This is a genomic window from Nonomuraea composti, assembly GCF_012034275.1.
GTDB classification, from domain to species: domain Bacteria; phylum Actinomycetota; class Actinomycetes; order Streptosporangiales; family Streptosporangiaceae; genus Nonomuraea; species Nonomuraea composti.
On record NZ_JAATEP010000007.1, the window covers coordinates 112,321 to 169,741 of the forward strand.

A 57,421-nucleotide genomic window follows, 5' to 3' on the forward strand; every position below is an offset into this window, starting at 1 on the left:
GGTCGGCCAGTATGCCGCGAAGATCTCGTACGTCCTGCGGCCCAGCAGGAACGCGTCCGCCTCGGCGAACCAGCGGTCCGTGTAGGTCTCCAGCTCCTCGTCGGCGTAGGGGAACTGCCAGCCGCCGTGCTCGAAGCCGCCGCTGGTGTCCTCGGTCGGCGTGCCGGGCGCCTGCATGACGCCGTCCAGCGACAGGAACGTCGCCAAGGTGATCTTCATGTCCGTGCCTCCATCGGTGGTCGGCGGGGTCCGTGCCCGTACAGACCCCGCCCGCCCCCGGAACTCATCGCCGGGCAGGTCAGCGCCGAGGCAGCCCAGCGGATCAGCTCGCCGGATCAGCTCGCCTGGCCGGTGGGCATGATGGTGACCTGCTGGAGGTTCGCACGGGGCGGCAGGCTTGCCACGAACCCGACCGTCCGCGCGACGTCCTGCGGCGTCAGCCACTCCATCTCCTGCTTGGAGCCCTCCAGCCAGGCCAGCGCGCCCTCGTCGGTGACGTGACTCTGCAGCTCCGTGCCGACGATGCCCGGCTCGATCGCCGAGACCCGCACGTTCTTGGCGCCGAGCTCGGCCCGCAGGTGCCGCGACAGGTGCGTGACGAACGCCTTGGTGCCGGAGTAGACGGCGAAGTTCGGGAAGATGTTCTGCGCGGCGATCGAGGAGGTGTTGATCAGGTCGGCCACGCCGCGCTCGCCCGCGGCCTGCACGAGCTGCGGGACGAACGCGCCGATCACGTTCATCAGGCCCGTGACGTTGAGGTCGATCTGGCGCTGCCACTGGTCGGCGGCCAGCTCCTCGATCGGGGCGGGCAGCATGACGCCCGCGTTGTTGAACAGCAGGTCGGCGCCGCCCAGCTCGGACGCCACCCGCGCGGCCGCCGCCCGCACCGCCGCCGCGTCGGTGACGTCGGCCGCCAGCGCCAGCGCCCGGCCGCCGGCCCGCTCGATCCGGGAGACCAGGCCGTCCAGCCGCTCCGCGCGCCGGGCCAGCACGGCGACCCGCGCGCCCAGCTCCGCCAGGTGCTCGGCAGTGGCCTCGCCGATCCCGCTGGAGGCACCGGTGACGACGGCGACGCGGCCAGTCAGGGAAGTGATCATTGGTGCACGCCTTCCTCAGGTGTGTTTCAGGATGTGTGGCGCGGGCGTCCGCCGCGCTCCTCCATAAGCACACCAGGGATCACCCCGCTCCAGGGGTGCCCGAGCAGGCCCTGACCAGGCGGGTAACGGCGAGACAGGTACTGCCAGGGCCACCCCCGCGACCTCGCGGGCCCGCCGGGCGGGTCACACTGGACAGCATGGACCGCAGCCGCGAGCTCGCCGACTTCCTGCGCTCACGCCGAGCCCGGATCACGCCCGACCGCACCGGCCTGCCCGCCGACGGCCGCGCCCGCCGCGTGCCCGGCCTGCGGCGCGACGAGGTGGCCCGGCTGGCCGGCGTCAGCACCGAGTACTACACGCGCCTGGAGCAGGGCCGCGCCGGCAACCCCTCGCCCGAGGTCACCGAGGCGCTCGCCCGCGCGCTCCAGCTCGACCCCGCCGAACGCGAGCACCTCACCGACCTGCTGGCCCGCCCCGGCCGCCGCGCCCCCATCGCCCCGCAACGCGTCCGGCCGGGCCTGCACCTCATGCTGCAGACCCTCGACCACGTGCCCGCGTTCATCCTCGGCCGCCGCACCGACGTCCTGGCCAGCAACCGCCTGGCCCGCGAGGTGCTGACCGACTTCGAGGCCCTGCCCGTCCCTCAACGCAACCTGGCCCGCTACTACCTGCTCGACCCCGAGGCCCGCACCCGTACCGGCGAGTGGGAGCGCATCGCCTCCGAGACCGTCGCCATGCTGCGGCTGGAGGCCGGCCGCTACCCCGACGACCGCCGCCTCGCCGACCTCGTCGGCGAGCTCACCCTGCGCTCGCCCGAGTTCAGCACCTGGTGGAACGACCACCGCGTGCTGCGCCGCACCCACGGCAGCAAGCACTACCACCATCCGCTGGTGGGCGAGCTGCACTTCTCCTACGAGTCCCTCCAGCCGCCCGGCGACCCCGACCAGACCCTGTGCGTCTACAACGTCGAGCCCGGCTCCCCCACCGCCGACGCCCTCCGCCTCCTCACCAGCTGGACGGCACCCGCCGCCTCTTCCTAGCCGTCGAGCGGTGCGCAGATCACGTGGACCTCGACGGGGGTCGTCTTCTCCTTGTCGTTGACGAAGAAGAAGGTCCAGGCGTTCGTCGGGTCGTCCGGCTCGCCGCTCGTGTTGCTCGGCGCGCTGATCTCGGCGATCACCGGATGCTCCTGCTGGTGCTCGCCGACGTGCGCGAACCCGCCGCCGATGGCCTGCTGCCCCTTGGGGCAGACCACGTTCGTGGACAGGTAGCCCGGCGGGATCGTCCTGTTCTCCTTGACGTACGTGACCTTCGGGCTGCCTCCCGCAAGCCCGTCCGCCAGCGCCACCCCGGCCCCGACGAGTGCCGCGCCCGCCAGCGCGCCCGCGACGACCAGCCCTGTCGTCCTGCCGACCGGCGAAGACCTGTCCACGATCACACCCTTCGTGACTGTTTGTGATCACGGTAGGTGGGGATGCTTGACGATCACTTGCAAGTGCCGTCGCGGTCAGCGGGGTGGTTCGCGGCTTCGGACGACCGCCGGACCCGGGGCTTCGGCCGGCCGGTGGCGGGCGGGCCGGGTCAGGCGCGTTGCCGGAGGATCTCGGCCGTGGCCTCGTCGGCCGGCAGGAACGCTTCGAGCCGCAGCTCCGACAGCGTGACGTCCACGGCGGTCGCGAACGACGTCAGGGTGGTGATCAGCCGCAGCTCCCCCTCCGGCACCCGCAGCCGCAGCGGCACGGCGAAACCGAGGTGCTCGACCGGCGGGTCCAGGTCCGGCAGGTACCCGTCCAGCTCGGCGACGAACCCGTCGAGCTCCGGGTCGGGGCTGCGCGACGCCTGCTCGCGCAGGCTGCCGGTGATGTGCCGGCCCCACTCGGCGAGGTTCTCCACCCGCCGGGCCATCCCGTCCGGATGCAGGGCGAGGCGCAGCACGTTGATCGGCGGCTTCAGCAGCGCCGGCGCGACCCCCTCGCACAGCACCCCGAACGCCGCGTTCGCCGCCACCAGCTCCCCGTACGGCCGGACCACGACCGCCGGGTAAGGAAGGTGCCCGTCGAGAACGCGTTCCAGTGCCTCCCGCACCGGGCTCAGCTCGGGGGCGTCCAGGCTCGACTCGGCATAGACGGGGGCGAACCCGGCGGCCAGCAACAACGCGTTCCGCTCCCGCAACGACAACCCCAGCGACTCGGCCAGCCGCACCACCATGGCCCGCCCCGGCCGGGAACGGCCCTGCTCCAGGAAGCTGAGGTGGCGCTGGGTCGTGTCAGCCCTGATCGCCAGGTCGAGCTGGCTGAAACGGCGGCGCGTCCGCCAGCGGCGCAGCTCCCGACCGAACCGGTCAGGCTTCGTCGCGACCGTCATCCCCTCACCCATCCCAACCAGGCGCGACCAAGGCGGCCTTGCCCTCACCCATCCCAGCCCGGCTCGACCCACGCGGCCTTGCCTTCACTCAGCCCGCCCCGGCTCCACCGACATCCGCAGGACCCCCATGCGTGGGCTCTCGTGCCCCATTTCATACCGCACGCCTGCCGCGGCTGCGCGATTCCTTGGAGGGAATCGCGGGACCGCACCTCCGGCCCGCACACTGCTCGCCATGAGCAACACCTTCGACGTCAAGCAGTGGGCCGCCCGTTACGTGGCCCAGTGGAACGAGCCGGACCCGGCGACGCGCGGCACCCTCGTCCGCGATCTGTGGGCGAGCGACGCCGTCCACGTCCTCATCGACCCGCCCGAGGCGATCCGCGACGCCGCCGCGGCGATCGCGTTCCCCGCGCCGCCGCTGGAGGTGCGCGGTCACGACGCCCTGGAGGCCAGGGTGCGGCGCGCGTACGAGATGTTCGTGGCGCCCGGCGAGCACGTCTTCGAGGCGGCGGGGGAAGCGGTCCTGCTCCTGCCGCGGGTGGTCGGCGTCCGCTGGTCGATGGTGTCCACCCGCACGGGCGAGGCGGTCGGCGGCGGCCTGGACGTCCTCGCCCTGGGCGAGGACGACCGCATCCGCACCGACCACCAGTTCATCGGAGGGAGCTGATGCGTTTCACGCGGATCGCTGCCCTCCACACGCTCAGGGCCGGCGGCTCCCGGGAGTTGCCAAGCCTGTCAGCGTGCGACCGGCAGCCCACCGACCGGCCGATATGACCGGTCACGACCTTGGTGATGGCGCCTTGGTGACTGAACATGCGTGGCCTTGTCGGCCGACGCAGGGGCTCAGCGGCTTGTGAGGGGGGTTTGGGGGGCGGTGCCCCCCAATGTCACAGCCTGAGTCCCGTGCGCGGAGCGCTGAGTGGGAAGACCGTGCTCTGGCCCCTTACTTGCGCTTGTTGATCTCTTCGGTGAGCTGGGGTACGACCTGGTGGAGGTCGCCCACCACGCCGTAGTCGGCCAGCTCGAAGATCGGGGCCTCAGGGTCCTTGTTGATGGCCACGATCGTCTTGGCCGTCTGCATCCCGGCCCGGTGCTGGATGGCGCCCGAGATGCCGGCCGCGATGTAGAGCTGCGGCGACACGGTCTTGCCCGTCTGGCCGACCTGGAACTGGTGCGGGTACCAGCCGGCGTCCGTGGCGGCGCGAGAGGCGCCGACGGCGGCACCGAGGGCGTCGGCGAGGGCTTCGATGACGGAGAAGTTCTCGGCGGAGCCGACGCCGCGGCCGCCGGAGACGACGATGGCGGCTTCGGTCAGTTCGGGGCGGGCGCCCTTCTCCTGCTTGACGCGTTCGACCACGCGGGCGGCCTTGGCGGCGTCGGAGAGGGTGACGGTGATCTCCTCCTCCGTTCCGGCGCCGGCGGCGGCGACGGGGGCGGTGGAGTTGGGGCGGACGGCGACGATGGGCGTGCCCTTGCGGACGCGGGAGTGCACGTTGATGCCGCCGCCGAAGATGGACTGGTCGGCGACGAAGCCTTCGCCGAGGCCGACGGCGTCGGTGATGACGCCGGAGTCGGTCTTGATGGCGAGGCGGCCGGCGACTTCCTTGCCTTCGGCGGTGGCGGCGACGAGCACGGCCGCGGGCGACTTGGCGGCGACGAGCTGGGCGAGCAGCTCGGCCTTGGGGGCGACGACGTATTCGACGATGTCGTCGGCGCCGGCGACGTAGATCTTCTCGGCGCCGTATTCGGCGAGGCGGGCCTTGGCGTCGGCGGTGATGCCGGGGCCGGCCCAGACGGCGGCGGGCGTGCCGAGGGTGCGGGCGAGGGTCAGGAGTTCGAGGGTGACCTTCTTGACTTCGCCTTCGGCGTGGTCAACGAGAACGAGAATTTCCGACATTTCCGTATTAACCCCCGTTCTCAGATGAACTTCTTGGACGCCAGGAAGTCGGCCGCGTTCACGCCGCCGTCACCCTCGTCCTTCACGATCGTGCCGGCCGCACGCGGCGGAGCCGCGGCGAAGTCGACCACCTCGGACCAGGCGGCGGCCAGGCCCACCTGCCCGGCGTCGATGGAGGCGTCGCCGATGGCGAGCGTCTCGACCGGCTTCTTCTTGGCCGCCATGATGCCCTTGAAGGACGGGTAGCGCGGCTCGTTGATCTTCTCCACCACGGAGACGACGGCGGGCAGCGTGGCCTCGACCCGGTCGAAGCCGTAGTCGGTCAGGCGCTGGATCTTGATCGAGGAGCCCTCGACCTCGACCTTGTTGGCCAGCGTGAGCTGCGCCGTGCCGAGCCGCTCGGCCAGCATCGCGGCCAGCACCCCGGTGCGCGCGTCGGTGGACTCGGAGCCCAGGATGACCAGGTCGAACCCGATCTTCTTGAGCACCTGCGCCATCGCGTACGAGGTGGACAGCGCGTCGGAGCCGTGCAGCGCGTCGTCGCTGAGGTGGACGGCCTTGTCGGCGCCCATGGCCAGCGCCTTGCGGATGGTGTCGGTCGCCTTGCCGGGGCCCATGGTGAGGACGGTCACCTCACCGCCGTGGGCCTCCTTCAGCTTCAGCGCCTCTTCGACCGCGTACTCGTCAAGCTCGTTGACCACGCCGTCGGCGGCGTCGCGGTCGAGCGTGTTGTCATCGGACCGCAGCTTGCGCTCGGTCGCCGTGTCGGGGACCTGCTTCACGCAGACGACGATGTTCATGGCCGGTGGCCGACCTCCCGTAGCTCGCGTGCGCCCCCGCCTCGCTGCGATGGGCGCCCATGCATCTGTCAAGACTGCCAGGTGCCCTGGGGGCATCCGGCAGAGGGTCTGCCGATGGTTTCGCCGTTATGTTACCCATGAGTAGGTTCGGCACAAAAGCAGGCCCTCGGTACCACTGTCGCTCCCCACCATACCGAACTTTATTCGGTCGCCTTCACGCGGACAGCAGGAACACGATCCCCACGACCAACGCCGTACCCGCGAACAACGCCAGCGTGAACGTGCTGAACAGCGCCGCCAGCCCGAAGCACAGCCCCACCGCCCCCGCCACGCTGACCGCGTCGGCGACGATGCGGCCGCGCCGGTAGAGGCCGCGCGAGAACATGGCCACCCCCACGTCGGCGACGACCCCCAGCGCGTACGCCGCCAGCAGGAACAGCGACACCTCGGGCAGCGGCTCCCGGGCGGCCGCCGCCAGCAGCGACACGAACAGCCCCGAGCCGATCAGCCAGCGCCTGCGCACCTTCTCCCGATGCCGGGCCCTCGACTCCTCCACCGAACGGCGGTGCCGCTCCTTGCCGGGCCGCCACTCCCTGGTGCTCACGTCGTCGGTGGCCGGCCTGACCCGCGGGGCCGGACGGGGAGCGGCGCGCGGGACAGGCGCGACGCCCAGCCTGGCGCAGAGCTGCGCGGCCGTGGGCCGGGCGGCGGGATCGGTGTCGAGGCACTCGCGTAACAACGGCTCCAGCCACTCGGGGACGCCCTCCAGGTCGGGCGGGTGGTGCACGACCCGGTAGGCGACCGCGGAGGCGGGCCCCTGCCCGTACGGGTGCCGCCCGGTGGCCGCGTACGCCATCGTCGCCCCGAACGCGAACACGTCGGCCTCCGTGCCCACGGCCCGCCCTTCGAGCACCTCAGGGGCCAGGTAGCCGGGCGTGCCCACGACCGCGCCCGAGGCGGTGACCGACAGCGAGTCGAGCGCGCTGGCGATGCCGAAGTCGATCACGACCGGCTCGCCCTCGGTCATCATCACGTTCGCGGGCTTGAGGTCGCGGTGCACGACCCCGGCCTCGTGCATGGCCAGCAGCGCGTCGGCCAGCCCCGAGGCCAGCCGCCGCAGGTCGGCCACCGGCAGGGGGACGGAGCTCAGCGGGCGGCCCTGGACGTACCGGGTGACGAGGTAGGGCCGGCCGCCCGTCAGCGAGGCGTCGAGCACCTCGGCCACGTGCGGCCCGCCGACCATGCGCATGGTCTCCACCTCGCGCGCCAGCCGCGCCAGCGCGCCGCCGTCGGCGGCGACGTGCGGATGCAGGACCTTGACCGCGACCGTACGGCCCTCAGGGTCGAGCGCCAGGTGCACCTCGCCGAACCCACCGGCCCCCAGACGGGAGAGAAGCTCGTACGGGCCGAGGCGCTCGCTCATACCTCATCTCTCCCCAGAGGGGCCACCGCGGACACTCAGGACCAGGGATTCAGCCACCCCAGCCCCAGACGGTCGAGCAGATCGCCGATCAGGCCGGTGATCAGGCCGATCGTGCTCTGCCTGGCGTCGCTCGCCAGGTCGTTGATCACCGATTCGGGGGCCCGCCAGGGCGCCCACGTCGGGTCCTGGCCGAGCGCGAACATCACCGCGAACAGCGCCGCCGTGCCGACCAGCACGACCGCGACCAGGGCGGCGCCGGGGCTGCGCAGCACGCCGGTGAGCGTGCGCGTGACGGCCTTGCGCGGCGCGCCCCCTCCGGGCAGCACGAACAGGCCGGCGGCGAAGGCGCCCGCCGCGTACGCCGCGGCCTCGTTGACGCCCATCTTCCCGGCCCAGTAGAGCACGCCCCAGACGCAGACGCCGAACAGCAGCGACAGCGGCACGTGCACCGCCGTGACCAGCGCGGACTTGACCAGCGCCCACGGCGTGCCGACCAGGGCGAGCAGCGGGTCGGCGGCGCTGCTGCCGCGTGCCTGGCGGCGTTTGACGAGGTCGCCGAAGAGGTATTCGCCGAGGCGCAACACGAGCGCGAGCGCGACGGCCACCGCACCGGCCATGACCGGCATCATGACGGTGACCGCGACGAGCGTGACGAGCAGCAGCAGCCCGACGACCTGGCTGCCGAACAGGTAGCGCTTGCGTTCGGACGGCGGGGTGTACTGCGGCGGCGGCGTGTAGGGCCGCACCTGCGACGGCGCGGTGGGCTTGGGGACCAGCCGCCGGTCGGGCGGCGGGTGGCCGGCCACGCGCTGGTCGGGGTGGGGTGCGGGCCTGGCCGGCATCGGCGCGGGCACGTAGGGCGGCGGCCGCTCCTCGCGCCGCGCCGGCCGCTCCTCCTGCCGGGTCGGCGTGGGCGACGGTGCCGGCGGTGGCGGCGCGGCCTGGCCGTACTCGACCGGCGGCAGCAGGTCGGAGAACGTGTCCATGGTGCGGGTGCGGGGCACGATCCGCTTCGTCCCGGTGGGCCCTTCGTTGAACGTGGTGACCGCCGGGTCGAGGGCCTTGGCCAGCCGCAGCAGCTCTTGGGCGCCGGGCCGCAGCGACGGCTCGACCTGGAGCGCCCGGGTGAGCCAGCCGCGCAGCCACGCGGGCGCCTTGTCGATCTGCGCCCGCCCTTCCATGATGTTGAAGCACACCGACTCGAACGTGCCGGTGCCGAACGGCGGCGCCCCGGTCGCGGCGAAGAACACCGTGGAGGCCAGCGCGTGCACGTCGGCCGCCTGCGTGATCTCGGAGTCGCGGATGATCTCGGGCGCCAGGTAGCCCGGCGTGCCCACGAACATGCCGGTCTGGGTCAGCCGGGTCGCGTTCACCAGGTGGGCGATGCCGAAGTCGATGACGAGGGGCCGCCCGTCGACGAGCATGACGTTGGACGGCTTGAAGTCGCGGTGGATCACGTCGGCGGCGTGGATGGCCACCAGCGCCTGGCAGAGCCCCTGGGTGAGCTGGATGACCTGGCGGGCCTCCAGGGGGCCCTCGGACAGCACGGTGTCCTCCAGGGTGCGCCCGGGGGCGAAGCGGGTCACCACGTACGGCTGGCTGCCGACGAGCTCGGCGTCGATGACCTCCGCGACGAACGGGCTGCGCACCCGGCGCATCGTCTCGACCTCGCGGGTGAGCCGGTCGCGCGCCTTGAGGTCGGCGGCCACGTGCGGGTGCAGCACCTTGATGGCGACTTCGCGGCCCTCACCGTCGAGGCCGAGGTGGACGACCCCCATGCCGCCCTCGCCGATCTTCCTGACCAGGCGGTACGGGCCGAGGCGTTCTGGTGCCTGGGTGCTCATCGCCACCTTCCCCGCGTCATCCCCCGGAATTCCCCCCTAGCTGGTCGAGTTGGTCCGTCACTGGTTCGACGTTCAGCGGAGTCCATACGCCCCCCCTTGGATTGTCCCCGAACGTGCCGTAAGCGAGGATCAGCGAGAGCGCGGCACCCGCCGCGAGAACTCCCGCCATCACCATCGCCGCTGTTCTCGAGGGTACGAGGGATGCGAGCGTTCTGCGCATCTGTTTGCCGGGGCCTTCGACTCCGGGGCCCGCGCAGACCGTCCACAGCGCGATCGCCGCGCCCCAGGCCAGGGCGTTGGCGGAGTTCATCCCGGCCACCACGGTGAGCAGCAGCGTCACCGGGAGCCCCAGGATCAGCGCGTAGAGCACGAGGGCCAGCGTGATGCCGGCCGACTTGGCCAGCGCCGCCGGGTAGGCGAACACCCTGACCACGTCGAGCGCCGCCGCGCCGGCCGCCCTGCGGGCGGCGAGCTGAGGCTGGGCGAGGTCGGCGGCGCGCAGCAGGATCGCGATCGGCAGCGCCACGACCGACACCAGCACGGGCGCGAGCACGGCGGCCACGATCAGCAGGACCAGCAGCATGGCACTGGCCACGCCGTAGGCCCGGGAGCGCTGCAGCGGCCTGCCCGGCTGCGCGCCCGGAACGTACGGCTCCCGCTTGGTCAGCCGGTCGGGCTGCGCCGGCGGGAACTGCGGCGGGATGTAGGGCGGCGGCTGCACCGGGATGGGGTTGGGCCGCCCGTAGTCGGGGGCCTGCGGGCCGGACTGCGGGCCGGACTGTGGGCCGGACTGTGGGCCCGAGTTCATCCGGAGGTTGGCGGCCGAGTCGGGGCGCACCCGCCTGGTGGGCACGTCGGTCTCACCCGGCGGGACGGCCGGGCCGTTCCCGGTGGCCGGCGCGACCGGCACGGATGGCGCGGCCGGCGCCGCGGGCCCGGCCGAGGCGGCGGGCGGCGGCTGCGGCGGGTAGACCCCGGCCTCGCGCTGGATCTGCCGCAGCTCCTCCGGCGACACCCTGCGGGTCGGCCACGGGTCGGGCTGGTTGGGCAGCAGCGAGACGTACTTCTGGTCTTGGGGCTGCGGCGGCGGCACCGGCTGGTCGTGGCCTTCGAGCAGCCGCTTGGGCGTCACCGGCGGCGTCGAGATCTCGTAGGACGGCCGCTCCGTCACCTTCGGCGGCGGCGCGACCGCGTCGGGCCTCGGCACGGTGGAGATCTCGTCGGGCGAGGACGGCTGCGCCGGCATCGGCAGCATGCGGGCGAGCTGCTCGGCCAGTTCGGCCGCCTTGGGCCGCTTGGCCGGGTTGCGCTGGAAGGCCGCCTTGAGCAGCGGCTGCAGCTCGGCCGGGGCGGCGCTGATGTCGGCCTTGCCCGCGGTGATGTTGTAGAAGATCATCTCCAGCGTGCCCTTGCCGAAGGGCGGCTGGCCCGTGCCCGCATAGAGCAGCGTGCCGGCCCACGCGTGGATGTCGACCTCCGGCCCCGCCTCCTGGCCCTCGATGATCTCGGGCGCCAGGTAGCCGGGCGTGCCGATGAACATGCCCGTCTGCGTCAGCCGCGTCGCGTCGACCGCCTGCGCGATGCCGAAGTCGATCAGCACCGGCTCGCCGTCGAGGATCAGCACGTTGCCCGGCTTGAGGTCGCGGTGGATCACGCCCACCGAGTGCACCACGGCCAGCGCCGCGGCCACCCCGTGCGCGACCCGCAGCAGCGCCGGCAGGTCGAGCGGCCCTTCGTTCTTGACGATCTCGTCGAGCGGCGGACCGGCCACGTAACGCGTGACGATGTAGGGCCGATGACCCGTGACGTCGGCGTCGAGCACCTCGGCGATGTACTTGCTGCGCACCCGGCGCATGGTCTCGACCTCGCGCGAAAGCCGGCGCCTGGCGACCTCGTCACCGGCGACCTCTCCACGCAGGACCTTGATCGCCACCTGCCGCCCCTGAGGGTCGACAGCGAGGTGGACAACGCCCATCCCGCCTTCACCGAGCCGCCTGAGCAGCCGGTAAGGGCCTAGTCGGTCATCGTTCATGGCATGAAGCACCATACCGGCTTAATCCCCGCCCACGAGATGAACCATGAGGCCACATTCCCACTCGTACAACGTCCAGAACGGCCTCATCGGTTTCCCATCCAACGGTCTCGAATCGGCCTCGATTTCGTTCAGCCGGCCAGCGAGAGGACCTCGGCCCTCTTCAGCCCGGCCAGCGCGGCGCCGGAAACGGCCAGCTTCGACCTGCGCACGCCGCTCCCGATCACCACTCTCGCGTGCTCCGCCACGTGCGTGTCGACCAGGATCGGCCACTCCTCGGGCAGGCCGAGGGGCGTGATGCCGCCGTACTCCATGCCGGTCAGCTCGACCGCCTCCGCCATCGGGGCGAAGCTGGCCTTGCGGGCGTCGAGGTGCCTGCGCACCACGCCGTTCACGTCGACCCGCATCGTCGCGAGCACCATGCAGGCGGCGTAACGCGTCTCGCCGCCCCGCTTGGCCGCCACCACGACGCAGTTGGCCGACTCGTCGAGGGTCACGCCGTACTTCTCGCAGAACGCGGCCGTGTCGGCCAGATCGGGATCGATCTCGGCCACCTCGGCGCCCTCCAGGTCACGCACGGCACGGGCCACCGGATCGGCCAGCAGGTCGCTACGTTCGGTGGCGGGCACCCATTGCAACGTCATTCCATCTCCTCGATCGCCTCTCCCAGGAGCCTACTTGTGCTCCCGCGAGCAGCGGGCGGCGTCAGGGAGACTGCAGGACTCTCCTGTGCAGGTGCGTGACGGCGCCACGGGCGGACTCCATGGCACCCGCCTGCCACGCGATCAGGTGGGTGAGCCAGTCGCCCGCGAAGTAGACCCTTCCGGCGGGGCGTTGCAGAAGAGTGAAGGACGAATCAAAGGACGGCCAGCGCATCCAGCCGCCCTGGATGTGCTCCTGGCGTTCCCAGGCGATGGAGACGCTGGACAGCAGGTTCTGGCGGTACTTCTCGCCGTGGATCTTCTTGCCCTGGGTGAGCGCCCTGCGCCTCCTGTCCTCAGGGGTGAGCGCGCCGTAGAGCTCGGCGACGCGCTCGGTGTTGTAGTAGCCGACGAGCAGGCCGCGCTCGGCGTGGTAGTCGTGCGAGGGGTACCAGATGTGGGTGATGTCGAGGTCGGTCTCGGTGACGCCGCCGTAGATCCGGTCCTCCAGCTCCCACCAGCGCCGGCCGTACTCCAGGCCGATCTTGCCGGCGGCGATCGGGACGGGCGTGGCGAGCGCGGCGGTGACGCGGGCGCCGAGGTTGTGCGGGATCTTGGCGAGGAGGTGGGGCGGGAGGGTGGCGATGCAGTAGTCGGCCTTGATCGTGCCGCCGGTGTAGGCGACCTCGACGCCGTCGTCCAGAGTCGTGATCTTGGTGACCTGGGCGCCCGTCTTGATCCGCTCCTGGCCGACGGCCTGCTGGAGCTTGGTGACGATCGCGTCCATGCCGCCGACGGGCTGGAACATGGGGGTGGCCTGCTCGTAGCCGAAGTCGTTGGTGATGGCGCGGCCGGTGCCGGCGGCGAGGACCTGGTGGAGGGTGCCGGGGGCGGGCATGGGGGTCCCGCCGTCGAGGGCGGGGAACTTGGTGAAGCCGCGGCGTTCGGTGCCCTCGTAGTCGAGCTTGGGGCCCAGGTCGCCGAAGCGTCTGAGGAACTCCAGCAGGCGTTCGCGGTCGTCCTTGGTGAGGGTTTTGTCCAGGGCGCCGACGTTCGTGGCCTTGGCCAGCAGCTCGGCGACATATCCGTACATGTCGGCTCTGGCCGTGCGGGCTCTGACCGTCTGGCCGTTCGTATGAACGTAGGCCGAGGCGTTGTTGTTGATGAACGTCTCGATGGGGATGCCCAGCTCGCGGCAGTAGTCGAGGGTCACCATCCACTGCGCGATGCGGCCGGGGCCGGCGTTGAAGTAGACGCCCGCGCCGAACCGCACGTCCTGCGCCGGGCCGTTCAGCTCCGTCAGGCGGTCGCCGCCGCGCAGCGTCAGGTTCCGGCCGCCGGCCTTCTGCCGGGCTTCGAGCAGCGTGCAGTCGTAGCCGGCCTTGCCCAGCTCGTACGCGGCCGTCAGCCCCGCCACGCCCGCGCCCAGGATCACCACCTTGGCCGAGGCCCGGCCGCTCAGCGTGAAGTCGCCCTGGCGCGGCGGGGTGTACTCCTTGTCCTGCCCGGTGGGGGCCAGGCCGAGCGCGCCCATGGCCGCGTACATGGCGCCCGCGCCGCCGGCCGCCCCGATCCCGACGAGCAGCCCCCGCCGGGTCAGCGCGGCGCCCTTGCCGTCACCCATAGGGGCCGCTGCCGCAGGCGACCTGCCCCGCGATGCTCGCGAACAGCCCGAACAGGGCCATGATCTGGGTGAAGTCATCGGTGGTGAACTCCGTGTGCCGCGCGCCCGCCGCCTTCACGCCCGGGATCAGCGACACGGCCGCGGCGATGGCGGTGGAGTTCCACTCCACCCCGAGCGTGTACGGTGCCTCCACGACGTACGGCGTGAAGTCGTTCAACCGGTCAAGCGCGCGGGCCATGGCCTCACGGATGCGGGACTGGGCGACGACGGGCGGCAGCAGCTCGGCCGAGAACTTGTCGATCCCCTTCTTCACCGCGACCGTCTCGACGTCGCCGAGCAGCTCGCGGGCCTCCTCGCCCACGGCCTCGTCCCCCGTCACCAGCACCACCGGCACCCCGTGGAACCCGGCGCAGGCCGCGACCAGCCGCGTCTCGCCGCACGGCTCGCCGTTCAGGTAGACGTTCTGGATCTCCTTGCCCATCCACGTGTGGTTGAGCACCCCGTGCGGGACGCCCGCGCGGGCGTGGTAGCCCACGAAACCCGCCGCCTGGAACGAGCCGTCCAGCCCGTGCGCCATCCGCTGCGCCTTGCCCGGGCCCCTGATCAGGCTCGCCCGGGGGTCCAGCAGGTCGATGCGGAGATTCTTCGTCGAGCCGTGGGCGTCGTTGACCAGCACCCCTCCCGCCCCGCCGGCGAACGCGCCCTCGATCGCGGCGTTCGCGTCGGCGGTCATCAACTCGCAGCCGCGCTCGTACCCGCGCTTGCCCGCGTGCATCTCCTCCGGGTCCGTCAGACCCGTCACGCCCTCCATGTCCACCGACAGATAGACCTTCACGCGCTCCCCCACGACTCGACCTTGCGCACCTCGGACTCCGTCATCAGCCCCACGTTCGCCTCGACGAACGCCGCCGCCTCCGCCCGCCACCGCTCCGGGATCTCCTCCAGGGCCGGCGGGTAGCAGTGGTCCAGCCAGCTCGTCGACTCCTCCGAGACGTCGAAGTAGTCGAGCGCCGGGGCGAACAACGTGTTCTCGATGCCCGGCACGCGCGCCAGCCCGTACTGGATCATCTCCTGACCCCCGTACGGCGGCTTCTGCAGGTACTTGCGGGCCACGGAGCGGTCGGCGGTGATCGGCGTGTCCAGCGGGCGGCGCTCCACGGCGGCCTGGATCAGCTCCTTGTACAGGCACTTGCCGCAGTTGCGGCACGGGCCGTCCGTGCCGCGCAGGCACCAGCGGACCTGCTCCTTCAGCGGCGAGCTCAGCGCCAGGCGCATGGTGACCGCCTCGCTCACGCCGCCCACGGGCAGCACGATGTGCACGCCCGCCGCCGCGAACAGCCGGCCCCACCTGCCGTGCGGCGCCCACATCGGGTTGTCGGGGGTGAACCGCCACAGGTAACGCCCGCCGCCCAGCCAGCGGGAGCCCATCTCGTACCCGAAGCCCAGGCCGCCCAGGTCGAGCCGGTCGGCCAGCAGCAGCGCGCCGGCGGCCACCGCGTGGTGCTCCGGGTAGCCGGGGCGCGGCTCGGCCAGCGTGTACTCCAGGTCGGAGGTGACCACGCTCAGCTCGCGGCCGGTCTTCGCGGCCAGCTTGGCCAGGACGTCCGAGCGGTAGTGCGGCCAGCGGTTCGGGACGCGCGGGTGCGCCACCCGGCGGAAGTGCACGAACGGCGCCTCAGGGAAGATCGTCGCCGCCGCCACCGAGTCCGCCCCGCCGCTGTACGAGATCGCCAGCCTGGCGCCCGGCCGGCGCGGCTCCGCACCCACCGGGCCCGCCTCGACGCCCCAGCCGTCGTGCAGCGCCTGCGCCAGCTCCGCCGACACGGCCCGGTCGAACGTGATCCGCCTCCTCGTCCACGGCGCCACGATCGTCCAGGCGGCCACGGCGAACAGGTCGGGGTGCGCGTCGTCCGGGACGCCGCCGATCGAGCACGAGTTGATGGCCAGCTTGATCGGGTACTCGTCGGAGGCCCGGCCGGTGATCTCGTCCTCCGCGTCCAGGCGGAAGGTCAGGTGCGCGCCGGCGCTCCAGGTCACGCGCACGGCTGCTCCTCGGGCCTGCCGGGCTCATCGCGTCTGCCCGGCTTGTCGGGGCTGCCGGGCTCGTCGAGCTTGGCTCGTAGCCCGTCGATGGCCTGCCAGACCAGCACCTCGTTCTGCAGCACGCCGTCCAGGGCTTTGGCCGTCTCCTGCGCCAGCCGGTGGGTGTCGTCCACCTTCGCCTTCAGCGCCGGATCCGGCTTGGGGGCCGCCGTCCCCGGGCGGGCGTTACGCAGCCGCTCGACCTCGCCCTGCAAGGTCGCCATCTCCCGCCTCAAGGTCTGGACCTCCCAGAGCGCGTCCCGGATGTCCTGACGATGGTCGGCGATGGAGATGTACCGGGAGTCGAACCAGGTGCGCACGGCCCTTCTGAGCCGGGCAGGGACGGGGACGCGCATCATGAAACGCCACCATAGTGGCAAACCCCCATCGGAACGGACGACCCTGACCGAATGCGTTGACTTCTCGTTGCACCGGGTGCTCCAGGCCGATTCGTTAGGCCCGATTCGCCCAATGCGTGGGCACGCCACGTACATGGCTGCTAACGTTCCGCGACATGCCCTCCTCCGTGCATGAGGCGTTGAACGCCTTGTTTCGGAACCGGCCCTCCCTCGCCGTCGACCTGCTCTGCGACGTGTTCGACATCGATCTGCCCTCCGACACCCTCGTCGAGGTGGCCCCGCACGGCCCCGCCACGCCGGCGCCGGCCGCCTGGCGCCAGGCCGCGCACGGCGTCATCGTGGAGCTGCAGCACACCGTCTCCGAGGAGGACCGGCAGGGCTGGGCGCGCCGCAGCGCCGCCCTCTGGCTGCTGCTCAGGCGCCCCGTGCTCGTGCTCGTCCTCGCCCCCGACGCCGGCATCTGCGACTGGGCGGCCCAGCCCGTCGTCACCAGCCTGCCCGGGTACGTCCTGCACCCGCTCGTCATCGGCCCCGACCAGGTGCCGCCCATCTCCGACCCCGCGCAGGCCGCCGAATGCCTGGAACTCGCCGTCCTGTCCGTCCTGTCCCACGGGGACGACGAGGCCGTCGTCGGCACGTTCCTGGACGCGCTGGCCAAAGCGGAGGAAAGCCACGGGGCCCGCTACTACGAGTACGCCTACCGCCTGGCGTCCACCGACGTCCGGCGCGTCCTGGAGGAGACCATGGCGTCCACCACGTGGCCGGTCTACAGCCCGTTCGCCCGCGAGCACTACACCAGGGGCCGCTTCGCCGGCCTCTCGGAAGGCAAGGCCCGGGCCGTCCTGGCGGTGCTGCGGGCGCGCGGCGTCACCATCACGGACGACGCGCTGACGGCCATCACGTCATGCGCCGACCAGGAACAGCTCGACGAGTGGGCCCACCGCGCCGCCACCGCCCTCACCATCGACGAACTCTTCGTCTAACCATCCCGTCCCTGTCGCGTTGGGATGCGTGAGCGGCCGCCCACTCTCGCGCGCTTTGACGCATGACCGGCACCGTCCCTGCCACCGCGCGCTGGGGCACGGGAAGTCACCGCCTCGCCCTCGCGGCCCCTGGAACGGCGGCGCCAAGGCATCGTCCCTTGGGCAGCGGAAGGCGGCGGAGGGCGGCGGGCCGTCGTACTCCTCAGTGCGGCGGGCCGCCGTACTTTTCCTCCCTCAAAAGGACAGCACCGGAGTACGGCGGATGAGGGGCGCGGCGGCGGCGCGCCCAGGGCTACCGGCCGGTGAACTTGGGCTTGGACTTCTCCGCGAACGCCCGCAACCCGATCTTGGCATCCTCCGTGGCGAACAACCCGGAGAACTGCAGCCGCTCGATCTCCAGCCCCGTGTCCAGGTCCGTCTCCAGCCCTCGGTCCACGGCCTGCTTGGCGGCCCGCAACGCCACCCCGGGCCCGCCCACGAAGGTGGCCGCCCATTCGAGGGCGGCGGTGTAGACCTGCTCGTCGGGCACCACCCGATCCACCAGCCCGATGGCCAGCGCCTCGGCGGCGGCCACGTGCCGTCCGGTGTAGATGAGGTCCTTGGCCCGGGCCGGCCCGACGAGGCGGGGCAGCCGCTGGGTGCCGCCGGCGCCGGGGATGATGCCGAGCTGGATCTCCGGCTGCCCCAGCTTGGCCGACTCTCCCGCGACCCTGAAGTCGGCGCAGAGCGCGAGCTCGCAGCCGCCGCCGAGGGCGTAGCCGGTGATCGCGGCGATGACGGGCTTGCCGATCTTCGCGACGGCGGTGAAGCAGGCTTGGAGGGTGCCGGAGTGAGCGGCCATGTCGGCGTACGACATGTCGGCCATCTCCTTGATGTCCACGCCGGCGGCGAACACCCGCGGCCCGCCGTACAGGATGACCGCCTGCACCTGCGGGTCGGCGTCCACGAGGCCGGCCGCCTCGGCCAGCTCCCGCTGGGCCTGGCCGTTGAGGGCGTTCATCTTCGGACGGTCGAGACGGATCGTGGCGATCTGGTCGGCCACCTCGACGCTCACAAACTCACCCATGTGATCGAACCTAACAGGTGCTCACCGGCCCGCCGCCGCGGATCTGACCGCGTCCACCGACTTCTTGCTGCGCGAGACCCGCACGAGGGCGGCCGACAGGCGGGCCAGCTCCGCGCCGGAGTGCGCCAGCTCCGCGAGCGGGCCGGCCTGGCGGGGCAGCCCGAGCTTGGCGGCGCCGTCCAGCACCCGACGGTCGAGGTGCGGCGCGACCTGCGGCCAGACGGCCTGCACCTCGCGCAGGAAGATGTCGGCCCCCGTCGGCCCGATGCCGGGGAACTCCATCAGCAGGTCCGCGATCCGCCGCTCGTCACCCCCCGCCTCGTCGCGCAGGCGGCGCAGGTCGCCCTTCCAGCGGTCCATCGCCAGGGCGGCGCCGTCGCCGAGCATCGTGGCGGTGCGCTCGTCGTAGCGGCGGTAGTGGCCGCGGCCCAGCGCGTCCACCCGGTCCTGCCAGCTCGCCTCACGCATGCCCTTCGGCGTGCCGTACCCCGCCGCGAACAGCTCCTTCGCCGCCGCCACCGCCACCTCCGCCGAGATGCGCGCGCTGAGCAGGGTGGCCAGGACCAGCAGCTGGTAGAGCGGCTTCGGCTGGTCGGCCAGCTTGATGCCGGCCTCCGCCGCATACGTACGCCCGTAGCGGTCGAGCAGCACACCCAGCACGGCCGCGTCCTCTTCGCCTGCACCGTTCTTGGCCATGCCGCTGCGCCTACCCGCAGCTCGGTCCGGCATGCCGGGGTGGTGTTTGGGCTCGTGGACGAGGGGGAGGCGGAGGTCTCGAGCTAGTGAAGGAGCAGGTCGTGCTGACATTGACCGACAACGCCGTGGAGGCCATCCGTGACCTCATGGTCGGGGAGGACGTACCCGCCGACGCGGGCCTGCGCATCTCCCCCAAGCCCGACGAGGCGGGCACGCTGGAGGTCGCGCTCGCGAGCACGCCGCAGGCCGGTGACCAGGTGGTGGAGAAGGAGGATGTACGCGTGTTCGTCGCCGAGGAGGCGGTGCCGATCCTCGACGACAAGTCCCTGGACGCCCAGCCGGGCACCCCGGGACACCCGACGTTCCGCCTCGACCGCGTGACGTGAACCCTGGCGCCCCGCCCTACCTGGACGCCCCGCCGGGCACACGCCGGGACGCCGGACGCTCGGCCTCGGCCGCCGAACCCGGACCCGAACCCGAACCCGGACAGCCTGCCCTACCTGGGCACACCGGACGCCGGACGCCGGACACCGGACACCGGACGCTCGGCCTCGACCGCCGCGCTGGGAGCCCCGGCATGCGATCACAGGCGCCGGCCTGGGCGATCGGCTCCGAGGCCGAACGCCGTCCTTGAGCACGGTCCTTGAGGACGGTGCCTTGAGCACGGTCATCGGCCGCTGCCGGCCCTGGGCCGTGCACCTCCGAGGGTGGGCCGGGGCGGGTCAGCCCTGGTCTGAGTCGTTCTCGGGTGGGCGGGTGTCGCCGAGGCCGAACAGGCCCACCAGTGTGCCGTCCACCTGGGTGACCACCACGTGGTCGACCTTCGCCCGGTCCATGCGCTCGACCAGCGGGCCGACCTCCTCGCTCGGGCGTACGGTGGTGGCGCCGACCCGCATGACGCGCTCGGCCGTGCCGTCGAGGTCGGCGCCCTTGAGCTCGCGGGAGCCGATCACGCCCTGGACGACGTCGTCCCCGTCCACCACGACGGCCATCCCGGCCGGGTCGGCGATGATGCGCTCGGTCAGCGTGTCCAGAGCATCGTCGAGGGAGGCGGTCACCGGGTCTCTGCGCAGGTTTCTCGACACCAGGGCGGCATGGCCGTCGTACGGCAGGTCGGCGGACAGCCAGTCCATCTTGCCCACCCCGTAGTCGTACACCTCGCCGAAGCCCAGCCGTTCCAGCCGGTGCGCCGCCCGCGGGCTCAGGTCGCAGAGCCAGTCGTGGCAGTACACGATGACCGGCCGCCCCCGCTCCAGCGGCGGCGGCGCGCCGTCGAGGCGGCCCAGCGGCAGGTTGACGGCCCCGGGGAGGTGGGCCCACTCGTACTCGCGCTCCGGCAGCACCTCGACGAGCTGCGCCTGCCGGGTGGCCAGCAGGTCGTGCACGGCCTCGCGATCGATGATGTGCGTCATGACCTGCCCGTACCCAGACGCAGGTCAGGAGCTCCCCTGCCCAGGCTCAGGTCATGGCCTCCCCGTACCTGCGCGGCGGACCGGATCCATGCCCGCAGCGGCGATCGTCGGATCGGGCCGGGACGGGCTCAGGCGTCGGGTCAGGCCGAGATAGGGCACAGGCGGCGCATCCCACCGTCTCCGGCACGCCGCCCCGCTCAGGCTCGATCGAGCGTCTGAAGGTGGGCGGTCGCGGTGGCCACGGCGACGGACTCGCCGTCGGGGCCGAGCAGCTCACCGGACATGAAGCACACCTGACGCCCCCGCCGCACCACCCTGCCCCGCCCCACTAACCGGCCGGGACGCGCCGGGCGGAGAAACTGGACGTGCAGGTCGAGCGTCGGCGCGAACTGCCCGGGCGGCAGCGTCGCGACCAGCGCCGGCCCGAGCGTGGCGGCGGCGGGAGGCGGCGGCCGCCGGCCCGCCAGCACGTGCCAGAACGGGCCCTCGCGCGTCGGTGCTTCCATGCGGGCCGTTGAACCCGACGGCACCGACAGTTCCCGCCCAGCCGCCCTGACCTGCGGTAAGCCCCCTTCGCACAGCCCGGGTTAGGCTGCTGTGAGCAAGCCGATGTCCGAGCATCCGAGCAGAGGAAGGCGGCTGACCACATGAGCGCGCCGGGCCATCTGACCGCGCAGACCGGAGCAGACCAGGAGGCCGCACTGTCCGACCAGGTGAATCGCATGATCGCGCTGGCGGAGGAGGCCCAGTCGGAAGAGACCTGGGCCTTCGACGCGCTCAGCCGGTTCGTGACGGGCTGCGCCGGGCAGGGGCTGGATCCGCTCGCGGCGGTCGAGGGCGCGGGGGTGTCCCGCTCGGCTCGCGAACGCCTGCTGGGGGTGCTCGAAGAGATCGTCCGGGCTGGGCACGGTGAAGGTGCGCTGCGTCCGGACGTCGGTGCGGGCGACGTGGTGGGCATCGTCGGGCTGGTCGTGCGCGGCCTGCCCACGGTGCCCGCGGGGGTGGGCGAGGAACTGCGGGAGCGGGCCGCCCGCCTGGTCCTCGCCGGCATGCGCACCCACCCCACCCCTGCCCCGCCGGGGGTGGCGCTGACGGGCGAGGAACTGGTGCGGCGCATCACCGGTTAGGGACAGGCCCCCTTTCGAGGCCGTGGCGGATCGCTTGGACGATTTTCTCGCGGAGGTCGGGGCCGGAGGTCGTGGGTGGAGGTAGGGGGCTGCCCTCTAGCTCGTACCACTCGTCGGCGTTCAGGTACTGGACCCGTACCGAGACCTGGTCGCCGGCCACGACGGTGCGGACCGTCAGTTCACCGGTGATGATGCCGACGTCCTCGGTCATCACTCCGCCGGGGCCGGCGAGAACGGTGGTCTCGTAAATTTCGGGGGTCACTTAGGCGCCGGTGGATCCGTAGCAGGTGGCGATCATTTCTTCGAGGGCGTCGCGTTCGGGGGCGGTGACGGTGAGGTCGTAGCGGGACTTGATGTCGATCCAGGCGCGGCTGTACGTGCACCAGTACGACCGCAGCGGCGGCTTCCACTGGTCGGGTGACTGGTCGCCCTTGGAGCGGTTGGAGGCGGCGGAGACGGCGATGAGCTGGGGGCCTTCGAGGTCGTTGGCGAACCGGCGGCGCTGGGCGTCGGTCCATGCGTCGGCGCCCGAGCGCCACGCCTGGGCGAGGGGCACCATGTGGTCGATGTCGAGGTCGGAGGCGCTGGTGAAGTCCTTGCCGTCGTACACGCTGTGCCAGGTGCCGCTGATGGCGCGGCAGTTCTCGTCCTGTTTGACGTCCTCGCCGTCGCGGGCGAGGACGGTCTCGCGGGTGTCGCAGGCGTGGCCCTGCTGGACCCAGTGGGGGAAGCGGGCGCGGCTGTAGCCGGTCATCGGGCGGGGCTCGGCGGTGGCGAGCTGGTGGAGCTGGGCGTGGGCGGCGGGGGCGGAGAGGGTGGGCGGGAGTTCGGCGGGAGAGGCGGCGTTCGCGCCTGCCGCGGGGGCGAGGCCGAGAGGCAGGGTGAGGGCCAGGAGGGACGCCGTCGCGGCGCTCGCCGTGCGGGCGGGCCATGATCGCATGGAGAACATGGCCCACGACTACAGCTTCGGTTACGGTGAGTAATCGGAGACCCGCATCGATTGTCACTTAGAGTGACGATGGTGGGGTCAGCTTGACGGGGAGGTGCCTGAGAGGCGTTCGACGACCCGCAGGAGGGCCGAGTGGTCGAGGGCGCCGTCGCCGGCCGCGTTCGCCGACGCCACGAGCTGGGCCACCAGGGCGCCGAGCGGCAGCACGACCCCGGCCTCGCGGGCGGCCGAGGTGACGATGCCCAGGTCCTTGTGGTGGAGTGCGAGGCGGAAGCCGGGCTCGAAGGAGTGCCCGGTCAGGTTGGCGCGCTTCTGCGTGAGGACGGCCGAGCCCGCCAGGCCGCCGCCGAGCACGTCGAGCGCCGCCTCCAGATCCACCCCGTACGCCCGCAGGAACACCACCGCCTCCGCCAGCGCCTCGATGTTGGCCGCCACGATGAGCTGGTTGGCCGCCTTGACCGTCTGGCCGGAGCCGCTGGGCCCGACGTGCACGACGGTCCTGCCGACCGCGTCGAAGACCGGCCTGGCGGCCTCGAACGCGTCGGCCTCGCCGCCGACCATGATCGAGAGGGTCGCGTTCCTCGCGCCCGCCTCGCCGCCCGAGACTGGGGCGTCGAGGTAGCGCAGGCCCCGTCGGCCCGCCTCGGCGGCCAGCTCGCGGGTGACGTCCGGGCGGATCGTGGAGAAGTCGATGATCAGCGTGCCGGGTGCGGCGTGCTCGAAGACGCCGTCCGGCCCGGTCAGTACGTCCTGGACGTCCGGTGAGTCCGGCACCATGAGCGCCACGACCTCCGCGCCCGTCACGGCGTCGGCGATCGACTCCGCCGCCCGCCCGCCTGCCGCTACCAGCGGCCGGGCCTTCTCGGGGGTGCGGTTGTAGCCGGTCACGGCGTGCCCGGCCTCGACCAGGTGGACGGCCATGGGGCTGCCCATGATGCCGAGGCCGATGAAGGCGATGGCGGTCACGTCCAAAGTTCCTTCCGTGCGTGTGGTGTCGTGTCGGGGTAAGGTCGCCGCCCCCGGGCGTGGGTGGTCACGGCCCTGCGGGTATCCGGTGAATGTCACGAGGACAGTCGTTGATCCCTGGGTAGCCAGGCGAACGCGTCCGGGTCCTTCGCGAGGTATTCGAGGCCGACGTACCCGTCGTAGCCGGCGGCCTCCAGGTCGTCGAGCCACTGCCGCAGCGGCAGCCCGCCGGTTCCGGGCGCGCCCCTGCCGGGCGCGTCGGCGATCTGTACGTGGGCGACGCGCGACCCGTACCGCTCGATGGCGGCCGGCACGTCGTCGCCGTTGACGGCCAGGTGGTAGAGGTCGGCGAGCAGCCCTGCCCCGGGGACGCGGTCGAGCACGGCCACGGCGTCGCCGGCCGTCAGCAGCGGGTAGCGCGGCGCGCCGCTGACCGGCTCCAGCAGCACCGTGCCGGCCACGCCCGCCACGCCCGCCACGCAGGCGGACAGCATCTCGACGGCCAGCTCGTCCTGTTCCTCGGGGGAGGTCCCGTCGACGCGGTTGCCGTACAGGGCGTTGAAGGCGCGGCAGCCCAGCCGCTCGCCGATGGCCGCCACGACGGGGATGTTGTCCAGCAGCTCGCGGGAGCGGCCCGGCCACGACACCACGCCGCGGTCGCCGCCGGGCATGTCGCCGGCGAAGAAGTTGAGCCCGGTGAGCCGCACCCCGGCGTCCTCTACCGAACGGACGAACGCGTCCACGTCGCGGTCGTCCGGCACCGCCACCGGCCACGGCCACCAGAACTCCACGGCCGTGAACCCGTCGGCCGCCGCCGCGGCGGGGCGTTCGAGCAGCGGCAGGCCGGTGTAGAGGATGGAGCAGTTCACCGTCCACTTGGTCACGCGGGCCTCTTCCTGGGGTTGGGGTCGGCGACTCCGAGTATGGCGCCGGACTCGTGGAAGGCGTCCATGGGGGCGGCGCGTAACAGGTGTGTCGTGCGGGCAACATGAAGCCTCAGCGGGTCTATGATGTTGGAAAGTAAAGCGGCTGGAGGTCGGGCATGCGCATGTCCCAGTGGGCCCAGGAGACGTTCGGGCAGCGGGTTCCCCTGATCAGACAGGGTGTGGCCGAGGCGCTGGCGGTCGCGCTGGAGAATGCGCTCGATGCCCAGAAGGTGGCGCAGACCGACCATTTGCACCCGTTCGGGTTCACGCTCATGTCGCGCAAGTTCGAGGCGCTGGCCGAAGCGTTCGAAGACCTCGGCGACGTGCGCATCATCAAGCCCGGCGGCTCGCAGCACGAGCTGGTGGTGCTCGACGGCAAGCTGCTGTTCCCGTTCCGCTACGCCAAAGACCGCTCGGTCAACGTCATGAGCGCGCGCATCGGCGACGGGCGGCCGTCCGCGCTGGTGCAGGCGCTGTTCGACCGGTTCGGGCCCGAGCCGCGCATGCGTCAGCTCGCGCTGCACGAGGTGGCACCGCACGCCGTCCCGGTCGCCGAGGCGCTGGGCGAGCTGCCCGACGACACCCGGCTGGTGCTCATCGCCTACGCCTGCAACGCCCACTCCGGGCTGCTCGACGCCTGGTGGGGCGAGGCCGAGCTGCTCGACCGCACCGGCAGCCTGCGCTGGCACCACTGCGAGGAGATCCCGCTGGTCCAGGAGAGCGCGGTGCCGGCCGGGCGGGAGGGCGAGGCGGCCGCGTTCGACCAGGGCGTGCCGCCCGCGCCGCAGCTCAACCCGCGCACGGGCGCCGCCAGGCTCGGGGCGCCGGTCGCCGAGCCGCTGCCGTTCGGGCCAGAAGCCGCCAGCGGTGCGTGACTCCGGCACCGGGCGGCGGCCTTCGCGTGACCCGGGCGGGCCGAGCCCGCAGGCCGTCGCCGACGCGTTCGACGCCACCCGCCTCACCCAGGCCCGCCACCTGGCCGCGCTCACCAAGAAGGAGGTCGCCGAGCACCTCGGCGTCTCCCCCGCCGCCGTCGGCCAGTACGAATCCGGCGTCACCCGGCCGCGCCCCGACCTGATCCCGCGGCTGGCCGAGGTGCTGTCGGTGCCGATGGCGTTCTTCCTGCCGGGGCGCCCGCACGGCAAGCTCGACGGCTCCATGGCGCACTTCCGCAGCCTGCGCTCCACCCGCGCCTATCAGCGGGCCAAGGCCGTGGCCTTCGTCGAGCAGGTGTGGGAGCTGACGTACGCGCTGGAGAAACGCGTCCAGCTCCCCGCCGTCGACCTGCCCGGCTTCGCGGGCGGCGAGATGCACTCCGACCTGCCGCGCGACCCGGCCGGCGCGGCCCGCGCGCTGCGCGCCCACTGGGGGCTGGGCACCGGGCCCATCGGCCACCTCGTACGCCGCATGGAGGCGCACGGCATCGTCGTGGCCTTCCCCCGCCACGACCCCGACGCGGTCACCGTCGACGCCTTCTCCACCTCCAGCCTGCCCCGGCCGATCGTGGTGCTGACGCCCAACCGGTTCGACGACATCTACCGGCACCGCTTCACCGCCGCCCACGAGCTGGGGCACCTGGTGCTGCACGGCGACACGGCGGCGGGCGACACGCAGCAGGAGCGCGAGGCCGACGCGTTCGCCGCCGAGTTCCTCACGCCGCGCGACAGCATCCTGCCGCAGCTCCCGCTGCGCGCCGACCTGCGCCGGCTCGCCGAGCTGCGCCGCACGTGGGGGGTGTCGGTCGACTCGCTGCTCTACCGGTGCAGGGAGACGGGGCTGCTGTCCGACTCCGCCGCCGGCCGCGCCTACCAGCGGCTGGCCGCGCTGCGCGACCAGCCGGGTTTCACCAACGAGCCCGTCTCCGGGTATCCGGGCGAGCAGCCGGTGCTGCTGGCGCGGGCGTTCGAGCTGGCCGGGCGGGAGAGCGGGCTGAGCGCCGCCACGCTGGCGCAGGAGCTGGCCTGGCCCATTGCGCGCGTACGAGAGCTGATCGGCCTGCCCGACCGGCGCCCGTCCCTGAAGCTCGTCCCCTGACCCGGGCCCGTCCCTGAAGCTTGTCCCCTGATCCAGGCCCGCCCCTGACCCGCACCCCGGCGGCGGTTCAGCGGTCTGCCGGACGTGGGTCGGCGGTGAGGGTGAGGCTGCCGGGCAGGGCGGCGACCGCGGCGTGGAAGCGGGCCGCGAGGTCCGGCACGGACGGCGGGTCGCCCGCCTCGGCCGCCCACCCGCCGGCCGCGACCCGCCACGCCGCCACCAGCATGTCCCCCGCGAGCCGCGTGCGGGGGTCGTCGGGCAGGTCGAGGCGCCGGTGCAGCACCTCCATCACCGTGCCTAGAGTGCTCTCGCAGAAGTGCAGGTTGTAGGCGTCCATCGAGGACGTCTCCTGCGACAGGCGGTAGCTGAGCGCGGCCCGCCCGGCCCACGCCGGGTCCGCCACCCGCTCCAGCGCGGCCAGCAGCGTCGCCTCCATCAGCTCCATGAGCGGGCGCCCGTCGGCGGGGATCGTCTCCAGCTCCTCCAGGAAGGCGCGCCACATGTCGTGCAGTGGCGCCATGGCGACGTCCTCCTTGCCGGCGAAGTAGCGGAAGAACGTGCGCTTGGAGACCTCCACCTCCTCGCACAGCTCGTCGAGCGTCACCCCGCCGAAGCCGCGGCTGCTGAACAGGTGCAGGGCGGTGTCGATCAGTGCCTGCCTGGTGCGCTGCTTCTTGCGCTCGCGCAGCGGCGATGCGGTGGTCATGGCAGGAAGTGTACGTGAGAGGCGAACGCCACTTGCACGCGAATGCCACTCGGTGGCATAAAGGAGCCGTTGTCCCGTTCAAGGAAGGCGCGAACCCATGCGTGCTCTGCTCATCGACCACTCCGACCCCTCCGGCCTGCGCCTCGGCGAGACCGCCGACCCCGCGCCCGAGCCGCACCAGGCCCTCGTCCGCGTCCACGCCACCTCGCTCAACTTCGGCGAGGTCAGGCACGGCATCGAGAGCGCCGCCGACGGCGCCGTGCTCGGCTGGGACGCCGCCGGCGTGGTCGAGCGGCCCGCCGCCGACGGCTCGGGTCCCGCCACGGGCACCCCCGTGATCACGGTCGGCCTCGACGGCGCGTGGGCGGAGCTGCGCGCCGTGGACACCTCGACGCTGGGCGTCGTCCCCGCCGGCGCGAACCTCGGCGCGATCAGCACCGTCCCGGTGGCGGGCGCCAGCGCGTTGCGCGCGCTGCGCCGCATCGGGCCGCTGCTGGGCAGGCGCGTGCTGGTGACGGGCGCCACGGGAGGCGTCGGACGGTACGCCGTGCAGCTCGCCCGCCAGGCCGGCGCCCACGTCATCGCCTCGACCGGCAACCCCGCCGAGCACGGCGACACCCTGCGGGCCCTCGGCGCCCACGAGGTGGTCGCCCACCCCGGGCAGGCCGGCGGCCTGGTGGACGGGGTGGTGGACAACGTGGGCGGGCCGCAGCTTGTCTCGGCGTTCGACAAGCTGGCGCCGCACGGCACGCTCGTCGCCGTCGGGCACGGGACGGGCGAGGCGGAGACGTTCCCGTTCGGCGCGCTCTTCGGCAACGAGGGGCGGCACGACCGCTCCCTCGTCACGTTCTACCTGCTCGACGGCGGGGACCTGGTGCCCGACCTGACGTGGCTGGCCGCCCGCGTCGCCGCCGGCGACCTCGACCCGGGGATCTCGTGGCGCGGCCCGTGGCAGCGGGCGGACGAGGCCGTCGCCGCCCTGGTCGAGGGCCGGTTGCACGGCAAGGCGGTGCTCGACATCGGCTGACGACTTGACCTCAAGAATGCTTGAGGTTGCACCCTCGTAGGGAGCACGACCTACGGGAGGACACCCCTCGTAGGATCCACCGACCTACGGGAGCAACACCATGCACGCCGTCGTCCTGCACGCCTTCGGCCCCGCCGAGAACCTCAGCTACGAGACCGTCCCCGACCCCGAGCCCGGCCCCGGCCAGGTGCGCATCGCCGTCAAGGCGGCCGGGGTCCACCTGGTGGAGACCATGCTGCGGGCCGGCCTGGCAAGCGACTCGCTGCCGCCCCAGCCGGAGCTGCCGGCCATCTTCGGCGGCGAGGTGTCCGGCCGGGTGGACGCCGTCGGCCCCGGCGTGGACCCGGAGTGGATCGGGCGCGACGTCGTGACGGCCGGCGGACAGCCGGGCGGCTACGCCGAGCTGGCCGTGGCCGACGTCGGCAGGGTGCACCGGCTGCCCGACGGTCTCGGCCACGAGGCCGCCGTGGCGATGATCGTCACCGGCGTCACCACCCTGCAGTTCCTCGACGTGGCCCAGCCCACCCCCTCGGACGTGCTCCTCGTCACCTCCGCCGCGGGCGGCATCGGACGGCTGATCATCCAGTACGCCCGCCGCCTCGGCGCCACCGTGATCGGCGCGGCCGGCGGCCCCGGCAAGGTGGCGGCCGTCCGCGAGCTGGGCGCCGACTTCGCCGTGGACTACGACACGCCCTCCTGGACGGAGGAGGTCGCCTCCTGGCTCGGCGGCAGGAAGGTCACCGCCCTGCTCGACGGCGTGGGCGGCGACAAGGCGCGGGCGGCGTTCGGCCTGCTGGCCGACGGCGGCCGGTACGTCACCATCGGCAACGCCTCCCAGGGCGACTTCACGCCCGACCCCGAGACGGTGCGGGAGCGCGGCCTCACCGTCACCAACGCCCTGCTCCAGCTCATCGCCCAGCCGGAGACGCGGCCGGAGTACGAGGTCAGGGCGCTGGCGGCGGCGGCCGAGGGCACGCTGGTGCCGGACGTGCAGACGTTCCCGCTGTCGCGGGCCGCCGCGGCCCACGCCGCGCTGGAGTCCCGGCAGACCACGGGCAAGGTCGTCCTCGTCCCGTAAGCGCCGTAACCGCCGTAACCGCCGTAACCGCCGTAAGCGCCGTAAGCGCCCTCCCCGAAGAAGCGGACTCTCCGCTCAATAAGGTGCGATACATGGCGGATCCGACGATGAGCCCGGGCACCCCCGAGTGCCGCAGCGCCGGACGGTACCTGTGGTGGCTCGTCACCCGGCAGCGCCGCCGGGTCCTGGCCGGCGCCTGCCTCGGGACCGCCTGGATGGTCTGCCTGACGCTGCCCCCGTACTTCCTGTCGCGCGCCATCGACGACGGCCTCGCCACGCGACGCTGGCCCGTGCTCGCCGGCTGGGCCGCCGCCGTCTTCGGCACCGGCGTGCTGAACGCGTGGCTGGCCATCATGCGCCACCGGACCATGACCCGGGTGCGCATGGACGCCGCGTTCCGCTCCGTCCAGGTGGTGGCCCTCCACGCGGCCCGCCTCGGCGCCGCGCTGCCGCGCAAGGTGAGCGCCGGGGAGGTGGTCACGATCGGGTTCGGTGACGCCGCCATGATGAGCGGCACGCTCACCGCCACCGGGCCGGGCGTCGGCGCCGTGCTCGCCTACATCGTGATCGCCGTGCTGCTGCTGGCCGTCTCCCCGCTGCTGGCCGCCGTGGTGCTGCTGGGCGTGCCGCTGCTCGTCGTCCTGCTCGGCCCGCTGCTCGGCCGGCTGCGCGGCGCCGAGACCGCCTACCGCTTACGGCAGGGCGAGCTCGCCGCCCGCTTCGCCGACATCGCGGGCGGCCTGCGGATCCTGAACGGCATCGGCGGCAAGGACGTCTACGCCGCCCGCTACCGGCGGGAATCCCAGGAGCTGCGGGAGCAGGGGTACCGGGTCGGGGCCGTGACGAGCTGGATCCACGCCCTCGGGGTGGGGCTGCCCACGCTGTTCCTGGGCGCGGTGACGTGGCTGGCGGCCCGGATGGCCGTGCAGGGGGACATCACGGTCGGGGAGCTCGTCGCCGTGTACGGGTACGCCGCCGTGCTGGTGGTGCCCGTCTCGTTCTTCGTCGAGGGCGGCTACGACATCGGCCGCGGCCTGGTCGCCGCCCGCCGGGTCGTGCGCTTCCTGACCCTCACCCCCGACACGCCCGGCGGCGACCAGGCCCCACCCCCGCAGCCCGCCCCCTTGCGCGATCCGGCGTCCGGCGTCGAACTCGCGCCCGGGAAGCTGACCGCGCTGGTCAGCGCCCGGCCGTCGGAGGCCGTGGCGGTGCTGGACCGCCTGGGCGGCTTCACCACCTCGGACGCCACCTGGGGCGGGATGCGGCTGCGCGACATCGACCCGGTACGGCTGCGCGAGCGCATCCTGATGGCCGACAACGAGGCCGACCTGTTCGCGGGCACCGTGCGCTCGGTCGTCGCGGGCCGCCTGGACGCCCCACCCGAGTCGCACGCGACCGACGCCGGCCACGCGGACTCGTTGGACGAGGCCGTCGCGCGGGCGATCCACGCGGCCATGGCCGACGACATCGTGCAGGCGCTCCCGAACGGGCTGGACTCGCTCATCGCCGCGCAGGGCCGCAACCTGTCGGGCGGGCAGCGGCAGCGCCTCCGGCTGGCGCGGGCGCTGCTGGCCGACCCGGAGGTCCTGCTGGCCGCCGAGCCCACCTCGGCCCTGGACGCCCACACGGAGGCGACGGTGGCCGCCCGGCTGCGTGCCGCCCGCGCCGGCCGCACCACGGCGGTCACCACCACCTCGCCGCTCGTCCTGGACCACGCGGACACGGTGCACTACCTGGTGGACGGCGTGGTGGCGGCCTCGGGCAGCCACCACGCCCTGCTGCGCGACGAGCCGGGCTACCGGCGGCTCGTCGCGCGAGACGCCGGCGACGACGCCGATGACGTGGATGACGCGGATGACGCGGATGACGCGGATGACGCGGATGACGCGGATGACGCGGATGACGCGGATGACGACGTGAACGACGACACGGGCGACGACACGGGCGACGACGGCGAGGCGCCGCGCGGCGGGGTCGTGGCGGAAGGGGGTGTCCGGTGAGCGCCACCGGGCACCTGCCCGTCGCCGAGCCCGCGGCGACCCGGCGGGCCGCTTGGCGCCTGATCCGGATGGACGGCCGGGCCTTCGCGGGCATGCTCGCCCTCAACGGCCTGGCCGCGATCGCGGGCCTGGCCGCGCCGTGGCTGCTGGGCCGCATCATCGACGAGGTGAAGGCGGGCGCGTCCCTGGCGACGGTGGATCGGCTGGCGCTGGCCATCCTCGTCTGTGCCGTGGCCCAGACGCTCCTGTCCAGGTACGCGAGCTATGTCGGCCACCGCTTCGGGGAGCGGACGCTGGCCCGAATCAGGGAGCGGTTCACCGAGCGGGTGCTGGCGCTGCCGTCGTCGGCGGTGGAGCGGGCCGGCACCGGTGACCTGACAACCCGGGGCACCACCGACGTGGCCTCCGTGGGGGCGACGCTGCGGGACGCCGGGCCGGACGTGGCCATCGCCGCCGTGCGGGCGCTGTTCGTCCTGGTGGCCGTCTTCGTGCTGGATCCCCTGCTGGGGGCGTGCGGGCTGCTGAGCCTGATCGGGATCTGGTTCGCCTCCCGGTGGTACCTGCGGCGGGCGATGGCGGCGTACCTGGAGGAGGGCGCCGCGAACTCGGCGCTGGCGGAGGAGCTGGCCTCGACCACGGGCGGCGCCCGCACGATGGAGGCGCTGCGCCTCGAACGGCGGCGGCTCGAAGCCTGCCGGCGGGCGATCGAGGAGTGCCGCCGCACCCGGCTCAAGACCCTGAACCTGCGCAGCGTGCTGTTCCCGGCGGTGGACGTCTCGCACGTGCTGCCGGTGACCGCCGTGCTGCTGCTCGGCGGCGCGCTGCTGATGCGCGAGCCGAGCCCGGTGACGCTGGGCACGGTGGTGGCCGCCGCCCTCTACCTGAGCCGGCTCTCCGAGCCGCTCAACACCATCCTGGAGCAGCTCGAACTCCTGCAGAGCAGCTCCGCGTCGTTCGCCCGCGTGGAGGGGCTGGCGATGGCCGAGCAGCCCGCCGGGGTCTCCCCCGTGCCGGTCGACGACCGGATCGAGGTCTCCGGGGTGCGCTTCGCCTACGACGGCGGGCCCGACGTCCTGCGCGGGGTGGACCTGCGGGTACGGCCGGGCGAGCGGCTGGCGATCGTCGGGCCCTCCGGGGCGGGCAAGACCACGCTGGGCAGGCTGCTGGCCGGGATGGACGTCCCGAGGGAGGGCTCGGTCACGGTGGGCGGGGTGCCCGTGGCGGGTCTCGACCCGGCCCAGCTCCGCGAGCGGGTCGTGCTCGTCACGCAGGAGCACCACGTGTTCCTCGGCACCGTGCGCGAGAACCTGCGGATCGCCGCCCCCTCGGCCTCCGACGCCGAGCTGCGCGCGGCCCTGACGGCGGTGGGCGCGGACTGGGTGGACGACCTGCCCGACGGGCTGGACACCGACCTAGGACACGGCGCCCACCGGCCGGACGGCGCCCGGGCCCAGCAACTGGCGCTGGCCCGCGTGGTGCTGGCCGACCCGCACACGCTGATCCTCGACGAGGCCACGGCGCTGCTGGACCCGCGCACGGCCCGGCACACGGAACGGGCCCTGGCCGCCCTGCTGCAGGGGCGCACGGTGATCGCCATCGCGCACCGGCTGCAGACGGCGCACGACGCGGACCGGGTGGCGGTGATGCAGGACGGGCGGCTCACGGAGCTGGGAACGCATGACGAGCTGGTCGCGGCAGGGGGAGCGTACGCGGCCCTCTGGCACTCCTGGCACGGCCGCTGAAACGCCGCTCAGCGGATCCTGAAGCGTTAACGGCTGAAAAATATCTTCGCAAAGATCTCGCCTGCGAAGGAAAATGTTGAGACGCTGAACTGCACAACGCGCCCCCCAGCCCCGAGGAGTGGTCCATGCGCAGACTACTGGCGATCTCCCTGGTCGCCGTACTCCCCTTAAGCAATATCAGCGCCGCTCACGCCCAGGAGCCCGCCGACCGGCAGCAGGCGTTCGCGGCGGCGGCGCAGGAGTTCCAGGTGCCGCAGAGCGTGCTGCTCGGCGTCTCCTACCTGGAGTCCCGCTGGGACGCCCACGCCGGGCAGCCCTCCAGCGACGCCGGGTTCGGGCCGATGCACCTGACCGACGCGGCCGCGTTCACCGCAGGAAACCACCACGACGAGGGTGAGGAGGACGCTCGCGGCGACGAGAGCCGGCCCCTGCCCGCGCCCACGGAGCAGCCCGCCCCCGCCGACGTCCCCGCCTCGCTGCGCACGCTGGAGCGGGCCGCCGAGCTGACCGGGGAGAGCCGCGAGAAGCTGCGCGCGGACGACGCCGCGAACATCCGCGGCGGCGCCGCGCTGCTGGCCGACTACCAGAAGGCGCTCGGCGCGCCGCTCAGCGACGACCCCGGCGAGTGGTACGGCGCCGTCGCCCGGTACTCGGGCGCCGAGGAGGCCGGCGCGGCCAAGTTCTTCGCCGACGAGGTCTTCTCGGTGATCGAGGAGGGCGTCACCCGCACGACCGACGACGGCGAGCAGGTCGCGCTCAAGGCCGTGCCCGGCCTGGAGAAGATCGAGAAGTGGCTGGAGAAGCTGGGCCTGCGCCGCACCCGCCCCGACGGGGTGGAGTGCCCGGCCTCGATCTCCTGCGAGTGGATCCCGGCCGCCTACCAGCAGCTTCCTGACGACGACTACGGCCACTACGACCTGGCGAACCGCCCGTTCAGCCAGAAAGTCGACTACATCATCATCCACGACATGGAGGGATACTTCCTGCCCTCCATCCGCCTCAACCAGGACCCGAACTACGGCGCGAGCTGGCACTACTCCATCCGCTCCAGCGACGGCCACATCGCCCAGCACATCAAGACCAAGGACGTCGGCTGGCAGGCCGGCAACTGGTACATCAACGCCAAGTCCATCGGCCTCGAACACGAGGGCTTCCTCGCCGAGGGCGGCACCTGGTACACCGAGGCGATGTACCGGTCGAGCGCCCGCCTGGTCCGCTACCTGGCGCTCAGGCACGGCGTGCCGCTGGACCGCGCCCACATCCTCGGCCACGACAACGTCCCCGGCACCCTGCCGACGACCGTGCGCGGCATGCACGAGGACCCCGGGCCGTTCTGGGACTGGGCGCACTACTTCCAGCTCATGGGCGCCCCGCTGCACCAGTTCGGCGGGCCGGGCGCCGGCTCCGTCATGATCAAGCCGGACTTCGCCACGAACAAGCCGTACTTCTACGGCTGCGACCGCAAGAACCCGGAGGCCGCCTGCCCGCCGCTGCCGGCGAGCACGGTCTGGCTGCGCACCGAGCCCCGCGCCGACGCGCCGCTCGTCAAGGACATCGGCAAGCACCCCACCGGCGACTCCCTCTACAGCGTGTACGACCACAGCGCCCGCGCCACCACCGGCCAGCGCTTCGCCGTGGCCGACCGCCAGGGCGACTGGACGGCCATCTGGTACCTGGGGCAGAAGGCGTGGTTCCACAACCCGGCCGGCGCGCCGACCGCGGTGCCGTCGATGGGCCTCGTCGTGACGCCGAAGCCGGGCAAGGCGACCGTCCCGGTGTACGGCAGGGCGTACCCGGAGCAGGAGGCCTACCCCGAGGGCATCCCGTACCAGGCGGTGACGCCGCTGCAGTACACGTTCTCCGCCGGAGAGAAGTACACGCTCGCGGGCCCCGCCGCCACCGAGTACTACCGGGCGGTCACCTTCAACCTGGAGGACCACAAGGTGGTCCGGGGCAGGACGAAGTACCTGGAGATCCAGTTCGGGCACCGCGTGATGTTCGTCAAGGCTGACGACGTGCAGGTGACGTTCTCCGGGTGAACTCGTTGACGGCGCGCCTGGTGCTCGCCAGCGCCTGCTGAGAAGAGTCGAACGTGCGCTGGGCGACGCCGACGAACACGCAGTCGACCACGAGGAGCTGGCTGATCCGGCTGGCCAGGGCGCCGGGACGGAACTCCGTCTCGCGCCCGGCCGAGATCAGCACGTGCTCGGCCAGCTCCGCGATGGACGACCGCGGATTGTTCGTGATCGCCACCGTCGTGGCCCCGGCCTCCTTGGCCCGGGTCAGCGGCTCGATCACGTCGGGGGTCTCGCCCGAGGTGCTGATGCCGATCGCGACGTCGCCCTCGCGCAGCAGCACCGCGCTGGTCAGCGCCAGGTGCGCGTCCTGGAAAGCGTGACTGGACAGGCCGATGCGCAGCAGCTTCTGCGCGACGTCCTCGGCGACCAGGCCGGAGGCGCCGACCCCGAACGCGTCGATGCGCCGGGCGCCGACGATCGCGTCCACGACCAGGCCCAGCCGCTCGGAGGTGAGCTGGGCGACGGTGTCGTTGATCGCCTCCGACTCGGCCCGCGCCACCTTCTGGATCACCTCCGACAGGGGGTCGTCGGGGGCCAGGTCACCCGGCACCAGCCGGTCGGGCTGCGCGGCCGCCGCCGCCAGAGCCAGCCTGAGCTGGGGATATCCGGCGAAGCCGAGCAGCCTCGCCGTGCGTACGATCGTGGCCTCGCTCGTGCCCGAGGCGGCGGAAAGCTCCGTGATGGTGCTCCTGGCCACCGTCGCGGGGTCCTCCAATATGAGGCGGGCGACGGTCTGGGCGGCAGGCGTCAGGGACGGCAGCACACCGCGGACCGTGGCCACCAGAGTGTCGGCCCGCAGGCCGTTCCCACTGTCGTCCACGCCCCGATTATGCCGCCTGCGCACGATCCGCGCCGTCTCCGCTTCCCCCCGCCCCCTGATCGCTCCTCCGAAGTGACCTGACCGTCCTCGACGGTCAGGTCACCCCTTACAAGCTTTGGGGAACCCCCACGGGCGGCCGCCGTCATGCGTGTCGGAGACCCGCTGCGCTCGCCGTAGCTCACGCACCGGTTCCCGCCGCACGACTGTGACCGCCCGTACCGGCTAGGGGGTTCGTTCGTCATGCCCGCGCTAGCGCAGCGTTCCGTTCGTCATGCCCGCCGGCTCCTCCGGGACGGCGATCAGGCCCAGCTCGGCCGGGGTGGCGAGCAGGGGGTGGGCGGGCACTACGCGGACCGTGTAGCCGAAGGCGCCCGTGCGGTCGAGGGGGACCGTGCCCGTGTAGTGGGCACGGCCGTCGTCGTCCACCGAGCGCACTGTCAGCTTCGCGTAAGACGGGTGCACCAGCTCGTCGTGCGGCCCGACCTTCCCGTACGCGGCCTCCACCAGCACGTCGTCGGCCTCCAGGTCGCCCAGCGCGATGGTGGCGTGCAGCTCGGCGGTGGCGCCGACCTCCGGCGTGTCGCCCACGCCGGCCGCCTCCACGTGCTCGACCCGCACGCCGGGCCAGGCCCTGGTGACCCGGACCCGCCAGGCGGCGAACGTCTTGGCGGGGGCGTAGGCGTCGGCGCTGAGGGCGCGGGCGGAGGCGGCGGCCGGGTTGTAGAGGTCGACGACGTAGTCGCGCAGCATGCGCCCGGCCAGGACCTTCGGCCCGAGCGAGGTGAGCGTGTGCTTGACCATCTCCAGCCAGCGCCGAGGCAGCCCGTCGAGGGCCCGGTCGTAGAACCGGTCGGACACCTCGTGCTCGATGAGGTCGTACAGGGCGGCGGCCTCCAGCTCGTCGCGGCGGTCGGGGTCGTTGACGCCGTCGGCGGTGGGGATGGCCCAGCCGTTGGTGCCGTCGTACCACTCGTCCCACCAGCCGTCGCGGATCGACAGGTTGAGCCCGCCGTTCAGGGCGGACTTCATGCCGGACGTGCCGGACGCCTCCAGGGGGCGCAGCGGGTTGTTCAGCCACACGTCGCAGCCCTGGACCATGAGCTGGCCGAGCGCCATGTCGTAGTCGGGCAGGAACACGATCCGGTGCCGCACGTCGGCGCGGTCGGCGAACTTGACGATCTGCTGGATGAGCTTCTTGCCGCCCTCGTCGGCGGGGTGCGCCTTGCCCGCGATGACGATCTGGACCGGCTTGTCGGGGTCGAGCAGCAGCTCGGTGAGCCGTTCGGGGTCGCGCAGCATGAGCGTCAGCCGCTTGTACGACGGCACCCGCCGGGCGAACCCGATGGTCAGCACGCCGGGGTCGAGGGCGTCGTCGATCCAGCCCAGCTCGGCGTCGGAGGCGCCGCGCTCGCGCCACGACCGGCGCAGGCGCTCCCTGGCCCCCTCGACGAGCCGGCGGCGCAGCACGCCGCGGATCTCCCAGATGTCGGCGTCGGGGATCTTCTGGATGGCGTCCCAGCCGCGGGCCCGCTCCAGGAGGGAGGGCACCTCGCGCCCGGCCAGCTCCATGAGCTCCCTGCCCACCCAGGTGGGAGCGTGCACGCCGTTGGTGATGGAGCCGATCGGCACCTCGTCGAGGTCGAATCCCGGCCAAAGATTTTTGAACATCTCCCGGCTGACCTCGCCGTGGAGCTGGGACACCCCGTTGACCCGCTGGGCCAGGCGCATGCCCATGACGGCCATGTTGAACCGGCCGGGGTCGGCCTCGGCGCCCAGTGCGAGGATGCGCTCGACCGGGACCGTCGGCCAGGCGTTGGCGCCGCCGAAGTGCCGCTCGATCATGTCGACGGGGAAGCGGTCGATGCCGGCGGGCACGGGGGTGTGGGTGGTGAAGATGGTGCCGGCGCGGACGGCCTCAAGGGCCTCGTCGAACGTCAGGCGGGCCTCGGTGAGCTCGCGGATGCGTTCGAGGCCGAGGAAGCCGGCGTGGCCCTCGTTGGTGTGGAAGACCTCGGGCTCGGCATGGCCGGTGATCTTGCAGTAGGCCCTGATGGCGCGCACGCCGCCGACGCCGAGCAGCAGCTCCTGCATGAGCCGGTGGTCGGTGCCGCCGCCGTAGAGGCGGTCGGTGACGTCGCGGGCGGCGGCGTCGTTGTCGGCCACGTCGGAGTCGAGCAGCAGCAGCGGGACCCGCCCGACCTGCGCGACCCACACCTGCGCGTGCAGGACGCGCTCGTCGGGCAGGGCGATGCGGATCTTGACGGGGGCGCCCTCGGCGTCCTTCAGCAGGGTCAGCGGCAGCCCGCCCGCGTCGAGGGACGGGTAGTGCTCCAGCTGCCAGCCCTCTGGCGACAACGACTGAGTGAAGTAACCGTGGCGGTAGAGCAGGCCGACCGCCAGGATGGGCACGCCGAGGTCGCTGGCCGCCTTCAAGTGGTCTCCGGCCAGGATGCCGAGGCCGCCCGAGTATTGGGGCAGCGCGGCGGCGATGCCGTACTCCGGCGAGAAGTAGGCGATGGCCCGCGCGCTGTCGGGCAGCGTCTGGTACCAGCGTGGCGAGGTCATGTATTCGCGCAGGTCGTCGGCGGCGTCGGCGAGGCGGCGCAGGAAGCGCCGGTCGGCCGCGAGCTCGCTCAGCCGGGCCGGTGTGACGGCGCCGAGCAACGCCACGGGATCGTGCCCGACCTGCTCCCACAGGGCGGCGTCGACCTCCGCGAAGAGGTCCATCGTCTCCGGGTGCCAGGACCAGCGGAGATTGTGGACGAGCTCGCCGAGGGCGGCCAGCTCCGCGGGCAGGACGGTGCGGACGGTAAAACGGCGGATAGCTCTCACGTTTCTGCACCCTACGGGCTAGGAGGGACCTCTGAGTCCTTCACCCTCATGAAGGCCGTTCAAACCCCTTCCGGGAACAAGCATGAAGAGGGACTATTGGGGCAACTTTCCAGGTTGTTGGGCTCTCCCGTAGACACTCTCGGGAGGTCTATCCGCTGCTGTCCACAATTTACATGCAAGGATCGTTCCTGCCAGGGAAGCCTCCGGCGGCACCGGGAGTGCCGCCGCAAACTCTCGAATGCGATGATCGGACGAATTCCCATCACGGACATCTCCCCCGTCGTCGACTGCGGGCAGTGGCCCGCCAAGGCGGTCGCCGGCGAGACCTTCCAGGTCTCGGCGACCGTCTTCAGAGAGGGCCACGATGCGGTGGCCGCCGGCGTGGTGCTCACCACGCCCGACGGCCAGCGAGGCCGCCTGAAACCGATGCGTGAGCTCGCCCCCGGCACCGACCGGTGGGGCGTCGACGTGAGCCTGCCCGCCGAGGGTGACTGGCTGTTCCGCGTGGAGGCGTGGAGCGACCCGATCAGCACCTGGCTGCATGACGCCGAGATCAAGATCCCGCGCGGCATGGACGTCGATCTGATGTGCGAGGAGGGCGCGCGGCTGTTCGAGCGCGCCGCCAAGGCCGTGCGCGCCGCCGACTGCCCCAACGGCACCCCGGCGACCGCGAGCGGCACTCCGGCCGCCGGGAACGGCGGAAAGGCGGCCGGGAACGGCACGCGCAAGCAGGGCGGCAACGGCGACAGCGCCTGCGGTCACCGCGCGGCGCTGCTGTCGGTCGCGGCCAGGCTGCGGGACGAGGAGCTGGACCCGCGGGCCAGGCTCTCGATCGCGCAGCTTCCCGAGACGGCCGCGCTGCTGGAGGCGCACCCGTTCCGGGAGCTGGTGACCAGGTCGAAGTCCCACAAGATCAGGGTGGATCGCCGCAGGGCGCTCTACGGCTCCTGGTACGAGTTCTTCCCCCGCTCAGAGGGCGCGGTGGTGAACGAGCACGGCATCTCCAAATCCGGAAATTTCCAGACAGCGGCGAAGCGGCTGCCCGCGATCGCCAAGATGGGCTTCGACGTCGTCTACCTGCCACCCATCCACCCGATCGGCACCACGTTCCGCAAGGGCCGCAACAACACGCTCAGCCCCGAGCCCGACGAGCCCGGCTCGCCCTGGGCGATCGGGTCCGAGGACGGCGGCCACGACGCGGTCCACCCCGATCTGGGCACGATCGAGGACTTCGACGAGTTCGTGGGCCGGGCCAAGGAGCTGGGCCTGGAGATCGCCCTCGACTTCGCCCTGCAGTGCTCCCCCGACCACCCGTGGGTCAAGGAGCACCCGGAGTGGTTCACCATCCGGGCCGACGGGTCGATCGCGTACGCCGAGAACCCGCCGAAGAAGTACCAGGACATCTACCCGATCAACTTCGACAAGGACCCGGAGGGCGTCTACAACGAGGTCAAGCGGGTGCTGCGGCACTGGATGGACCACGGCGTGCGCATCTTCCGGGTGGACAACCCGCACACCAAGCCGGTGGCCTTCTGGGAGCGGCTGCTGGCCGACATCCACCGCACCGACCCCGACGTGCTCTTCCTTTCGGAGGCGTTCACGAGGCCGGCGATGATGCGCGCCCTGGCCAAGACCGGCTTCCACCAGTCGTACACGTACTACACGTGGAAGAACTCCAAGTTCGACGTGGAGACGTATCTCACGGAGCTCGCCCACGAGACTTCCTGCTATCTGCGGCCGAACCTGTTCGTCAACACGCCGGACATCCTGCACGAGTACCTGCAGCACGGCGGCGTCCCCGCGTTCAAGATCAGGGCCGTCCTGGCGGCGCTCGCCTCGCCCACCTGGGGCGTCTACTCCGGGTACGAACTCTTCGAGAACGTCCCGGTACGCCCCGGCAGCGAGGAATACCTGGATAGCGAAAAATATCAATACAAACCGCGCGATTGGGCTGCGGCAGAGCGTGAAGGGCGGAGCCTGGCCCCCCTCATCACGCAGCTGAATTTGTTCCGAAGAGCGCATCCGGCGCTTCAGGAATTGCGTAATCTACGGTTCCACAGGGTCGACCAGGCGGACATCGTCTGCTTCTCCAAACGACTCCCGGGCGCCTATGACACGGCCACACGAAGGCACGGGCTGGGCGATGTCGTTCTGGCGGTCGTCAACCTGGATCCGCACCACACCCACGAGGCGACGGTAGACCTCGACCTGCCCGCCCTCGGCCTCGACTGGAACGCCGAGTTCGTCGTCGACGACGAACTGTCGGGCGAGTCGTACCGGTGGGGGCAGCGTAACTACGTGCGCCTCGACCCACACATCCAGCCAGCCCATATTCTCACCGTACGAGCCGCGCCACGGTAGAAACTGAATTCAGCGGGGAGTCTTCAACGTGTGTGACAGCGCCTCCCTCATGAGCCTCCTGCGAGGCGGCTCATGAGCTCCACACCCATTCCCAACACCTTTGACGAGGAAAAGCCGCGCGATCCCTACTGGTACAAGCGCGCGGTTTTCTACGAGGTCCTGATCCGCGGGTTCGCCGATTCCAACGGCGACGGGACCGGCGACGTCAGAGGGCTCATCAGCAAGCTCGACTACCTGCAATGGCTGGGCGTCGACTGTCTCTGGCTGCTGCCCCTGTACGAGTCGCCGCTGCGTGACGGCGGCTACGACATCGCCGACTTCATGAAGATCCTCCCGGAGTTCGGCGATCTCGGAGACTTCGTGAAACTTGTGGACGAAGCACACAAACGTGGTATGCGCGTCATCGCAGACCTCGTGATGAACCACACCAGCGACGCCCACCCCTGGTTCCAGGCTTCCCGGCACGACCCCGAGGGCCCGTTCGGCGACTTCTACGTGTGGTCCGACACGGACGAGAAGTACCAGGACGCCCGCATCATCTTCATCGACACCGAGACCTCCAACTGGACCTACGACCCCGTCCGCGGCCAGTACTACTGGCACCGCTTCTTCCACCACCAGCCGGACCTCAACTACGAGAACCCGGACGTGCAGGAGGCGATGCTGGAGGTGCTGCGCTTCTGGCTGGACCTCGGCATCGACGGGTTCCGCCTCGACGCGGTGCCGTACCTCTTCGAGGAGGAGGGCACCAACTGCGAGAACCTGCCGCGCACCCATGAGTACCTCAAGCGGATCAGGGCCGAGGTCGACCGCCTCTACCCCGACCGCGTGCTGCTGGCCGAGGCGAACCAGTGGCCGTCGGACGTCGTGGAGTACTTCGGCGACCCGGTCGGCGGCGGGGACGAATGCCACATGGCCTTCCACTTCCCGCTGATGCCGCGCATCTTCATGGCCGTGCGCAGGGAGTCGCGCTACCCCATCTCCGAGATCCTGGCGCAGACGCCGAAGATCCCCGAGCACTGCCAGTGGGGCATCTTCCTGCGCAACCACGACGAGCTGACGCTCGAGATGGTCACGGACGAGGAACGCGACTACATGTACACCGAGTACGCCAAGGACCCCCGCATGCGCGCCAACGTCGGCATCCGCCGCCGCCTGGCGCCCCTGCTGGAGAACGACCGCAACCAGATCGAGCTGTTCACCGCCCTGCTCCTGTCGCTGCCCGGCTCCCCCGTGCTCTACTACGGCGACGAGATCGGCATGGGCGACAACATCTGGCTCGGTGACCGCGACGGCGTCCGTACGCCCATGCAGTGGGACCCCGACCGCAACGCCGGCTTCTCCGACTGCGACCCCGGCCGCCTCTACCTGCCGGTGATCATGGACCCGATCTACGGCTACCAGGCGATCAACGTCGAGGCCCAGCAGAAGAACGCCGGCTCGCTGCTGCACTGGACCCGGCGCATGATCGAGATCCGCAAGCGCCACCCGGTCTTCGGGCTGGGCGGTTACGCGGAGCTCAACTCCTCCAACCCCAGCGTGCTCGCCTTCGTCAGGGAGCTGGGCGACGACCGGATGCTGTGCGTGAACAACCTGTCACGCTTCCCGCAGCCGGTCGAGCTCGACCTGCGCAGATTCGTCGGCGTCTCCCCCGTGGAAACCATGGGAGGCGTACCATTCCCGGCAATTGGCGAACTTCCGTATCTTTTGACGCTTCCCGGGCATGGGTTCTATTGGTTCACACTCCCGCCGGCGATCACCCAGGAGGAGTAAGCCGTGCTTGACGAGCTCCTTGCCGCATGGATCAGTCGTCAACGATGGTTCGGCGGCAAGGGGCGCCCGATCGACGAGTTGTCGATCGACTCGGACGTCGAGCTGACGCCCGGGCTCAGGCACCTGATCGTCGCCGTCTGGCAGGAGGGCTCGCGCGACCGCTACCAGATCCTGCTGGGCGAGCGGGACGACCTGCCCGACCGCCTCGCCCACGCCCTCATCGGCACCGTGGGCGACCGCAAGCTCTACGACGCCGTGCACGACTCCGAACGCATGAGCTGGCTGCTCGACGGCATGGCCCGTGACGAGACCCGCAGCGGCCTGCGCATGCGGCACGTGCCCGGCGTCACCATCGACACCGCCCCGCGCAGCCTCGTGCTCGGGGCGGAGCAGTCCAACACCTCACTGGTGTACGGGGACGCCTACATCTGCAAGCTCTTCCGCCGGCTCATCCCCGGCGTGAACCCCGAGCTGGAGATCATCACCGCGCTGGCGGCCAGGAACGCGCCGCACATCGCCCAGCCGTACGGGTGGATCGAGACCGACCTCGACGGCACCGGCACCACGCTCGCGATCATGCAGGAGTTCCTGACGCCCGCCAACGACGGCTGGGACCTCGCGCTGGCCAGCGTGCGCGACCTGTACGCCTGCCTGCCCCAGGTGCCCGCCGGCGAGGCGGGCGGCGACTTCGCGGCCGAGGCGCTACGGCTGGGCGGCGCCACCGCCCGCGTGCACCACGAGCTGGCCGCCGCCTTCCCGACCAGCGTCATCGAGATCCACGAGGTCAAGCGCATGGCCGAGGGCTTCAGGCGGCGGCTGGGCCGGGCCGTGGCCGAGGTGCCCGAGCTGCGGCAGCACGTGAGCGCCATTGAGCACGCCTACCACCAGGTCGAGCTGCTCACCAACGAGGTGCCTGTGCAACGGGTTCACGGCGACTACCACCTCGGCCAGGTCATGCGCACGCCGACCGACTGGATCATCCTCGACTTCGAGGGCGAGCCAGGCCAGCCCCTCGCCGAGCGCCGGGCGCTGTCCTCGCCGCTGCGGGACGTGGCGGGCATGCTGCGCTCGTTCGACTACGCGGCCAGGCACCTGCTGGCCGGGCACCCCGAGGCCGACGGGCTGGAGCCCAGGGCCCAGGAGTGGGCCGACCGCAACCGGGCCGCCTTCCTCGACGGCTACACCGAGGGCGGCGGCGTCATCACGCCGGCGGACGCGGCGCTGCTGCGCGCGTTCGAGCTGTCGAAGGCGGTCTACGAGGTCGTCTACGAGGCTCGCAACCGGCCCTCGTGGATCTCGATCCCGCTCGCCGCCTTCCGTCCACGCGCGACCTGATGCGCGTCCCGGAGCTGGCTAGAGCTCCTCGATCAGGCCCGACAACCCTTCGTGGCCCAGCCCCCGCGCGGTGCGCTGGTCGATGACGGCCTTCAGCGGCAGCAGCAGGTCCGGCTTGACGCCCTGCTCGTAGAAGGTCTGCACCAGGTTCGCCACGCCCGCCCGGTTGATCTCAAGGTTGGAGACCTGGGTGCTGTGGTCGCCGGAGGCCATCTTCTCGGCCCACTGCGGCTGCTGCGCGGCCATCGCGTTCAGCCACGGCACCAGCAGTGACGGCACGAAGTCCGTCAGCGGGTAGCCGGCCGACCTGACCAGCGCGGCGGCCTCCAGCAGGCCGGCGATCTGGCCGTACATGCCGGTCAGCATGGCCAGGTCCAGCAGCGGCGCCATGCCGGGGTCGTCCCCGGTGAAGCGGGGCTCGGCCATGGCGGACAGCGCGCCCTCGTACCGCTCGAAGGCGGTCCTGGAGCCGCTGTAGAGGATGAGCGCGCCCGGCTGGGCGATCATCGGGGGGACGGCCATGATGCCGCCGTCCACGTACTCGCCGCCGCGCCCGGCCACCCACTCCGCCGTCTCGCGGGCCTCCGACGGGCGCCCGGTGGTGAGGTTCGCGATCACCCGCCCCTCCAGCGGCGCACCCTCCAGCGTGGCCTTCACGGACGGGTAGTCGAGCAGGCAGGCGATCACCAGCGGGCTGGCCGCGACGGCCTCCTCGGGGGTGGCCGCCTGCTTGGCGCCCTTGGCGAGCAGGGGCTCGGCCTTGGCGGGCGTCCGGTTCCACACGGTGACCTGGTGGCCGGCGGCCAGCAGGCTCTCGGCGAGCGCGGTCCCCATGAGCCCGAGCCCGAGCACGGAGATGTTGTCCGACATTTCAGTGTTCCTTATGAAGTGTTGTTCCTTATGAAGCGTTCCGAGAAGGTGTTGCTGCGGCCAGCCTGCTCGGGGGCGGTTATGGTCGGGTTCTGAACGGGTTATGGGGGGCGGATGCGGTTCGGGGTGCTGGGCCCGCTGGCGGTGTGGGCGGCGGACGGACGGCCGGTCCAGGTGCCCGAGGTCAAGGTCAGGGCGCTGCTGGCGGGGCTGCTGATCCAGGCGGGGCGCACCGTCTCCGCCGACCGGCTGATCGACGACCTCTGGGGTGACCGGCCGCCCGCCGACGCCCCGGCGGCGCTGCGGGTGAAGGTCTCCCAGCTGCGCCGGGCGCTGGGCGATCGGGAGCTGGTCGCCTACCGGGCGCCCGGGTACGTGCTGCGAGCCGACCCCGAATCCGTGGACGCCAGGCTGTTCGAGTCGCTGCTCCTGCGCGCCCGGCAGGCCGGCGACCTGGAGACGCGGGCGTCGCTGCTGCGCGAGGCGCTCGGGCTGTGGCGGGGCGGCGCCTACGCCGAGTTCGCCGACGAGCCGTTCGCCCAGGCGGCCGTGGCGCGGCTGGAGGAGCAGCGGCTCGTGGCGATGGAGGAGCTGGCCGAGACCCGGCTCGAACTCGGCGAGCACGCGCCGCTCGCCGCCGAGCTGGCGGAACTCGTCGCCGCGCATCCGCTGCGCGAGCGGCTGCGGGCCGTGCACCTGAAAGCCCTTTACCGCGCCGGACGGCAGGGCGAGGCGCTGGCCGGGTACGCGGACCTGCGGCGGCGGCTGGCCGGCGAGCTCGGGCTGGACCCCGGGCCCGAGCTGGCGGCGCTGCACCAGGCGATCCTGGAGCAGGACCCGTCGCTGGAGGCGCCCGCCGCGCGGCCCCGTACGAACCTGCCCGCGCCGCTGACCGGCCTGGTCGGGCGGGACGAGGCGGTGGCCGAGGTACGGGCGCTGCTGCGGGCGAACCGGCTCGTCACGCTGACGGGCCCGGGCGGCGTCGGCAAGACCCGCCTGGCGCTGGCCGCCGCGTCGCAGGCCGAGGGGTTCGAGGGCGGGGTGTGGCTGGTGGAGCTGGCCTCGCTCGGGGCCGGGGCGCAGGTCGTCGAGGTGGCCGAGGTGATCGCGGGCGTGCTGGGCCTGCGCGACGACGTGCCGGGCGTTCGGGACGACGCGCCGGGCTGCGTCACCGAGCGCCTGCCCGCCGTCCTCGCGGCCCGGCCCACCCTGCTCGTGCTGGACAACTGCGAGCACCTGGTCGAGCAGGTCGCCACGCTGGCCGGCCGGCTGCTGCGGGCCGCTCCCGGGCTGCGCGTGCTGGCCACCAGCCAGGAGTCGCTGCGCATCGAGGGCGAGGCGTTGTGGAGCGTGCCGCCGCTGGGGCGGGAGGCGGCGGTGCAGCTGTTCACCGCGCGGGCGGGGATCGAGCCCGACGGCGACGTGGCGGAGATCTGCGCGCGGCTGGACGGCATCCCCCTGGCCCTGGAGCTGGCCGCCACGCGGATGCGGGCGCTGACCCCGCGCCAGCTCGCCGAACGCCTCGACGACCGCTTCCGGCTGCTCGCCTCCGGCCTGCGCGGCGCCCCGGCCCGGCAGCAGACGTTGCGCGCCATGATCGACTGGGGCTGGGAGCTGCTGACGGGCGCCGAGCGGGTGGTGCTGCGGCGCCTGGCCGTGCACGCCGACGGCTGCACGCTGGAGGCGGCCGAGGACGTCGCCGCCGAGCCCGGCCTCGACGTGCTCGACCTGCTGGCCCGCCTGGTGGACCGCTCCCTGGTGGTCCGCACGGCGGGACTCGCCGCCCCAGGCCCTCGACCGGAGGCGGCGGGGCTCACCGTCCCAGGCCCTCGACCGGAGGCGGCGGGGCTCACCGTCCCAGGCCCTCGACCGGACACGGCAGGGCTCACCGCCCCGGGCCCTCGGCCGGAGGCGGCTGGGCCGCGGTACCGGCTGCTGGAGTCGGTGGCCGCGTACTGCCAGGAGCGGCTGGCCGAGGCGGGCGAGCTGGAGAGCGTGCGGCTCAGGCACGCGCGCCACTACGCCGCCCTGGCCGTCCGGCTGGAGCCCGCCCTGCGCGGGGCCGGGCAGGGGGCGGCGCTCGCCCGGCTCGACGCCGAGGCGGCCAACTTCAGGACGGCCCTGGACACGGCGGTAAGGGCGAGGGCGGCGGCCGAGGCGCTGACGCTGGTGAACCACCTGGCCTGGTACTGGGTGCTGCGCGGCCGGCTGGGCGAGGCCCGCCGCGCCCTGTCGGTGGCCCTGTCAGTGGCGCCGCCGGGCGATCCGGCCACGGCGCAGGCCGAGGTGTGGCGGGCCGGGTTCGAGCTGCTGGCGGGCCGCCTCGTACCGCTGGACCCGGGTTTGTTCGCGGCGGTCGAGGAGCCGCTGGCGAGAGCGCGGGCGCGGTGGTTCGCCGGGTTCGCCCTGTTCGGGTACGACGACCTGTTCGCGAGCCAGGAGCTGGTGGAGACGGCGCTGGCGGAGTTCCGGCGGCTGGGCGACGACTGGGGCACCGCCGCCGCGCTGACCCTGCTGGGCCGGCACGCGGCGATGCGCGGCGACCTCGCGGCGCTGCGGGACAGCGCGGAGCAGGGGCAGGCCCTGTTCGCGCGGACCGGCGACCGGTGGGGCGAGCTGCGCGCCGCCGAGAACCTGGGCACGCTGGCCGAGATCACCGGCGACTACGACCAGGCGACCGCGCTGCGCCTGGAAGCCCTGGCCATCGCCGAGGACCTGGGGCTGGCCACCTCGGTGTCGGAGGCGCTGTCGCGGCTGGGCCGGATCGCCCTGCTGAAGGGCGACCACGTACGCGCCGACGACTACCACGAGCGGGCCAGGCGCCTGGCGGCCGAGCAGTCGAACCGGCCTGCCGAGGAGTTCGCCGAGCTGGGCCTGGCGCTGAGCGCGCGCCGGCAGGGCCGGCTGGACGAGGCCGAGCGGCGGCTGCGGGCCTGGCTGGGCTGGGTGAAGGACGTCTCCGGCGACCCCGGGGCGGCGCTGATCCTGGCCGAGCTGGGATTCGTGGCCGAGCTGCGCGGCGACGCCGCCCAGGCACTGGACCTGCAACGCCAGGGGCTGGCGGCGGCCCGCAAGGTGGGCGACCCCCGGGCGAGCGCGCTGGCGCTGGAGGGCCTGGCGGGCGCCCTGGCCCTGGACGGGCGGCCCGGAGAGGCGGCTCGGCTGCTGGGCCGGGCCGCCGCGCTCAGGGCGTCGGTGGGCGCGCCGCTGCCGCCGGGCGAGCGCGGCGACGTGGACCGCATCACGGCCACCCTGCGCACCGCCCTGGGCGAGGACGCGCTGGCGGCGGCCCTGTCGGAAGGCGCCGCGTCGCCCCTGGAGGACACGCTCACCACGGGCCTGGCTGAGGCGCTGGAGGACGCCGTGCCGGAGCCGGCGACAGGCGGCGAGGGTGTCATCTAAACCCAAGAACATTCCCTGTTTTTCGCACTTGCAGTGATTGTCTCGGTGAAAGCGGGCAGTGCCTGGGATGGACGGGTCATCATAAGGCAGTGTTGGGAGCATGCCGATGAGGACAGAGCTCGACCGCCTCGCGGGCGGAGCGCACCACGATCCCCACTCCGTGCTCGGAGCACACCCCGTGAGCGGTGGGGTGGTCTTCCGCGCGTTGCGCCCCCTGGCCGAGCGCGTGCGGGTGGTGCTGGAGGACGGCTCTGCCCATGACATGAAACACCAGGCGCACGGGGTGTTCGAGGTGACGGTCCCCGGGCTGGACAAGGTGCCCGCGTACACGCTGAGCGTCAAGTACGCCGGCGCCGAGCCGTACGAGGTGCGCGACCCGTACCGGCACTGGCCCACGCTGGGTGAGGTGGACCTGCACCTGATCGGCGAGGGCCGGCACGAGCGGCTGTGGGAGGTGCTCGGGGCGCGTGTGATGGAGCACGAGGACGTCCAGGGCACCGCGTTCGCCGTCTGGGCGCCGAACGCGCGCGGCATCAGGGTCGTCGGCGACTTCAACCACTGGGACGGCGTCGCCTACCCGATGCGCTCGCTGGGCCGGTCGGGGGTGTGGGAGCTGTTCATCCCGGGGCTCGGGGCGGGGCAGCGGTACAAGTACCAGGTGCTGGGCGCCGACGGGGTGTGGCGGGACAAGGCCGACCCGATGGCCAGGCGCACGGAGGTGCCGCCGATGACGGCCTCGGTGATCGACAAGTCCGACTACAGCTGGCAGGACGACGCCTGGATGGTCGAGCGGCGCGAGCGGCAGGCGCAGAACGGGCCGATGAGCATCTACGAGGTGCACCTGGGGTCGTGGCGGCCGGGGCTGTCGTACGTGGAGCTGGCCGACCAGCTCTCCGAGTACGTCGCGGACCTGGGCTTCACGCACGTGGAGCTGCTGCCGGTGGCCGAGCACCCGTTCGGCGGGTCGTGGGGCTACCAGGTGACCTCCTACTACGCGCCGACGGCGAGGTTCGGCACGCCCGACGAGTTCCGCCATTTCGTGGACCGCATGCACCAGCGCGGCATCGGCGTGCTGCTCGACTGGGTGCCGGCGCACTTCCCGATGGACGACTGGGCGCTGGCCCGCTTCGACGGCACGCCTCTGTACGAGCACGCGGATCCGGCCAGGGGCGAGCACCCGGACTGGGGCACGTACGTGTTCGACTTCGGCCGCCGGGAGGTGCGCAACTTCCTGGTGGCCAACGCCCTGTTCTGGCTCAAGGAGTTTCACATCGACGGCCTGCGGGTGGACGCGGTGGCCTCGATGCTCTACCTCGACTACTCGCGGCGTGAGGGCGAGTGGACGCCGAACGTGTACGGCGGCAGGGAGAACCTCGACGCGGTCGAGTTCCTGAAGGAGATGAACTCCGTCTGCTACCGGGAGGCGCCGGGCATCACGACCGTCGCCGAGGAGTCCACGGCCTGGCCGGGCGTGTCGCGGCCGGTGCACCTGGGCGGGCTGGGGTTCGGGTTCAAGTGGAACATGGGCTGGATGCACGACACGCTCCAGTACCTGCGCCACGAGCCGATCTTCCGCCAGTACCACCACCACGAGATGACGTTCTCGCTGCTGTACGCCTACTCCGAGAACTACGTGCTGCCGCTGTCGCACGACGAGGTGGTGCACGGCAAGGGCTCGCTGCTCGGCAAGATGCCGGGCGACGAGTGGCAGCGCTTCGCGCAGCTGCGGGCGTTGCTGGCGTTCATGTGGGCGCATCCGGGCAAGCAGCTGCTGTTCATGGGCGGCGAGTTCGGCCAGGGCTCCGAGTGGTCGGAGAGCCGGGGGCTCGACTGGTGGGTGCTGGAGTTCGACGGGCACCAGGGCGTGCAGCGGCTGGTGCGCGACCTCAACCGGCTCTACCGCGAGACTTCCGCGCTGTGGGAGCAGGACACGCGGCCGGAGGGGTTCCGGTGGATCGACGCCGACGACGCCTCAGGCAACACGCTGTCGTTCGTCCGCTTCGCCGCCGACGGGTCCGCGGTGGCGTGCGTGGTGAACTTCAGCGGCGGGCCGCACGAGAACTACCGGCTCGGGCTTCCGTACGGCGGCCGGTGGACGGAGGCGGTCAACACCGACGCCTACGACTACTGGGGCAGCGGCGTGGGCAACCTGGGGGCGGTCGAGGCCGAGGAGGAGCCGTGCCACGGGCAGCCGTACTCGACGACGCTGCGGGTGCCGCCGCTGGGCGCGGTCTGGCTCACCCACGAGGGGAGCAGCCCGCTGAACGAATGAGGTGCGGGCGCTGAAAGTTCGGTGAGAAACCCCCCGGGGGCCTGTGCCTCCGGGACAAATCGCCCTAAACTCCGAGATCATCCCCCTCGGAGGACGCGTGCGATTCCGCCCCCTGATCGTCAGCACGATCGCTCTGGCCCTGCTGCCGCTGTCGGGCCCCGCCTACGCGGAGGACCCCACGCCCACGCCGCAGCCGAGTGTGACGCAAACCCCCACGGAACAGCCTCCGCCTCCCCCTTCGGCGGAGGACTCCCCGGACCCTGAGAGCGCCGATCCGGACAGCAAGGTCGAGGACGGCTTAGGCGTGGACGGCGGCACCGAGCGGGCCATCGTCGAGCTGACCCACCCCGCCGAGACCGCCCCCGTCGCCACCCAGGCCGCCGCCGAGAGCGTGGACGTGGTGCTGCAGCCGCAGAGCCAGCCGTTCATGGTCGTGGAGGGCACGGCGGAGGAGCTGGCCAAGCTGGCCGAGGACCCGCGGGTGGCCTCCATCCACCGCGACCGGACGTACACGCCGGCCGAGGTCGCCCCCAGCCTGTCGCTGATCGGCGCCGACAAGGTGCACGCGGCGGGCAACGCCGGGGCCGGCCAGGTCGTGGCGGTGCTCGACACCGGCATCGACGTGGACCACCCGTGGTTCAAGGACCGGATCGTGGCCCAGGCGTGCTTCTCCGCCACGGAGGACAGCGGCGTCGAGTCGCTCTGCCCGAACGGCGCCAACGCGCAGACGGACGGCGACGCGGCGGACGCGATGACGCCCAAGTGCCTGCTCGACGGCGTGAACCTGTGCGACCACGGCTCCCACGTGGCCGGCATCGCGGCCGGCACCGGAGGGGTGGCGCCGGGCGCGGGCATCGTGGCGGTGCAGGTGTTCAGCCGGCTCAACGACGAGGCCAGCTGCGGCGAGCCGGCCTGCCTCGTGGCGTACGAGTCGTCGCTGCGCCAGGCCCTCGACTACGTACGGGACCTGAACCAGCCCATCGCGGCGGTCAACATGAGCCTCGGCGGCATGCTGTACGACCAGAGCTGCGACGCCACCGAGGAAGGCGCGATCTTCAAGGAGAAGTTCGACGCGCTGCTGGCCAAGGGCATCGCGACCGTGGTGGCGGCGGGCAACGAGTACTACGAGGGCACCGCCCACCCGGCCTGCGTCTCCACGGCGGTGGCCGTCGGCGCGAACGACAACTCCGACACCATCGCCGAGTGGTCCAACCGGGGCCCGCTGCTCGACCTGTTCGCGCCCGGCGTGGACATCGAGTCGGCCGTCCCGGACAACACCACGGTCGTCTACAGCGGTACCTCCATGGCGACCCCGCAGGTGACCGGCGCGCTGGCGCTGATGAAGAAAGCCATGCCGGACAAGCCGATGGCCGAGCTGATCGAGACGCTGAAGAGCACCGGCCGGCCGTACGTCTATGACGTGTCCGGCACCCAGGTCACCACCCCGCGCCTGGACCTGGCGGCGGCCCTGACCGGCGCCGCCGTGCAGCCGCCCGTCACGCAGACCCCGTCCCCGGGGACGGACGGCACCATCGACGACACCGCGCCCGAGCCGGACCCGAGCGACAGCAGCGGCCCCACGCCCGCGCCGGCGGATCCCGCGCCTTCGGCGTCGTCCACGCCGATCCCGCTGCCGACGGTGACGGTCACCGTGACCGTGACCGAGACGGCCAAGCTGCCGGCGGCCGTCTGCACGCGCGGCACCGCCGCCCAGAAGCTGACGGCCAAGAAGTGGGCCCTGGAGCTGCACCGGGCCAGCGGCACGATCTCGGACGAGACGCTCGGCTGCTACCTGAAGCTGATCGGCAAGTCGAGCAAGGTGTTCCCCGAGCTGACGAAGGCGTCGTCGCTGGGGACGGCGTACCGGGTGCTGAAGAGCCCGCAGACGCGCAAGGCCAAGCTGGACAGCGCGCTGCTGACCGCGTGGCTGAACTGGGCGCACGGCACGAACGGCACGACGGCGCTGGCCGCGGCGGAGAAGGTGCGGCTGAGCAGCAAGCCGAGCGCGGCGGCGCTGAAGAAGGCCACCAGCAACATCCTCAAAACCGTCAAATAACAGCATTTCCTGAAAAGGCCGGTCACTTCCGACCGGCCTTTTCGCTTGTGTCGCTTAAAAGCAAAAATGCCTCCAACGTTTAATCGGGTTACATACGTCACTGACATCACAGTTGTCGCAGGTGGGGAGGTAAGCGGTCGTACGCAGCCGGGAGCCGGAAACGCTTCACGGCTCCAGCCTCCGGGAGGAAGAAGTGAGGCTACGGTCTCTGCTGGCCGGCGCTACGACGCTGGCCATGACAACCGGTGCGCTCTGCGCCGGTCCGGCTCTCCGAGCCGACACCACCGACACCGGTGACCCGATCATCAGCCCCGCGCTCGTTTCGGAGATCAAGGAAAAGAGCGCAGTACGCAGCATCATCCAGCTCAAACCAGGCCAAAGCGTCGAGGCCGTGGCCGCCGACATCGAACAGGCCTCCGAGGGCAGCCGCGTCCTCGAAGCCGCCCAGTCACCCAACTTCTTCGTCGCCGAAGTCGACGGCACCACGCTGGAGAAACTCAAACGGGACTCCCGCGTCCAGTCCGTCTACAAGGACGAACTGAGCATGCCGTTCCTCGACACCAGCACCGCCACCATCCGCTCCGTCCAGGCCAACCGGGCCGGCTGGAACGGCACCGGCACCACCGTCGCCGTCCTCGACACCGGCATCGACAGCGACCACCCGTTCTTCACCGGCCGCATCGCGGACGAGGCGTGCTTCTCCTCCTCCAGCGGCAGGGACGGCGCCGTCTCACTCTGCCCCAACAACCAGCCCAGCCAGACCGGCCCCGGCTCCGCCAACGTCGAAATCCCGCAGTGCACCGTCAACGGCGCCAACGCCTGCTCACACGGCACCCACGTCGCCGGCATCGCCGCGGGCAGGATGACCCCAGGAGCGCCCGCCAACGGCGTCGCCCCCGAGGCCCGCCTCCTGCCCATCCAAGTGTTCAGCCGCATCGACAACCCGCTCACCTGCGCCATCGGCGGCTCCACCGCACCCTGCTTCCTCAGCTACACCTCCGACCAGAAACTCGCACTCGAATACGTGACCCGGGTCGTCAGGACGTTCAACGTCGCCTCCGTGAACATGAGCCTCGGCGGCAGCCGCGGCTACACCGAAGCGTGCGACGCCGACCCGGCCGCCTCCGGCGTCAAACCCGAGTTCGACGCGCTGGCCGGCCTCGGAGTGGCACCCGTCGTCGCGGCAGGCAACGCGGGCCTGCCCAACGCCGTCTCCTCCCCCGCCTGCATCTCCACCGCCGTCGCCGTCGGCGCCACCGACGACGCCGACGCCCTGCCCACCTTCACCAACCGCGGCAACCTGCTCGATCTGTTCGCACCCGGCGTCGCCGTCAACTCCGCGGTGCCCGACGACGCGTACGGGGTCAAGCAGGGCACCTCGATGGCCGCACCACACGTGGCCGGAGCGTTCGCCCTGATGCGGCAGCGCTTCCCGGAGAACACCGTCGCGCAAAGCCTGCAACGACTCCAGGACACCGGCACACCCGTCCAGTTCGACTCGGCGGGGACGGCGGTGATCAAATCACGGATCGACATGGAACGCGCCACCACCACCGCCCAGGCTCCCGTGAACCCGGGCATCTGACCACAGGGGGGCCGGGCCACACCGCGCCCGGCCCCTGGCGCCCACCCGTTGCCCGATGGGGTGGCTGGCCGTTGGGAGCCCGCCCCGAACCACAAGCTTCGCCACAGAGGCGCTACGCGCCACACAGCTCAGGCGTCTTCGCTCAGGCGTCTTCGCTCGGGCGTCTCCGCTCGGTCGTCCCCCTCAGGCGCTTGACGACGCACCCCGCGCCTACGGCGCACTCGCGATGCCTGGCGGCGCGCCCCCGGACGCCTGGCGGCGGGCACTTGGGTGCCTGGTGATGCGCTCCTGGGTGCCTTTGGCGCTCCCACGCAGCCCGATTCCCCTGTACCAGCCCGGCCGTCCGGCGCCGAGAACAAGGCACTGGTGAGGACCGGGTCATGGCCTCGTACGATGATTGCGTGCAGGGCCTTCTCCGCTCGTTATGGGACGAGCCCCGTCCGCCCCAGGCGCCGCCCCGGGTGTGGCGGGACTGGGCGCTCGTAGGGCTGCTCGCCCTGGCCATCGTCCTGGAGGCCGTGTTCCGGACGGACCTGCAGTACCGGCCGATCTCGGTGACCTTCACCGCCCTGATGCTGCCCGCCCTGCTGTGGCGCCGCACGCGGCCGCTGCCCGCCCTGGCGGTCCCGGTCGTGGCCTCGGCGCTGGTGCAACTGGTCACGGGTGCGGATCCGGCCGAGCTGGGCTCCGCGGCGTACATCCTGGTCCTGCTCTACGCGCTGGCCCGCTGGGGGTCGGGGCGGGAGGTCGCGGCGGGGCTGGTGCTGATCGTCGTGGCGGTGCTGGCCGGTGTGGTGGCGGGGCACATCGTCTCGGGGGACGTCGCGGGGGCGTTCGCGGTCGTGTTCGCGGGGATGGCGCTGGGCGGCACCTTCCGGTACCGGGCCAGGGCGAGGATGCGGGAGCTCGACCAGGTCAAGCTGCTCGAACGCGAGCAGTTGGCCCGCGACCTGCACGACACCGTCGCCCACCACGTCTCGGCGATGGCGATCAGGGCGCAGGCGGGCATCGCGACCGCGACCGCCGATCCGGGGGCCGCCGTGGACGCGTTGCGGGTGATCGAGGCGGAGGCGTCCCGTACGCTGGCCGAGATGCGGACCATGGTGCGGGTGCTGCGCCGCGACGAGTTGTCCGCGCCGGAGCTGGCGCCCAACCCGCACCTCACCGACCTGCGGCAGCTCGCCGGGCGGGGGCGGGTCGGGCCGGCCGTGGACGTGCGGATCGACGGCGACCTCGATGGCGTGCCCGCGTCCGTGGGGGCCGCGATCTACCGGATCGCCCAGGAGTCGGTCACGAACGCGCGGCGGCACGCCCGGCACGCCACCCGGATCGAGGTGCGGGTGGCCGCCGACGACACGTCCGTCCGGCTGCGGGTGACCGACGACGGTGACAGCACCGCGGGGCGACCCATGACGTCCGCCGGGTACGGGCTGGTCGGGATGATCGAACGGGCCGGTCTGCTCGGCGGCACCTGCGAGGCCGGGCCCAATCCCGGTCGCGGCTGGACCGTGACCGCCGTACTTCCTCGGACGGGAGCCTCATGACGACCTTGGAGCCGGTACCGGCGGAGGAGACGGGCGATCGGCACCCTACAGGACAGGACGGGGATGGTGCGGGGCAGAGCGGGCCCATTCGCGTGATCGTCGCCGACGACCAGGAGATCGCCCGTACCGGCCTGCGCATGATCCTCGACGCCCAGCCCGGCATCGAGGTCGTCGCCGAGGCGGCGGACGGGCACCGGGCCGTCGAGCTGGCGCGGCGCCTGCGTCCGGACGTGTGCCTGTTCGACATCCGCATGCCGCGCTGCGACGGCATCGAGGCCACCCGCTCCCTGGCCGGGCCCGACGTGGCGGACCCGATGGCCGTCGTCGTGATCACCACGTTCGACCTCGACGAGTACGTCTACGCGGCGCTCCGGGCGGGCGCCCGCGGTTTCCTGCTCAAGGACGCGGGCCCCGAGCTGCTGGCCCAGGCGGTGCGCGCGGCGGCGGGCGGCGACGCGCTCATCGCGCCGAGCATCACGGCCCGCCTGCTGTCCGCGTTCGCCGGCACCGGGCCCGCGCAGCCGCGGGTGCAGCCGATCGAGCCGCTGACCGAGCGGGAGGAGGAGATCCTGGTGACGGTGGCGCGCGGGCGGACCAACAGCGAGATCGCCGACGAGCTGCACATCTCGCTGAGCACGGTCAAGAGCCACGTGGCGAGCCTGATGACGAAACTGGGCGTCCGCAACAGGGTGGAGATCGCCATGTGGGCGTACGAGACGAACCGCGTCCGGCCGCGCTGACGGCGCCCCCCTCAGGCGACACCCGCCCGCCGGATGATCGCTTCGGCCACGGCGGCGTTGATCGCCCACCCCGCCCCCAGTAGCAACGCCCGGGTGAGGTGATCGGGCGGCACGCCGGCGGCCGTGATCCACACCGCCTGCGTCACGGCCTGGCTGCCCGCCCCGAGCCCGATCGCGTACGCCCGCATCATCCAGGCACGGTGGCGGCGCACGTCCCGGCGGCGGATGGCGGTGAGGCCGAGCACGAGGGAGGCGAGCATGGCCGTCCCCGCCACCCACCGGAACACGCTGAGCAGCCCGTCGTCCCCGGTCGGCAGCTCCGCGAACGCGGTCATCCACAGCCCCGACGCCGCCGCCACCATCCCGAACCCGGCCACCACCCGCCCGGCCCGCCGGTGCCAGCCGCGCCGGCGCCGCCTGAACCGGGGCGCGAACTGGAACGCGCCCACCGCGCTGTAGACGGTCACGCCGACGATGTGCGCGACGATCGGCACGGGCGAGGCGAAGAAGCGGGCGTTGGCCTGCGTGATCTCCGCTCCGGAGATCAGCTCGGCGAGCCGGACGGCGCCCGCGAGCAGCGGGACGAACCCGAGCGCGATGAGCCTGGCCGGCACCAGCCAGCCCGTCCTGGGGGCGACGAGGTCTTTGGGCATGCCCCGATGGTGTCCGCCGGGCCCGCCCCGCCTCATCGCCCGGACGACCGGACCTGGATGAGCCGATCGGCCAGGCCGGCGCTCGTACTTTCGACCGTTACGCCTTCCCGCAGGTCGCTCGCACACTGAGCCCCATCGACCCTCCCGGAAGGAGACCCCGATGAAGGCGTACGTTCTCGGCTCGTACGGCTCCCCCGACGTCCTGCAGCTCAGGGACGTGGACCG

The 57,421-nt window shown here is 72.2% G+C and carries 49 protein-coding genes (2 of these 49 running past the window's edge); 22 read left to right on the forward strand and 27 right to left on the reverse strand.

From position 1 onward, the window contains the following. Positions 1-219, reverse strand: the start of a protein-coding gene (locus HCN51_RS12325) for a dihydrofolate reductase family protein (protein ID WP_168009799.1). The gene continues 399 nt to the left of window position 1, outside the view; only the first 219 of its 618 coding nucleotides appear in the window; its start codon is at positions 217-219; the stop codon falls past the left edge of the window. Positions 220-335: 116 nt separating this feature from the next. Further along, positions 336-1,097: an SDR family oxidoreductase gene (locus HCN51_RS12330; RefSeq protein ID WP_168009801.1), complete on the reverse strand. Its 762-nt coding sequence runs from the start codon at positions 1,095-1,097 to the stop codon at positions 336-338. A 197-nt stretch (positions 1,098-1,294) separates the two neighbouring features. On the opposite strand from HCN51_RS12330, the gene HCN51_RS12335 reads away from it, so the two are divergent. Then, positions 1,295-2,137, forward strand: a complete 843-nt coding sequence (locus tag HCN51_RS12335) for a helix-turn-helix transcriptional regulator (protein WP_168009803.1) — start codon at positions 1,295-1,297, stop codon at positions 2,135-2,137. On the opposite strand, the gene HCN51_RS12340 is transcribed toward HCN51_RS12335, so the two are convergent. Further along, positions 2,134-2,529, reverse strand: coding sequence for a hypothetical protein (locus tag HCN51_RS12340; protein ID WP_168009805.1), 396 nt, complete (start codon positions 2,527-2,529; stop codon positions 2,134-2,136). The two genes, HCN51_RS12335 and HCN51_RS12340, sit on opposite strands and share 4 nt — an antisense overlap. Before the next feature lie 149 nt (positions 2,530-2,678). Further along, on the reverse strand, positions 2,679-3,461 hold the full coding sequence (locus HCN51_RS12345) for a helix-turn-helix domain-containing protein (protein ID WP_168009807.1): 783 nt from the start codon (positions 3,459-3,461) through the stop codon (positions 2,679-2,681). 232 nt (positions 3,462-3,693) lie between these two features. Between HCN51_RS12345 and HCN51_RS12350 the strand changes: the two genes are divergently transcribed. Beyond that, positions 3,694-4,128, forward strand: a complete 435-nt coding sequence (locus HCN51_RS12350) for a hypothetical protein (RefSeq protein ID WP_168009809.1) — start codon at positions 3,694-3,696, stop codon at positions 4,126-4,128. Between the two features lie 276 nt (positions 4,129-4,404). On the opposite strand, the gene HCN51_RS12355 is transcribed toward HCN51_RS12350, so the two are convergent. The 10 genes from HCN51_RS12355 to HCN51_RS12400 all read right to left on the reverse strand — a co-directional run bounded on the left by HCN51_RS12355 (position 4,405) and on the right by HCN51_RS12400 (position 16,163). Further along, positions 4,405-5,358, reverse strand: coding sequence for an electron transfer flavoprotein subunit alpha/FixB family protein (locus HCN51_RS12355; protein ID WP_168009811.1), 954 nt, complete (start codon positions 5,356-5,358; stop codon positions 4,405-4,407). Positions 5,359-5,378: 20 nt separating this feature from the next. Further along, positions 5,379-6,158 (reverse strand): electron transfer flavoprotein subunit beta/FixA family protein, encoded by a 780-nt coding sequence (locus HCN51_RS12360; protein ID WP_168009813.1) that lies wholly within the window; start codon positions 6,156-6,158, stop codon positions 5,379-5,381. 214 nt (positions 6,159-6,372) lie between these two features. Continuing rightward, positions 6,373-7,581 (reverse strand): serine/threonine-protein kinase, encoded by a 1,209-nt coding sequence (locus tag HCN51_RS12365; RefSeq protein ID WP_168009815.1) that lies wholly within the window; start codon positions 7,579-7,581, stop codon positions 6,373-6,375. A gap of 35 nt (positions 7,582-7,616) precedes the next feature. Then, the gene (locus HCN51_RS12370; protein ID WP_168009816.1) at positions 7,617-9,425 is read right to left on the reverse strand and encodes a serine/threonine-protein kinase; all 1,809 of its coding nucleotides are present in this window, start codon (positions 9,423-9,425) and stop codon (positions 7,617-7,619) included. Between the two features lie 16 nt (positions 9,426-9,441). Beyond that, a complete protein-coding gene (locus tag HCN51_RS12375) occupies positions 9,442-11,457 on the reverse strand; it encodes a serine/threonine-protein kinase (RefSeq protein ID WP_168009817.1) in 2,016 nt (671 codons plus the stop codon). A 131-nt stretch (positions 11,458-11,588) separates the two neighbouring features. Next, positions 11,589-12,101, reverse strand: a complete 513-nt coding sequence (locus tag HCN51_RS12380) for a YbaK/EbsC family protein (protein WP_168009818.1) — start codon at positions 12,099-12,101, stop codon at positions 11,589-11,591. Between the two features lie 61 nt (positions 12,102-12,162). Then, positions 12,163-13,722 carry a flavin monoamine oxidase family protein gene (locus HCN51_RS12385; protein ID WP_168009819.1) on the reverse strand — a complete coding sequence of 520 codons (1,560 nt, stop codon included), beginning with the start codon at positions 13,720-13,722 and terminating at the stop codon, positions 12,163-12,165. Continuing rightward, positions 13,715-14,569 carry a M55 family metallopeptidase gene (locus HCN51_RS12390; protein WP_346433619.1) on the reverse strand — a complete coding sequence of 285 codons (855 nt, stop codon included), beginning with the start codon at positions 14,567-14,569 and terminating at the stop codon, positions 13,715-13,717. Before HCN51_RS12390 ends, HCN51_RS12385 begins: the two co-directional genes overlap by 8 nt. Continuing rightward, positions 14,554-15,765 carry a DUF6395 domain-containing protein gene (locus tag HCN51_RS12395; protein ID WP_168009820.1) on the reverse strand — a complete coding sequence of 404 codons (1,212 nt, stop codon included), beginning with the start codon at positions 15,763-15,765 and terminating at the stop codon, positions 14,554-14,556. The genes HCN51_RS12390 and HCN51_RS12395 overlap by 16 nt, the downstream gene beginning before the upstream one ends. Then, positions 15,756-16,163, reverse strand: coding sequence for a hypothetical protein (locus tag HCN51_RS12400; RefSeq protein ID WP_206066900.1), 408 nt, complete (start codon positions 16,161-16,163; stop codon positions 15,756-15,758). Before HCN51_RS12400 ends, HCN51_RS12395 begins: the two co-directional genes overlap by 10 nt. Before the next feature lie 155 nt (positions 16,164-16,318). Between HCN51_RS12400 and HCN51_RS12405 the strand changes: the two genes are divergently transcribed. After that, a complete protein-coding gene (locus HCN51_RS12405; RefSeq protein WP_168009821.1) occupies positions 16,319-17,146 on the forward strand; it encodes a hypothetical protein in 828 nt (275 codons plus the stop codon). A 292-nt stretch (positions 17,147-17,438) separates the two neighbouring features. Here the strand turns inward: HCN51_RS12405 and HCN51_RS12410 are convergent, their stop codons facing one another. Beyond that, entirely contained in the window at positions 17,439-18,212 is a 774-nt protein-coding gene (locus HCN51_RS12410) for an enoyl-CoA hydratase/isomerase family protein (protein WP_168009822.1), read from the reverse strand. 21 nt (positions 18,213-18,233) lie between these two features. Further along, entirely contained in the window at positions 18,234-18,908 is a 675-nt protein-coding gene (locus HCN51_RS12415) for a hypothetical protein (protein WP_168009823.1), read from the reverse strand. 101 nt (positions 18,909-19,009) lie between these two features. Between HCN51_RS12415 and HCN51_RS12420 the strand changes: the two genes are divergently transcribed. Beyond that, a complete protein-coding gene (locus HCN51_RS12420; RefSeq protein WP_155129157.1) occupies positions 19,010-19,294 on the forward strand; it encodes a HesB/IscA family protein in 285 nt (94 codons plus the stop codon). 336 nt (positions 19,295-19,630) lie between these two features. On the opposite strand, the gene HCN51_RS12425 is transcribed toward HCN51_RS12420, so the two are convergent. Beyond that, entirely contained in the window at positions 19,631-20,320 is a 690-nt protein-coding gene (locus HCN51_RS12425) for a rhodanese-like domain-containing protein (RefSeq protein WP_168009824.1), read from the reverse strand. A 197-nt stretch (positions 20,321-20,517) separates the two neighbouring features. Further along, positions 20,518-20,826: a hotdog domain-containing protein gene (locus tag HCN51_RS12430; RefSeq protein WP_168009825.1), complete on the reverse strand. Its 309-nt coding sequence runs from the start codon at positions 20,824-20,826 to the stop codon at positions 20,518-20,520. A 141-nt stretch (positions 20,827-20,967) separates the two neighbouring features. On the opposite strand from HCN51_RS12430, the gene HCN51_RS12435 reads away from it, so the two are divergent. Then, on the forward strand, positions 20,968-21,447 hold the full coding sequence (locus HCN51_RS12435; RefSeq protein WP_168009826.1) for a hypothetical protein: 480 nt from the start codon (positions 20,968-20,970) through the stop codon (positions 21,445-21,447). Here the strand turns inward: HCN51_RS12435 and HCN51_RS12440 are convergent. From HCN51_RS12440 to HCN51_RS12455, 4 genes are all read right to left on the reverse strand, one after another. Further along, on the reverse strand, positions 21,437-21,658 hold the full coding sequence (locus HCN51_RS12440; protein ID WP_168009827.1) for a hypothetical protein: 222 nt from the start codon (positions 21,656-21,658) through the stop codon (positions 21,437-21,439). The two genes, HCN51_RS12435 and HCN51_RS12440, sit on opposite strands and share 11 nt — an antisense overlap. A 51-nt stretch (positions 21,659-21,709) precedes the next feature. After that, complete coding sequence (locus tag HCN51_RS12445) at positions 21,710-22,387, reverse strand: HNH endonuclease family protein (protein ID WP_168009828.1); 678 nt, start codon at positions 22,385-22,387, stop codon at positions 21,710-21,712. 87 nt (positions 22,388-22,474) lie between these two features. Next, the gene (locus HCN51_RS12450; RefSeq protein ID WP_206066901.1) at positions 22,475-23,368 is read right to left on the reverse strand and encodes a 2-hydroxy-3-oxopropionate reductase; all 894 of its coding nucleotides are present in this window, start codon (positions 23,366-23,368) and stop codon (positions 22,475-22,477) included. A gap of 89 nt (positions 23,369-23,457) precedes the next feature. Beyond that, complete coding sequence (locus tag HCN51_RS12455; RefSeq protein WP_168009830.1) at positions 23,458-24,246, reverse strand: TIM barrel protein; 789 nt, start codon at positions 24,244-24,246, stop codon at positions 23,458-23,460. A gap of 158 nt (positions 24,247-24,404) precedes the next feature. Between HCN51_RS12455 and HCN51_RS12460 the strand changes: the two genes are divergently transcribed. Together HCN51_RS12460 and HCN51_RS62225 are read left to right on the forward strand one after the other, a co-directional pair. Beyond that, entirely contained in the window at positions 24,405-25,163 is a 759-nt protein-coding gene (locus HCN51_RS12460) for a hypothetical protein (protein ID WP_080045444.1), read from the forward strand. Then, complete coding sequence (locus HCN51_RS62225; protein WP_080045443.1) at positions 25,156-26,322, forward strand: helix-turn-helix domain-containing protein; 1,167 nt, start codon at positions 25,156-25,158, stop codon at positions 26,320-26,322. The genes HCN51_RS12460 and HCN51_RS62225 overlap by 8 nt, the downstream gene beginning before the upstream one ends. A 67-nt stretch (positions 26,323-26,389) precedes the next feature. Here the strand turns inward: HCN51_RS62225 and HCN51_RS12470 are convergent, their stop codons facing one another. Then, a complete protein-coding gene (locus HCN51_RS12470; protein WP_168009831.1) occupies positions 26,390-27,028 on the reverse strand; it encodes a TetR/AcrR family transcriptional regulator in 639 nt (212 codons plus the stop codon). A 97-nt stretch (positions 27,029-27,125) separates the two neighbouring features. Here HCN51_RS12470 and HCN51_RS12475 point away from each other — a divergent pair, with 97 nt between their 5' ends. The 5 genes from HCN51_RS12475 to HCN51_RS12495 all read left to right on the forward strand — a co-directional run bounded on the left by HCN51_RS12475 (position 27,126) and on the right by HCN51_RS12495 (position 34,914). Continuing rightward, a complete protein-coding gene (locus HCN51_RS12475; RefSeq protein WP_168009832.1) occupies positions 27,126-28,055 on the forward strand; it encodes a zinc-binding dehydrogenase in 930 nt (309 codons plus the stop codon). Positions 28,056-28,155: 100 nt separating this feature from the next. Further along, positions 28,156-29,133, forward strand: a complete 978-nt coding sequence (locus tag HCN51_RS12480) for a zinc-binding dehydrogenase (RefSeq protein ID WP_168009833.1) — start codon at positions 28,156-28,158, stop codon at positions 29,131-29,133. A gap of 92 nt (positions 29,134-29,225) precedes the next feature. Then, entirely contained in the window at positions 29,226-31,133 is a 1,908-nt protein-coding gene (locus HCN51_RS12485; RefSeq protein ID WP_168009834.1) for an ABC transporter transmembrane domain-containing protein, read from the forward strand. Then, a complete protein-coding gene (locus HCN51_RS12490) occupies positions 31,130-32,875 on the forward strand; it encodes an ABC transporter ATP-binding protein (RefSeq protein ID WP_346433620.1) in 1,746 nt (581 codons plus the stop codon). The genes HCN51_RS12485 and HCN51_RS12490 overlap by 4 nt, the downstream gene beginning before the upstream one ends. A 125-nt stretch (positions 32,876-33,000) precedes the next feature. Beyond that, a complete protein-coding gene (locus HCN51_RS12495; RefSeq protein ID WP_168009835.1) occupies positions 33,001-34,914 on the forward strand; it encodes an N-acetylmuramoyl-L-alanine amidase in 1,914 nt (637 codons plus the stop codon). Here the strand turns inward: HCN51_RS12495 and HCN51_RS12500 are convergent. Both HCN51_RS12500 and glgP read right to left on the reverse strand, forming a co-directional pair. Further along, on the reverse strand, positions 34,877-35,773 hold the full coding sequence (locus HCN51_RS12500) for a MurR/RpiR family transcriptional regulator (protein WP_080045437.1): 897 nt from the start codon (positions 35,771-35,773) through the stop codon (positions 34,877-34,879). The genes HCN51_RS12495 and HCN51_RS12500 overlap by 38 nt on opposite strands. A 249-nt stretch (positions 35,774-36,022) precedes the next feature. Then, positions 36,023-38,605 carry an alpha-glucan family phosphorylase gene (gene glgP / locus HCN51_RS12505; RefSeq protein WP_168009836.1) on the reverse strand — a complete coding sequence of 861 codons (2,583 nt, stop codon included), beginning with the start codon at positions 38,603-38,605 and terminating at the stop codon, positions 36,023-36,025. 243 nt (positions 38,606-38,848) lie between these two features. Here glgP and HCN51_RS12510 point away from each other — a divergent pair, with 243 nt between their 5' ends. From HCN51_RS12510 to HCN51_RS12520, 3 genes are all read left to right on the forward strand, one after another. Continuing rightward, the gene (locus HCN51_RS12510; RefSeq protein ID WP_168009837.1) at positions 38,849-40,966 is read left to right on the forward strand and encodes an alpha-1,4-glucan--maltose-1-phosphate maltosyltransferase; all 2,118 of its coding nucleotides are present in this window, start codon (positions 38,849-38,851) and stop codon (positions 40,964-40,966) included. Positions 40,967-41,038: 72 nt separating this feature from the next. After that, the gene (gene treS, locus HCN51_RS12515) at positions 41,039-42,739 is read left to right on the forward strand and encodes a maltose alpha-D-glucosyltransferase (RefSeq protein ID WP_080045434.1); all 1,701 of its coding nucleotides are present in this window, start codon (positions 41,039-41,041) and stop codon (positions 42,737-42,739) included. A gap of 3 nt (positions 42,740-42,742) precedes the next feature. Further along, on the forward strand, positions 42,743-44,074 hold the full coding sequence (locus HCN51_RS12520) for a maltokinase N-terminal cap-like domain-containing protein (RefSeq protein ID WP_168009838.1): 1,332 nt from the start codon (positions 42,743-42,745) through the stop codon (positions 44,072-44,074). A gap of 18 nt (positions 44,075-44,092) precedes the next feature. Here the strand turns inward: HCN51_RS12520 and HCN51_RS12525 are convergent, their stop codons facing one another. Then, positions 44,093-44,944, reverse strand: coding sequence for an NAD(P)-dependent oxidoreductase (locus tag HCN51_RS12525; RefSeq protein ID WP_168009839.1), 852 nt, complete (start codon positions 44,942-44,944; stop codon positions 44,093-44,095). A 114-nt stretch (positions 44,945-45,058) separates the two neighbouring features. Between HCN51_RS12525 and HCN51_RS12530 the strand changes: the two genes are divergently transcribed. The 6 genes from HCN51_RS12530 to HCN51_RS12555 all read left to right on the forward strand — a co-directional run bounded on the left by HCN51_RS12530 (position 45,059) and on the right by HCN51_RS12555 (position 56,543). Next, positions 45,059-48,346: an ATP-binding protein gene (locus HCN51_RS12530; protein WP_168009840.1), complete on the forward strand. Its 3,288-nt coding sequence runs from the start codon at positions 45,059-45,061 to the stop codon at positions 48,344-48,346. A gap of 106 nt (positions 48,347-48,452) precedes the next feature. Further along, a complete protein-coding gene (glgB, locus tag HCN51_RS12535) occupies positions 48,453-50,618 on the forward strand; it encodes a 1,4-alpha-glucan branching protein GlgB (RefSeq protein WP_168009841.1) in 2,166 nt (721 codons plus the stop codon). 97 nt (positions 50,619-50,715) lie between these two features. Continuing rightward, positions 50,716-52,674, forward strand: a complete 1,959-nt coding sequence (locus HCN51_RS12540) for a S8 family serine peptidase (protein WP_168009842.1) — start codon at positions 50,716-50,718, stop codon at positions 52,672-52,674. Positions 52,675-52,909: 235 nt separating this feature from the next. Beyond that, positions 52,910-54,259 carry a S8 family peptidase gene (locus HCN51_RS12545; RefSeq protein ID WP_168009843.1) on the forward strand — a complete coding sequence of 450 codons (1,350 nt, stop codon included), beginning with the start codon at positions 52,910-52,912 and terminating at the stop codon, positions 54,257-54,259. Positions 54,260-54,660: 401 nt separating this feature from the next. Then, complete coding sequence (locus tag HCN51_RS62230) at positions 54,661-55,803, forward strand: sensor histidine kinase (RefSeq protein ID WP_346433621.1); 1,143 nt, start codon at positions 54,661-54,663, stop codon at positions 55,801-55,803. A gap of 92 nt (positions 55,804-55,895) precedes the next feature. Next, positions 55,896-56,543, forward strand: coding sequence for a response regulator (locus HCN51_RS12555; protein WP_268967029.1), 648 nt, complete (start codon positions 55,896-55,898; stop codon positions 56,541-56,543). An 11-nt stretch (positions 56,544-56,554) separates the two neighbouring features. Here the strand turns inward: HCN51_RS12555 and HCN51_RS12560 are convergent, their stop codons facing one another. Further along, entirely contained in the window at positions 56,555-57,196 is a 642-nt protein-coding gene (locus tag HCN51_RS12560; RefSeq protein ID WP_168009846.1) for a DUF2306 domain-containing protein, read from the reverse strand. Between the two features lie 160 nt (positions 57,197-57,356). Here HCN51_RS12560 and HCN51_RS12565 point away from each other — a divergent pair, with 160 nt between their 5' ends. Then, positions 57,357-57,421, forward strand: the beginning of a protein-coding gene (locus HCN51_RS12565) for an NAD(P)-dependent alcohol dehydrogenase (protein ID WP_168009847.1). Its footprint extends 934 nt past the window's final position; only the first 65 of its 999 coding nucleotides appear in the window; it begins with the start codon at positions 57,357-57,359; its stop codon lies off the right edge, out of view.

What these genes read in the sequence shown, in the direction of transcription:
- HCN51_RS12415 (WP_168009823.1), bottom strand. Translation starts at nt 18,908, where the DNA reads ATGGCCAAGAACGGTGCAGGCGAAGAGGACGCGGCCGTGCTGGGTGTG.
- HCN51_RS12545 (WP_168009843.1), top strand. Translation starts at nt 52,910, where the DNA reads ATGACAACCGGTGCGCTCTGCGCCGGTCCGGCTCTCCGAGCCGACACC.
- HCN51_RS12425 (WP_168009824.1), bottom strand. Translation starts at nt 20,320, where the DNA reads ATGACGCACATCATCGATCGCGAGGCCGTGCACGACCTGCTGGCCACC.
- HCN51_RS12435 (WP_168009826.1), top strand. Translation starts at nt 20,968, where the DNA reads ATGAGCGCGCCGGGCCATCTGACCGCGCAGACCGGAGCAGACCAGGAG.
- HCN51_RS12375 (WP_168009817.1), bottom strand. Translation starts at nt 11,457, where the DNA reads ATGAACGATGACCGACTAGGCCCTTACCGGCTGCTCAGGCGGCTCGGT.
- HCN51_RS12560 (WP_168009846.1), bottom strand. Translation starts at nt 57,196, where the DNA reads ATGCCCAAAGACCTCGTCGCCCCCAGGACGGGCTGGCTGGTGCCGGCC.
- HCN51_RS12525 (WP_168009839.1), bottom strand. Translation starts at nt 44,944, where the DNA reads ATGTCGGACAACATCTCCGTGCTCGGGCTCGGGCTCATGGGGACCGCG.
- HCN51_RS12460 (WP_080045444.1), top strand. Translation starts at nt 24,405, where the DNA reads ATGCGCATGTCCCAGTGGGCCCAGGAGACGTTCGGGCAGCGGGTTCCC.
- HCN51_RS12365 (WP_168009815.1), bottom strand. Translation starts at nt 7,581, where the DNA reads ATGAGCGAGCGCCTCGGCCCGTACGAGCTTCTCTCCCGTCTGGGGGCC.
- HCN51_RS12470 (WP_168009831.1), bottom strand. Translation starts at nt 27,028, where the DNA reads ATGACCACCGCATCGCCGCTGCGCGAGCGCAAGAAGCAGCGCACCAGG.
- HCN51_RS12350 (WP_168009809.1), top strand. Translation starts at nt 3,694, where the DNA reads ATGAGCAACACCTTCGACGTCAAGCAGTGGGCCGCCCGTTACGTGGCC.
- HCN51_RS12510 (WP_168009837.1), top strand. Translation starts at nt 38,849, where the DNA reads ATGATCGGACGAATTCCCATCACGGACATCTCCCCCGTCGTCGACTGC.
- HCN51_RS12400 (WP_206066900.1), bottom strand. Translation starts at nt 16,163, where the DNA reads ATGATGCGCGTCCCCGTCCCTGCCCGGCTCAGAAGGGCCGTGCGCACC.
- HCN51_RS12485 (WP_168009834.1), top strand. Translation starts at nt 29,226, where the DNA reads ATGGCGGATCCGACGATGAGCCCGGGCACCCCCGAGTGCCGCAGCGCC.
- treS (WP_080045434.1), top strand. Translation starts at nt 41,039, where the DNA reads ATGAGCTCCACACCCATTCCCAACACCTTTGACGAGGAAAAGCCGCGC.
- HCN51_RS12475 (WP_168009832.1), top strand. Translation starts at nt 27,126, where the DNA reads ATGCGTGCTCTGCTCATCGACCACTCCGACCCCTCCGGCCTGCGCCTC.
- HCN51_RS12370 (WP_168009816.1), bottom strand. Translation starts at nt 9,425, where the DNA reads ATGAGCACCCAGGCACCAGAACGCCTCGGCCCGTACCGCCTGGTCAGG.
- HCN51_RS12335 (WP_168009803.1), top strand. Translation starts at nt 1,295, where the DNA reads ATGGACCGCAGCCGCGAGCTCGCCGACTTCCTGCGCTCACGCCGAGCC.
- glgB (WP_168009841.1), top strand. Translation starts at nt 48,453, where the DNA reads ATGAGGACAGAGCTCGACCGCCTCGCGGGCGGAGCGCACCACGATCCC.
- HCN51_RS12495 (WP_168009835.1), top strand. Translation starts at nt 33,001, where the DNA reads ATGCGCAGACTACTGGCGATCTCCCTGGTCGCCGTACTCCCCTTAAGC.
- HCN51_RS12430 (WP_168009825.1), bottom strand. Translation starts at nt 20,826, where the DNA reads ATGGAAGCACCGACGCGCGAGGGCCCGTTCTGGCACGTGCTGGCGGGC.
- HCN51_RS12480 (WP_168009833.1), top strand. Translation starts at nt 28,156, where the DNA reads ATGCACGCCGTCGTCCTGCACGCCTTCGGCCCCGCCGAGAACCTCAGC.
- HCN51_RS12355 (WP_168009811.1), bottom strand. Translation starts at nt 5,358, where the DNA reads ATGTCGGAAATTCTCGTTCTCGTTGACCACGCCGAAGGCGAAGTCAAG.
- HCN51_RS12330 (WP_168009801.1), bottom strand. Translation starts at nt 1,097, where the DNA reads ATGATCACTTCCCTGACTGGCCGCGTCGCCGTCGTCACCGGTGCCTCC.
- HCN51_RS12380 (WP_168009818.1), bottom strand. Translation starts at nt 12,101, where the DNA reads ATGACGTTGCAATGGGTGCCCGCCACCGAACGTAGCGACCTGCTGGCC.
- HCN51_RS12345 (WP_168009807.1), bottom strand. Translation starts at nt 3,461, where the DNA reads ATGACGGTCGCGACGAAGCCTGACCGGTTCGGTCGGGAGCTGCGCCGC.
- HCN51_RS12445 (WP_168009828.1), bottom strand. Translation starts at nt 22,387, where the DNA reads ATGCGATCATGGCCCGCCCGCACGGCGAGCGCCGCGACGGCGTCCCTC.
- HCN51_RS12410 (WP_168009822.1), bottom strand. Translation starts at nt 18,212, where the DNA reads ATGGGTGAGTTTGTGAGCGTCGAGGTGGCCGACCAGATCGCCACGATC.
- HCN51_RS12360 (WP_168009813.1), bottom strand. Translation starts at nt 6,158, where the DNA reads ATGAACATCGTCGTCTGCGTGAAGCAGGTCCCCGACACGGCGACCGAG.
- HCN51_RS12405 (WP_168009821.1), top strand. Translation starts at nt 16,319, where the DNA reads ATGCCCTCCTCCGTGCATGAGGCGTTGAACGCCTTGTTTCGGAACCGG.
- HCN51_RS12440 (WP_168009827.1), bottom strand. Translation starts at nt 21,658, where the DNA reads ATGACCGAGGACGTCGGCATCATCACCGGTGAACTGACGGTCCGCACC.
- HCN51_RS12385 (WP_168009819.1), bottom strand. Translation starts at nt 13,722, where the DNA reads ATGGGTGACGGCAAGGGCGCCGCGCTGACCCGGCGGGGGCTGCTCGTC.
- HCN51_RS12530 (WP_168009840.1), top strand. Translation starts at nt 45,059, where the DNA reads ATGCGGTTCGGGGTGCTGGGCCCGCTGGCGGTGTGGGCGGCGGACGGA.